Source organism: Micromonospora sp. RV43 (assembly GCF_001029515.1).
Taxonomy (GTDB): domain Bacteria; phylum Actinomycetota; class Actinomycetes; order Mycobacteriales; family Micromonosporaceae; genus Micromonospora; species Micromonospora aurantiaca.
Window position 1 is genome coordinate 1 of sequence record NZ_LEKG01000030.1, and the last position, 49,837, is coordinate 49,837.

A 49,837-nucleotide genomic window follows, 5' to 3' on the forward strand; every position below is an offset into this window, starting at 1 on the left:
CCCCCGCGCTGCGCGCTCCCGACGCCCCGCGCTCCCGACGCCCCGCGCTCCCGCCCCGCGCTCCCGACGCCCCGCGTTGCGCCCTCCGGAGGACGCCCGGCGCTGGGCCTCCCGACACCGCGCCCCGCGCTGGGCCTCCCGACACCGCGCCCCGCGCTCTCCCGGATGCCTCGCGTCGTGCCTTGCCCCGCAGGGGTGCAGCTTTCGCACCTCGTCGCCCGACACCGCGCACCGCGCCCTCCGGACGCCCCGTGCTGTCCCGCCGGAGCGACCGACGGCCGGAGACGCCGCCGGGGCCGGATCACCCCGAGATCTTGGTACGAAATGGCCCCCAGAGGGGCCGAAATCGTCCAAGATCTCCGGGCACCGCGCGCGGTGCCGCAGCACCGCGCGCTGCGGGAGAGTGCGGACAGGCGGAAGCCCCGTGGGCTCGTGGCCCCGGGGCTTCCGGTGAAATCTGTAGCGCTGGTCAGGCAGAGAACGAGGCGACGCGCTTGGCGATCGCCGACTTCCGGTTGGCCGCCTGGTTCGAGTGGATGACACCCTTGCTGGCAGCCTTGTCCAGCTTGCGGGTGGCCTCACGCATGAGCACGGTGGCCTTCTCGGTGTCGCCCGCCTCGGCAGCCTCGTGGAACTTCCGGATGGCGGTCTTCAGCGACGACTTGACCGACTTGTTACGCAGCCGGCGCTTCTCGTTCTGCCGGTTGCGCTTGATCTGGGACTTGATGTTCGCCACGCGACAGCCTCGTCTTGATAGCTCGGGTTGGTCTGCTTACGCGCACGACGAGCATGCGTCATCGCCGCGCGAAAAGCCAGGCTACCAGGTCGGCCCCGGACGAGCCAAAACGCCTCCGCCCAGCCTGGTCGAGCAGCGCGCCACGTCGGGGAGGTGGTGGGGTCAGGGCCCGTGGGATGCCGCCACCTCGCCGAACTGGTGTGGATCAAGGGGCAGGGGTGGGGCGTGCCCAGGACCAGCCTCGGCGCTCGGCCAGCCAGCCGAGCGCCTGCTCCCCGCTCCAGCGCTGGTGGGCGCGCAGGTGCGGGGAGGCGGTGGACGGTCCGGCGGCGGCGCCGGTGAGGAAGTAGCCGGCCAGCGCGGCGAGCGTCACGTCCAGCGCATCAGCGGGCGCACCTGCCGTCGCCGGGTGGCCGGCGAACGCGGCGTCCGCGTCCAGGCCGCCGGCGTACGCGGTGAGCAGCAGCCCGGCCAGGTCGAACCAGGCCGGCCCGTGGCAGAGCCAGGGCCAGTCGCACAGCCAGGCCCGCCCGTCGGAGTCGATCAGGAGGTTGTCCACCCGCAGGTCGCCGTGGGCCAGTCCGGGGGCGGCGTCGGCGTACCCGGGCAGGCGCGACTCCAGCGCGACCAGCTCGGCCAGCGGGGCGCCGGCGGCCTGCTCGGGCAGCGGCTCGCGCCGGGCGGCCACCTCGCCCCACCAGAGGATGTCGTCGCGGGCCAGGTCCGCGAGGCGGGGGAGCCGGAGGGCGGCCAGCTCCGCGCGCGGTTCGGCGAGCGCGGCGGCCACCTGGGCGTACGTGGCGAGGGTGGCGTCCAGCTCGGCCGGCGCCCAGGGCAGCCGGGGGGTGTGACCGTCGATCGCGTCGAGCGCGAGTGCGTACCAGCCGGACTCGGTGAGCGCCCAGCGCGGCCGGGGCACCGGCAGGCCGGCCGGGAGCCGGGCCAGGATCGCTGCCTCGTGGGCGTACCAGTCGACCAGGTGCCGCTGCCCGTCGAGTGCCGCCGCCTTGACGAACACGCTCTCCCCGGCAGGGCCGGTCAGCACGGCGGCGAAGCCGCTGGTGAACCCGCCACCGGCCACCCGGACCGCCGCCGGTGGGCCGCCGATCCGGGCGGCCAGCGCGTCCCGCAGCCCGGCCGGCAGGTCGGCCCAGCCGGGCCGTACAGCCGTCGACCCGTACGGAACGGGCGGTAGGGAGATCGCGCGCACCGCATCATGCTGCCGCACCGCCGCACCGCCGCACCGCCGCACGTCGCACCGGCACGTCGGTGGGCTCTGCCAGACTGCCCACCATGAGGACCGACGAGTTCTGGCAGTTGATCGACGAGGCCCGCGCCGGCGCCGGGGGAGAGCCCGACGCGGTCGCCGCCCGGGCGGTCGCACTGCTGGCCGAGTGCGACCCGGAGGAGATCGTCGGATACGCCCACCACCAGCGGCGGGTGCTAGCCGCCTCCTACAAGGTCGACCTGTGGGGCGCGGCCTACCTGATCAACGGGGGCGCCTCGGACGACGGCTTCGAGTACTTCCGGGGCTGGCTGATGACCCAGGGGCGGGCGGTGTTCGCGCGGGCGGTCGGCGACCCGGACGCGCTGGCCGAGCTGCCGCAGGTCCGGGCCGCCGCGCTCAGCGGCGAGGAGTTCGAGTGCGAGCAGATGCTGGCGGTGCCGTGGGACGCGTACCGGAAGGCCACGGCGTCCGACCTGCCGGCCGAGCGTGACCCGGTCCCGGTGCCCGACCTGAACGACTTCTGGGACTTCGACGACGAGGAGGAGGCCCGCCGCCGGCTGCCGAGGCTGGCCGCCCTCTTCGTCGAGCCACCCGCGGAATAGTCGGGCCACCCCTGGAATAGCGGTGGAGTGAAGGGGGAGCCCGGGCGCGCCCCGGGCGACGTGGGACCATGGAGGGGGCCGGCGGCGCGCCGGCCCGCTCACGTCAGCCGACCAGAACGGACCGCTGTGCCACCGACGCTCGATCCCGGCGCGAACGCTCCTGGTGCCACCGACCCGGCGCGCATCCGGAACTTCTGCATCATCGCCCACATCGACCACGGGAAGTCGACCCTGGCCGACCGGATGTTGCAGCTCACCGGTGTGGTCGACCCGCGGCAGATGCGCGCCCAGTACCTGGACCGGATGGACATCGAGCGCGAGCGCGGCATCACCATCAAGAGCCAGGCCGTGCGGATGCCGTGGACGATCCGCGAGGGCGACCGGGCCGGTGAGACCGCCGTGCTCAACATGATCGACACCCCGGGCCACGTGGACTTCACCTACGAGGTGTCCCGTTCGCTCGCCGCCTGCGAGGGCGCGATCCTGCTGGTCGACGCCGCGCAGGGCATCGAGGCGCAGACGCTCGCCAACCTCTACCTGGCGCTCGAGAACGACCTGCACATCATCCCGGTGCTCAACAAGATCGACCTGCCGGCCGCCCAGCCGGAGAAGTACGCCGAGGAGCTGGCCCACCTGATCGGCGGCGACCCGGCGGACTGCATCAGGGTCTCCGGCAAGACCGGCGAGGGCGTGCCCTACCTGCTGGACGAGATCGTCAGGCAGTTCGTGCCGCCGGTCGGCGAGGCCGAGTCGCCGGCCCGCGCGATGATCTTCGACTCGGTGTACGACGTCTACCGGGGCGTGGTCACGTATGTCCGGGTGATCGACGGGCGGATCTCGGCCCGGGACCGGATCAAGATGATGTCCACCGGCGCCGTCCACGAGCTGCTGGAGATCGGCGTCATCTCGCCGGAGATGGTGAAGGCCGACGCGCTCGGTGTCGGCGAGGTGGGCTACCTGATCACCGGCGTGAAGGACGTGCGCCAGTCCCGGGTCGGTGACACCGTCACCATCAACAACAACCCGGCCAAGGAGGCCCTCGGCGGTTACAAGGACCCGAAGCCGATGGTCTACTCGGGGCTCTACCCGATCGACGGCTCGGACTACCCGAACCTGCGTGAGGCGCTGGACAAGCTCAAGCTCAACGACGCCGCGCTGGTCTACGAGCCGGAGACCTCCGGCGCGCTGGGCTTCGGTTTCCGCTGCGGCTTCCTCGGCCTGCTGCACCTGGAGATCATCCGGGAGCGGCTGGAGCGGGAGTTCAACCTCGACCTGATCTCCACCGCGCCGAACGTGGTCTACCGGGCCATCCAGGAGGACGGCGAGGAGATCGTGGTCACCAACCCGAGCGAGTACCCGACCGGCAAGATCGCCGAGGTGTACGAGCCGACGGTGCGGGCCACGGTGCTGACCCCGAACGACTACGTCGGCGCCGTGATGGAGCTGTGCCAGGGTCGCCGGGGCAGCCTGCTCGGCATGGACTACCTCTCCGCCGACCGGGTGGAGCTGCGCTACACGCTGCCGCTGGCCGAGATCATCTTCGACTTCTTCGACCAGCTCAAGAGCCGCACCAAGGGTTACGCCTCGCTCGACTACGAGCCCTCCGGCGAGCAGGCGTCCGACCTGGTGAAGGTCGACATCCTGCTGCACGGCGAGCCGGTCGACGCGTTCAGCGCGATCGTGCACAAGGACAAGGCGTACACGTATGGCACGACGATCGCGGCGAAGCTGCGCACGCTGATCCCGCGCCAGCAGTTCGAGGTGCCGATCCAGGCGGCCATCGGCAGCCGGGTGATCGCCCGGGAGACCATCCGCGCGATCCGCAAGGACGTGCTCGCCAAGTGCTACGGCGGTGACATCAGCCGGAAGCGCAAGCTGCTGGAGAAGCAGAAGGAGGGCAAGAAGCGGATGAAGATGGTGGGCCGGGTGGAGGTTCCTCAGGAGGCGTTCATCGCGGCGCTCTCGTCCGACTCCGGCGACGGCAAGCCCGCCGGCAAGAAGTAGCCCGACCAGCCTCCACGACCGGCCGGCGTCCTCCTCTTCAGGGCGCCGGCCGGTCGCGTACCCAGGAAATTTTCAGCTGCTGGCAGCGCTCCCACCTGCGGGTTCGTCCCGGCCGGGGGAGCGGCGGCCGATGCCGCCGGTTTCGGTTTTCGATGCGTCGGGCACTTAGCGGGCACGACAGCAAACGCACAGAACGTGCGAAATCGCTTTAGGAGGACCGACCGTGGAGTTCACCGTCTGGGGCATCATCACCGCGCTCGTCGTGGGTCTGATCGTCGGCGCGCTGGGCCGGCTGGTCGTGCCGGGCCGGCAGAACATGCCGATGTGGCTGCACATGGTGATCGGTGTCGGCGCGGCGCTGCTGGGCACCGTCCTGGCCCGCGCGCTCGGCATCGCCACGCAGACCGCCGGCATCGACTGGGCCGAGCTGGCCGTGCAGGTCGTGCTCGCCGCCATCGCCGTGGCCCTGGTGGCCGGCGTCGGCCGCCGCCGCAGCGTCTCGCGTTACTGATCGACGCACCACGCGCCTCGACGGGCGCCCGGCCTCACCGGCCGGGCGCCCGTCGGCGTATTCGGGGCATTGAACCCCGTCGGTGTGCCGGGGCTGCCCGCCGCGCCGGGTTTCGGGGAGAAGCAGCAGGTCAGGGTACGTCTGCACAATTCGTCATCGGAGTCGGTTTGGATTTCCGGGCGGTCGGGAACTTAGCGATCACGACAGTGAACACACAAAAACGTGTGACCGGATCTTAAGGAGGAGGGCGACCATGGAGCTCACCGTTTGGGGCATCATCACCGCGCTGGTCGTTGGTCTGATCGTCGGCGCGCTGGGCCGGCTGGTCGTGCCGGGCCGTCAGAACATGCCGATCTGGCTGCACATGCTGATCGGTGTCGGCGCCGCGCTTCTGGGCACGATCGTGGCCCGGGCCTCCGGCTTCGCCGAGACCGCCGGTATCGACTGGCGCGAGCTGATGCTGCAGGTGCTCTTCGCCGCGATCGGCGTGGCCCTGGTGGCCGGCGTCGGCCGTCGCCGCGGCGTCTCGCGCTACTGACCCCGCACCACGCGCCTCGACGGGCGCCCGGCCTCACCGGCCGGGCGCCCGTCGGCGTATGTGAGCCCTGAACTGCCCGGACGGCATCGATGTCGGCCGCGCCTCCGGCTGCGATACGGTCGCCTGTGCCCTCCGTCACGAACACCCCCTGTTGTAAAGGAAATTTTCCTACTAAGGTGCGGCGGAGAAGGTTAGTGCCAAACGGCCCCGAGGGAGATATGGCGTGAACAGGTGGAAGCGGCTGGCTCCGGTCACCGCCATCGTGGCGTCGGCCGCGTTGGTGCTGACCGCATGCGGTGGCTCCGGCGACGACGACAAGGCCGCCGACAACAGCAAGCTCACTGTGTGGATGATGGGTGAGGGCGGCGACGCCCAGACCAAGTTCCTCGACAGCGTCGAGGCGGAGTTCAAGAAGAAGCACCCCGAGACCGACGTCGTGGTGCAGTACATCCCCTGGCTCGAGGCGCCGAAGAAGTTCCAGGCCGCGCTCGCCGGCGGGGAGGGCCCGGACGTCACCGAGCTGGGCAACACCGAGACCCAGGGCTGGGCCGCGCAGGAGGCCCTGGCCGACGTCTCGGACAAGTTCAACGGCTGGTCCGAGGGCAAGGACATCCTGCCCGACCTGGTCAAGAACGCCCAGCTCGACGGCAAGCAGTACGGCGTGCCGTGGTACGCCGGCGTCCGCGCCGTCTACTACCGCACCGACTGGTTCGCCGAGGCGGGCGTGAAGACGCCGACGAACTGGGACGAGATGGTCGCCGCCGCGAAGGCCGTGCAGGCCAAGAAGCCGGGCACCTACGGCATCGCCCTGCCCGGCAACTCCGAGCTGCCGTTCTACTCCTTCCTCTGGGGTGCCGGCGGGGAGATCGCCACCAAGGAGGGCGACAGCTGGAAGTCCGGCTACAACACCCCCGAGGCGCAGAAGGCGGTCAAGTTCTGGACCGACCTGGTGACAGTGCACAAGGTCGCCCCGCCGGCCGCCGCCGGGTGGAACGAGGTCGACGCCCGTACCCAGTTCGCCACCGGCAAGGCCGCCATGGCGTTCGCCGGTAGCTGGCAGGGCGGCGCGATGAAGAAGGACAACCCCGACATCGAGAAGGTGTGGGGTACGTTCCCGATCCCCGGCCCGGACGGCAAGCCCGCCCCGGCGTTCGCCGGCGGCTCCGACATCGCCATCTGGAAGGACAGCGAGCGGCAGGCGCTGGCCTGGGACTACATGACCGTGCTGCTGAGCAAGCAGAAGGACAAGGAGTTCGCCAGCAGCCTCGGCTTCTTCCCGGTCTACCAGGATCTGGTGAGCAGCGGCGACTACGCCAGTGACAAGGTGATGGCCGCGTTCGCCACCGCCATCCAGAACACCAAGCTGACCCCGCTCACCCCGAAGTGGGTCGAGGTCAGCCGGACCAAGACGGTGACCCAGGCGATGAACAGCTCGGTCATCAAGGGCCAGAAGACGGTCGAGAAGGCCACCGCCGACGCGGCCACCGAGATGGAAAGCATCCTCAACGCCAAGTGACCACGCTGACCGAGGCCACCGGCGAGGCCGCCGCGCGGGAGACCCCCGCGCGGCGGCGCCGTCGCCGGGTGGACCACCTTCCGTACCTGCTCCTCCTGCCCTGCCTGGCGATCATCGCCGTGCTGCTGCTCTGGCCGCTCGGCCAGGTCGTGTGGATGTCCTTCCACAAGCTGGACAGCGTCCGGCAGTTGCGCGGCGACCGCGAGTGGCCGTGGGTCGGCCTGGCCAACTACGCGCAGATCCTCGGCGACCCGTTCTTCCGTACGGTGCTGCGCAACACGGTGCTGTTCGCGCTCGCCAACGTGGCGCTCACGATGATCCTCGGCACGCTGGTCGGGCTGCTGCTCAACCGCCTGGGCAAGAAGATGGCCACGTTCGTGGCGAGCTGCGTGATGCTCGCCTGGGCCACCCCGGCGCTGACCGGCACCATCGTCTGGAAGTGGATCTTCGACGACACGAGCGGCCTGGTCACCTGGCTGTTCAACAAGCTCCCGGACGGGCTCTCGACGGCGCTGTTCGGGCGCAGCGACTGGACCGGGTACGGCTGGTTCAACGACCCGCTGCTGTTCTTCGCCATCCTGACGCTCGTGGTGGTCTGGCACTCGTTCCCGTTCATCGCGGTGAGCGTCCTGGCCGGGCTCAAGAGCGTGCCGACGGAGTTGCAGGAGGCGGCCCGGGTCGACGGCGCCGGGCCGTGGAAGGTCTTCTGGTCGGTGACGTTCCCGGTCCTGCGGCCGGTCTTCGGCATCCTCGTGGTGCTCTCCACGATCTGGGACTTCAAGGTCTTCACCCAGCAGTTCGTGCTGGCCGGCGGCACCCAGGACCGGTCCACGTTCATGCTGTCGATCTACTCGTACGCGGAGGCGTTCTCACCACCGCCCAAGTACGGCCTCGGCTCGGCCATCGCGGTCATCCTCACCGTGATCCTGCTCGTGGTGACCGCCCTGTACGTCCGCATGGTGCTGCGGCAGGAGGACGAATGATGAAGAAGATCGCCCTCAACGGCGCGGGCCTGCTGGTCGCGCTCTTCGCCGCGTTCCCGGTCTACTGGATGGTGGCGACCTCGCTGAAGCCCAACCGGGAGATCTTCTCGTCCACCCCCCGGCCGATGCCGGCGGAGCCGACGCTGGAGCACTACCGGGAGATCCTCACCGGCAATCTGATCCCGGGCGTCACGTTCGCCGACTTCTTCCTCAACAGCGCCCTCGTCGCGCTGGCGACGGTGCTGCTGAGCGGGCTGGTCGCGCTGCTCGCCGCGACCGCTGTGGCCCGGTTCCGGTTCAAGCTGCGCACCACGTTCCTGATCATGCTGCTGGTGGTGCAGATGATCCCGCTGGAGGCGCTGGTCATCCCGCTGTTCCTGATGATCCAGCGGCTCGGCCTCTACAACACGCTGCCCAGCCTGATCCTCACGTACCTCGGCTTCTCGCTGCCGTTCGCGGTCTGGATGCTGCGCGGCTTCGTCGCCGCGGTGCCGAAGGAACTGGAGGAGGCCGCCGCGATCGACGGCGCCAGCCGGGCCCAGACGTTCCGCAAGGTGCTGTTCCCGCTCGTCGCGCCCGGCCTGGTCGCCACCAGCATCTTCTCGTTCATCACCGCGTGGAACGAGCTGATCTTCGCGCTGACCTTCATCAACGACCAGCAGAAGTACACGCTGCCGGTGGCCATGACGTTCTTCTTCGGCCGGGACGACACCGCCTGGGGCTCGGTGATGGCGGCGTCCACGCTGTTCACCCTGCCGGTGATCGTCTTCTTCCTGCTGGTGCAGCGCCGGATGGTCTCCGGCCTCGTCGCGGGAGCCGTGAAGGGCTGACCCGGCGGGCCGGTCAGGCCGCGGCGAACACCTCGGCCCGCACCTCGGTGGCCGGGTCGCCCTTCACCCGGGCCCAGGAGCCCTGCGCGGCGGTCCACTCCAGGTTGCCGAAGCGGACCTTCTTCACGCCGTGATCGTCGGCGTGCGAGACCAGCCAGTGCGCGTACCGCCAGCCGTTGCGGTCGTCGCCCGCCGGCACGGTGAGCGCGGTCAGGTCCGTCGCAGTGGCCAGCCGGGGCAGCCCCCAGTCCAGCGACAGGCTCTCCAGCACGGCGCTGGCGGCAGCCGGCCCGCGCATCGTCGGCGGCGAGCTGACCGTGCAGGCCACCGCGCCGGTCGCGTGGCCGAGCAACGCGCGGGTGAGGACCTCCGACTCGTCCGCCCACTTCTGGTACGCCTCGGGGAACGCCGACCGCTGCACCCGCTGGGCGGCGTCGGTGATCCGCATCCGCTCCCAGCCCTTGACCTTCTTCAGCGCGGCGTAGAACTTGTTCGCCGCGTACCGCGGGTCCTGGATCTCCTCCGGGCTGCCCCAGCCCTGGCTCGGGCGCTGCTGGAACAGGCCGAGCGAGTCGCGGTCGCCGTGGGCGATGTTGCGCAGGTGCGACTCCTGGTAGGCGGTCGCCAGCGCCACCACCACCGCCCGCTCGGGCATCCGGCGCTGCATCCCGATGGCCGCGATGGTGGCCGCGTTCGCCATCTGGTCGGCGCCGAGCACCACCTCGCCGTCGGCCTTCACGGTGCAGGTCCGGCTGGCCAGGGGGAGCCGCAGGTGCTCGCCGAACTGCTTGGTCACGACGTAGACCGCGAGCAGTGCCAGCACGCACACCGCCACCCCAGATGCCACGATCGCCGCTCGCGTCCGCACCCGCACCCCCTGTCCCGACAGTCCGACAAGCGTACGTCCCACCCGCCACGGCGGGTCTCGGCCGACCGGCGGGCCCCACCTCGGCCGCAATGGGGCTCCCGCGGGGCCCGCCGCGAACCTCAGTCTCCGGCGGGCACCCAGGCGGCGGGACGCTTCTCCCGGAACGCCATGACGCCCTCGCGTCCCTCGTCGGAGAGGAAGTACCCGGTCGACAGGGCGGCCAACTCGGCGATCTCGGCCCGCAGGTCGGGACCGGCGGGCCGGCGCAGCAGCTCCTTCGCCCCGGCCAGCGCCCCCGGGGCGCCCTTCACCAGCGAGGCGCAGTAGCGCTCGACGGCGGCGTCCAGCTCGTCGGCCGGCACCGCTGCGGTGACCAGGCCGATCTCGGCGGCGCGGCGGCCGTCGAACGTGTCGCCGGTCAGGTACAGCTCGGCGGCGGCCCGCTGGCCCAGCCGGGGCAGCACGGTCGCCGAGATCACCGCCGGGATCACGCCGATCCGCACCTCGGTGAACGCGAACGTCGCCTCCTGCGCGCAGACCGCCAGGTCGGCGGCGGCGATCAGGCCCAGTCCACCGGCCCGGGCCGGCCCGGCGATCTTCGCCACCACCGGCTTCGGGCACTCCCGCACCGCCACCAGCACGTCGCCGAGCATCCCGGCGGGCACCGTGCCGCTGGCGTACGCGGCGGCTGTCTCCTTCAGGTCGGCGCCGGAGCAGAAGACCGGGCCGGTGTGGTCGAGCACGATCGCGCGTACCGCGTCGTCGGCGACCGCGTCGGCCAGCCCGGCCAGCAGCTGGGTCATCAGGGGCGTCGAGAGCGCGTTGCGATTGTGCGGGCTGTCCAGGGTGAGGGTGGTCACCCCACGGGCCGTGGCGACTCGCACGAGAGCGTCCGGAGAGGTCATGCCGGGCACACTAGTGGCCATGCCCGGCGTCCTTCCAGAAGGCGAACCCGTCCCGCGCGACGGATCGCTGCCCGCCACCGCCCGTCGCGCCGTCGGCGCGCGCGGCTTCGGCGTGTACGTCCACGTGCCGTTCTGCGCCAGCCGGTGCGGTTACTGCGACTTCAACACGTACACCGCCTCGGAGCTGGGCGGCGGGGCGAGCCGGGAGACGTACGCCGACTCGGTGCTGGCCGAACTGGCGCTGGCCGCCCGGGTGCTGGGCGACTCGCCGCCACCCCGGGTCGACACGGTCTTCGTCGGCGGCGGCACGCCCACCCTGCTGCCCGCCGACGACCTGGCCCGGATCCTCGACGGCATCGACCGCGTCTGGGGGCTGGCCGCCGACGCCGAGGTGACTACCGAGGCCAACCCCGAGTCGGTGAGCCCGGAGTCGCTCAAGACGCTGCGGGCCGCCGGGTACACCCGGATCTCGCTCGGCATGCAGTCCGCCGCGCCGGGGGTGCTCGCGGTGCTGGACCGGCGGCACAGCGCGGGCCGGGCCACCGCCGCCGCGCTGGAGGCGCGCGACGCCGGGTTCGAGCACGTGAACCTGGACCTGATCTACGGCACGCCGGGCGAGACCGCAGACGACTTCGCCGCCTCGCTGGCCCAGGTGGTCGACGCGGGCGTGGACCACGTCAGCGCGTACGCCCTGATCGTGGAGGATGGCACCCGGCTGGCCGCGCGGATGCGCCGCGGCGAGCTGCCGTACCCCTCCGACGACGTGGCGGCGGACCGCTACCTGGCTGCGGAGGCCGCGCTCGGCGAGGCCGGCTTCTCCTGGTACGAGGTGTCGAACTGGGCCCGGTCGGCGGCGGCGGCGTGCCGGCACAACCTGCTCTACTGGACCGGCGCCGACTGGTGGGGCCTGGGCCCGGGGGCGCACAGCCACGTCGGCGGCGTGCGGTGGTGGAACGTCAAGCACCCGAGCGCGTACGCGGCCCGGCTGGCCGAGGGCGCCTCGCCCGCGCTGGCCCGGGAGCAGCTCACCCCGGACGAGCAGCACATGGAGGACGTGATGCTGCGGGTGCGGCTCGCCTCCGGGCTGCCGCTGGACGTGCTGGACGAGCCCGGCCGGGCGGGCGCCGAGCGGGCCCGGGACGCCGGGCTGCTCGACGCCGGGGCGTACGCGCGAGGGCTTGTGGTGCTGACACTGCGCGGCCGGCTGCTGGCCGACGCGGTGGTACGCGACCTGCTGCCGTGACCGGCACCGGCCGGCCGCCCCCTCGGCCGGCCGGCGGTGTCACTTGATGAAGTTGTAGGTCATCGGGTAGCGGTAGAGCACACCCTCGTTGGCCTTGACCCCGCCGATGATTCCGAAGATCAGCGGCACCAGCCAGACCAGCATCGGGACGAAGAACAGGATCCCGCAGGTGATGACCGTGATCACCCAGGCGAGCACGCTGGCGATGGCCCAGGTGATCTGGAAGTTCAGCGCCGCGACCGCGTGGGCGCGGACCGTCGGCGACTGCTGACCACGGGTCATCATCGCGATCAGCGGGGCGACCCAGCCGAGCAGACCGCCGCCGACGATGACACCCGCGGCGCCACCGAAGTGCGCCACCAGGGCCCACGTCTTCTCGTCGTTGTTGGCGTACGCGGCGGGGCCGTACCCGCCACCGGCGGGGTAGCCGGCGCCGTAGCCGGGCGTGCCGCCCGGCGGAGGGTAACCACCGGGGGGCGGGTAGCCGCCCGGAGGGGGATAGTCACCGGGCGGGGGATAGCCGCCGGCGCCCGGCGCCCCGGACAGTGGAGCGGTGGGCGGTTCGCTGCCCGGCGACGAGCCGTAGGGCGCCGACGGGTCGGGCTGGGGGCCGGAGTCCCCTGCCCCTGGAGGGCGAGGAGGTTCTGTCATGGTCGCCACGGTAGGGGCACCGGTCAACTCGCACCAGAGCGACACAGACCGACGATGACCGGCTGTTCGGCCCTGGTGGGCGGCGCTGTGTGGTGGGCCGCACCGCAGGTCCGTCGGGCGATCATCGCGCCGGCGGGGGTGCCGACGTAGACTGGCACTCGCTACAGTCGAGTGCCAGCCGCCCGGCGGATGCCGCGTGCCGGCCCGGCCGAGGTGCGTCAGGAGGTGGGGAATGGGTCTCGACGACCGCAAACTCGCCGTGCTGCGCGCGATCGTCGAGGACTACGTCGCCACGCAGGAACCGGTCGGCAGCAAGGCCCTGGTCGAGCGGCACCAGCTCGGCGTCTCGCCGGCCACCGTGCGCAACGACATGGCGGTGCTGGAGGAGGAGGGCTACATCCGGCAGCCGCACACCAGCGCCGGCCGGGTGCCCACCGACCGCGGCTACCGCCTCTTCGTCGACCGGCTGTCCCGGGTCAAGCCGCTCAGCCCGGCCGAACGCCGGGCGATCGAGCGCTTCCTGGTCGGCGCCGTCGACCTGGACGACGTGGTGCACCGCACGGTCCGGCTGCTCGCCCAGCTCACCCGGCAGGTGGCAGTGGTGCAGTACCCGAGCCTGGCCCGCTCCAAGGTGCGCCACCTGGAGCTGGTGCCGATCTCCACCACCCGGCTCATGGTCGTCATGATCGCCGACACCGGCCGGGTCGAGCAGCGGCTGGTCGAGCTGCCCGCCCCGGTGCCCGCCGACGACGTGACCGACCTGCGCCGGCTGGTGAACGAGAAGCTCGTCGGCAGCCAGCTCGCCGAGACGCCGCCGCTGGTGGAGGCGCTCGTCGAGGAGTCCGCGCCGCATCTGCGCCCGGCCATGACCACGCTCTCCACCGTGTTGCTGGAGACGCTCGTGGAACGGCACGAGGAGCGCCTCGCGCTGGCCGGACAGGCCAACCTCACCCGGGGCGGCCTGCTCGACTTCCAGGGCTCGCTGCGGCCCATCCTGGAAGCGCTCGAAGAAGAGGTCGTGCTGCTCAAGCTGATCGGTGAGACGGAGCCGAGCACCACCCGGGTGCTCATCGGCGACGAGAACGAATTCGACAACCTGCGGGCCGCCTCGGTGGTCAGCACCGGCTACGGACCGGGCAGCACGATCGTCGGTGGACTCGGCGTGCTCGGGCCGACCCGGATGGACTACCCCGGCAATATCGCCATGGTGAGGGCCGTGGCACGCTACGTGGGCGAACTGCTGGCCCAGAACTGACCAGTCAGGGCCGACGGCCGGTTCCGGCCGACGACCGGAGCGACGCGAGACGAACATGAGGACACCTAACGCAGTGGCCAGGGACTACTACGGCATTCTCGGCGTGAGCCGGGACGCCTCCGACGACGAGATCAAGCGCGCCTACCGCAAGCTGGCGCGGCAGTTCCACCCGGACGTCAATCCGGACCCGGAGGCCCAGGAGAAGTTCAAGGACATCAACGCCGCGTACGAGGTCCTCTCGGACGACCGGAAGCGGCAGATCGTCGACCTGGGTGGCGACCCGCTCGCGCCGGGCGGCGGCGGCATGGGCGGTCCAGGCGGCCCGGGCGGCGCCGGTCCGTTCGTCGGCTTCCAGGACATCATGGACGCGTTCTTCGGCGGCGCCGCGGGCGGCAGCCGGGGGCCGCGTCCGCGTACCCGCCCCGGTGCGGACGCGATCCTGCGCCTGGAGCTGGACCTCAACGAGACCGCGTTCGGCGTCGAGGCGCCGATCACCGTCGACACCGCCGTGCTCTGCACCACCTGCTCCGGCGCCGGCACCGCCGCCGGCACCCACCTGGCCACCTGCGAGGCGTGCGGCGGCCGGGGCGAGGTGCAGTCGGTGCAGCGGACGTTCCTCGGCCAGGTGGTCTCCGCCCGGCCGTGCACCGTCTGCCAGGGCTACGGCACCACCATCCCGCACCCCTGCCCGACCTGCGCCGGTGACGGCCGGGTGCGCACCCGCCGCTCGCTCACCGTGAAGATCCCGGCCGGGGTCGAGGACGGCATGCGGATCCGCCTGGCCCAGCAGGGCGAGGTCGGCCCGGGTGGCGGCACCGCCGGTGACCTCTACGTCGAGATCCACGAGCGGCCGCACGACGTCTACTCCCGCAAGGGCGACGACCTGCACTGCCGGGTCACCGTGCCGATGACCGCGGCCGCGCTGGGCACCCGGCTGACCATCAAGACGCTGGACAGCGAGGAGACGGTCGACGTCAAGCCCGGCACCCAGCCCGGAAGCACGATGCGGCTGCGCGCCCGGGGCGTACCGCACCTGCGCGGCACCGGCCGGGGTGACCTCTACGTGCACCTGGACGTGCGTACCCCGACCAAGCTCGACGCCGACCAGGAGCGGATGCTGCGCGACTTCGCCAAGACCCGCGGCGAGGAGGTCGCCGAGCTGACCAAGCAGGGCGGGTTCTTCTCCCGGATGCGCGACGCCTTCAACGGGCACGCCTGAGGTGTCCGCCCCGCTGTTCCTGGTCGAGGCGCTGCCCACCGGTGACACGCTGACGCTCGACGGCCCGGAGGGCCACCACGCGGCCACCGTGCAGCGGCTGCGCGCCGGCGAGGAACTGGTGCTCGCCGACGGCCGGGGCGGCACCGCCGCCGCGGTGGTCACCGCCGTCGGCCGCGGCACGCTCTACCTGCGGGTCACCAGCCGGGGGTACGCGGACGCACCGGTACCCCGGCTCGTCGTGGTGCAGGGCATCGCCAAGGGCGACCGGGGTGAACTCGCCGTGCAGGCGATGACCGAGGTCGGCGTGGACGAGATCGTGCCGTGGGCGGCGTCCCGCTCGGTGGCGCAGTGGCGCGGCGAGCGGGGCGAACGGGCCCGGCAGAAGTGGGTCGCCACCGCCCGGGAGGCGGCCAAGCAGGCCCGCCGCCCGTGGCTGCCGGTGGTGGCCGGCGCGCCCGACGAGTCCACCGCCTCGGTGGCCCGCCGGATCGCCGGTGCGGCCGGCGCGTTCGTGCTGCACGAGGGCGCCCACGACCGGCTGACCACAGTCGACCTGCCGGCCACCGGCGAGATCGTGCTGGTGGTGGGCCCGGAGGGCGGCATCGCCGACCACGAGCTGGCCGCGTTCGCCGACGCGGGCGCCCGTACGGTCCGCCTGGGCCCGTCGGTCCTGCGCACGTCCACGGCTGGCGTGGCAGCCCTGACGGTCCTGGCCACCCGCCTGACCCACTGGTAACCCGCGCCGCGCGCCCCTTCCGCGCCCCCCTTCCGCGTTGATCTTGCAGTTTCGGCCCGCGTCGCGCCCCTTTTGCGAAGCTTTGTCGGGGCCGAAAGTGCAAGATCGCGGAGGGCGTGGGGGTCAGGAGCGGAGGTAGGAGGCGCCGTTCATGTCGATGATGGTGCCTGCGGCCCACTCGGCCTCGGGGCTCGCCAGCCAGTGCACCGCCGCCGCGATCTCCTCCGGCCGGGCCACCCGGTGGAACGGGGACTGGGCGCGTACCGCCTCGCCCCGCTCGCTCTTCAGGTGCTCGTTCGTCATGTCGGTCTCGACGAAGCCGGGCGCCACGCACGCCACAGCGATGCCGTACGGCGCCAGGGCCACCGCCAGCGACTGGGCCATCGCGTTCATCCCGGCCTTGCTGGCCCCGTACGCCGGGTTGGCCGGCTCGCCCCGGAACGCGCCCCGGGACGAGACGTTCACGATCCGGCCCCCGCGTTCGCGCATGTGCTGCGCGGCGCACCAGGCGGCGTTCGCGGCGCCGACGAGGTTGGTGTCGAGCACCTCCCGCCAGCGCGCCCGCCACTGCTCGTAGCTGCTCTCGAAGACCGGGTGCGGGGGATCGGCCGGCCCGAACACCCCGGCGTTGTTCACGAGTACGTCGAGGCCGCCGAGTCGCTGGGCCGCCTCGTCCACCATGGTCCGTACCGCGTCGGCGTCGGCCAGGTCGGCGCGTACCACCACGTGCCCGTCACCCGGCAACTCGGCGCGCAGCCGCTCGGCCAGCTCGGCCGAGTCCCGGTGGTGGATCACCACCCGGTCTCCACCTGCGGCGAACGCCCGCGCCACCGCCCGCCCGATGCCCCGCGAGGCCCCCGTCACCAGCACCGCCCGTCCCGACATGGCGGCCATCCTGCCGCACCGGGCCAGACTGTTGAAAAGGGCCCCTTCCCATACCGGAGGCGTTAAGCAGGGGCCCCTCCTTACACTGCTGCGATGGACTGCCTCTTCTGCCGGATCGTCGCCGGGGAGATTCCGGCCACCATCGTCCGCGAGACCCCCACCACCCTGGCCTTCCGGGACATCGACCCGAAGGCGCCCACCCACGTGCTGGTGATCCCCAAGGAGCACTACGCGGACGTGGCCACGCTGGCCCAGGGTGCGCCCGAGCTGGCCGGCGAGGTGCTCCAGACCGCCGCCGTGGTCGCCGAGGAGGAGGGCCTGACCGTGGACGGGTTCCGGCTGATGTTCAACACCGGCCCGTACGGCGGCCAGGAGGTCTTCCACGTGCACGCCCACCTGCTCGGCGGCGCGCCGCTCGGCCCGATGCTCTGCCGATGACCGACGTCTCCGACCGGCTCGGCCGGATGGTGCGCCAGGCGCAGGCCACCGGGCGGATCCCGGCGGTGTCGGCCGCCCTGCACCGGGCCGACCGGCCGCTATGGACCTGCGCCGTTGGCGACACCGGCAACGACACCCCGCTGGGGCCGGAGACGGTGTTCCGGATCGGCTCGGTCACCAAGACCTTCACCGCGGTGCTCGTCATGCAGTGCCGCGACGAGGGCCTGCTCGACCTGGACGACCCGATCGGGCGGCACCTGGACCTGCCCGCGCACGGCGACGCGACAGTACGCCGGCTGCTGTCGCACACCGCCGGCCTGCAACGCGAGCCGCACGGCGACGTGTGGGACAGCCTGCGCGCCCCGGCCGTCGACGAGCTGCTGGCCGACCTGGCCCGGGTCGAGCGGGTGCTGCCCACCGGCCGGCGCTTCCACTACTCCAACCTCGGCCTGGCGCTGCTCGGCGAGGCGGTCGCCCGGCTGCGCGGCGGCACCTGGGCCGAGGTGCTGGCCGACCGGGTGCTCACCCCGCTCGGGCTGACCGCCACCGGCCCGTACCCGACCGAGCGTGCCGCGACCGGGTTCCTGGTCGACGCGTACTCCGACGAGGCCCACCCGGAACCACCCGCCGACTTCGGCGCGGTGGCCCCCGCCGCGCAGCTCTGGAGCACCGCGACGGACATGGCCCGCTGGGCCGCGTTCCTGGCCGACCCGGCGGCGGTGGACCCGGACGGCGCGGTGCTCGCCGCGACGACTGTCGAGGAGATGTGCTGGCCGCTCACGCCCACCGACGAGTCGGTCTGGTTCCGGCTTCGGGCTGGGCCTGATCCTGGTCCCGCAGGCGGACCGGGTGATCCACGTGGGCCACGACGGCGCGATGCCCGGGTTCCTCGCCGCTGTCTACGGGCGGCGCGGCGGGCAGGGCACCGCCGGGGCGATGGGCGTCGCGGTGCTCGGCTCGTCCGGCACCGGCGTGGAGGTGTTCGACCTGTCACACCGGCTGCTCGCCGCCGCCGTCGAGCACGACCCGGCGGAGATCGAGCCGTGGCGTCCCGGCCCGCCCGCGCCGGACCACCTGCGCGGCGTGCCGGGCCGCTGGTGGGGCGAGGGCTTCGAGTACGTCTTCTCCTGGCACGACGGGACGCTGCGGGCACGTGGCGCGGACGACCCGGCCGGGAAGCCGCCGGCGGTGTTCGCGCCGCTGCCGGACCGGCCGGAGCCGGACGTGTTCCGCACGGTCTCCGGCCGCGAGGTGGGGGAGCTGCTGCGGCTGACCCGCGACGAACGGGGCGTGGTGGTCCGGATGCACTGGGCGACCTACCGTTTCACCCGCACCCAGGAGACCTTCGACGGGTACGACTTCCGCGCCGGCGACTGACCGCCGGCCACCGGAAATGGGCGCGGTGCGTACGGTGCCGACCCGATACGATGGAGGTAACCGAACGCCGCGCCGGCAGGGCCCGGCGCCCGAGAAGCGGAGAGCAGGTGGCGCAGGGCCCGACGGCCCGACCTATGACCGGCACCCCACCTCCCGGCACGCCGCGTGTGCAGACCAGGATCACGGTCCCCGACCAGAAGATCATGGTGAACCTGCTCGGCGCGGGCGACGAGATCCTGCGGCTCGTCGAGCGCTCGATCGACAGCGACGTCCACGTCCGCGGCAACGAGATCACCATCACCGGCGCCCCCGCCGACAACGCCCTCGCCGAGCGTCTCTTCAGTGAGCTGCTCGAACTGATCGAGAAAGGCGAGACCCTGACCACAGACGCGGTACGGCGTACCGTCGGCATGCTCGAACAGGGCGGCGCCGAGCGGCCCGCCGAGGTCCTGACACTCAACATCCTCTCCCGGCGCGGCCGCACCATCCGTCCCAAGACGCTGGGCCAGAAGAAGTACGTCGACGCGATCGACGCCCACACCATCGTCTTCGGCATCGGCCCGGCGGGTACCGGCAAGACGTACCTGGCCATGGCGAAGGCCGTGCAGGCGCTCCAGGCCAAGCAGGTCAACCGGATCATCCTGACCCGGCCGGCGGTCGAGGCGGGGGAGCGGCTGGGCTTCCTGCCCGGCACCCTGAACGAGAAGATCGACCCCTACCTGCGCCCGCTCTACGACGCGTTGCACGACATGCTCGACCCGGAGACCATCCCGAAGCTGATGGCCGCCGGCACGATCGAGGTGGCGCCGCTGGCGTACATGCGCGGGCGGGCCCAGCCGTACGACGCCCGGGTGCTGACCCCGGAGGGCTTCCGGCCGTTCGGCTCGCTCCAGGTCGGTGACCTGGTCATCGGCTCGAACGGGACGCCCACACCGGTGATCGGCATCTACCCGCAGGGGCCGAAGCAGACCTACCGGGTCACCACCCAGGACGGCGCGTCCACGCTCTGCTGCGGCGAGCACCTGTGGACCGTAGCCACGCCGGACGACAAGCGTCGCGGCCGGCGGCGCACGATCGAGACGCAGGAGATGATCGGCAAGGAGTGGCGGGGCCACACCCGTCGCTACGAACTCCCGCTCGTCGCCCCGGTGCAGATGGAGCCGCAGGCGGTTCCGCTCGACCCGTACGCGCTCGGGCTGCTGCTCGGCGACGGCGCGATCTCGTCCCGCGCCACGCCCGCCTTCTCCACCGCCGACCCGGAGCTGGCGACCGCACTGGAGGAGGCGCTGGTCGACATCCAACTGGTCCGCAAGGGTGACTACGACTACGTCCTCCGGCACGTCAACGGGCACCGCGGCGGCGTGATCGTGGCGAACCCGGTGACGGTGGCCGTCCGCGAACTGGGGCTGGCCGGAGCCACCTCGGGCACGAAGTTCGTCCCCGAGGTCTACAAGAACAACAGCGTGGGCGTCCGGCTGGCGGTCCTGCAAGGGCTGCTGGACACCGACGGAGGGCCGGTCACCCAGGCCGGGCGCACGTGCCGTGTGCAGTACTCGACCACTTCCCCCCGGTTGTGCGACGACGTGGTCCACCTGGTCGAGTCGCTCGGAGGGGTGGCCACGGCGCGGGTTCGTCCGGCCGAGGGACGCAAGCCCGGTCTGGCGAAGGGCCGGCCGGTTCCGTACCGGTCCGATGCCTACGTCGTGGAGATCCGGCTACCCGCCGGTGTCGCGCCGTTCCGCCTGTCGCGCAAGCGCCGGCTCTACGACGAGCACGGCGGTGGCCGGCCGATGCGGTTCATCGACTCGATCATCCCGGCCGGGGTGCGGGAGACGATGTGCATCCAGGTCGCGGCGGAGGACTCGCTCTACGTCACCGACGACTTCCTGGTGACTCACAACACGCTTAACGACGCGTTCATCATCCTGGACGAGGCGCAGAACACCACGCCCGAGCAGATGAAGATGTTCCTCACCCGGCTCGGCTTCGGCTCCAAGATCGTCGTCACCGGTGACGTCACCCAGGTGGACCTTCCCGGCGGGACGACCAGCGGCCTGCGGGTGGTCCGGGAGATCCTGAACAACGTCGAGGACGTGCACTTCGCCCAGCTCTCCAGCTCCGACGTGGTGCGTCACAAGCTGGTGGGCGACATCGTCGACGCGTACGCCCGCTGGGACGCCGAGCGGGAGACCCAGCAGGCGCAGAGCGTGCACGCCGTACCTGGGCGGACCGCCCAGGGCGGCCGGGCCGGCCGGCGCCGCTGACCCACCGGCGGAAGCCGTCACATCATCAGAGGAAGACAGTTGTCCATCGAGATCGCCAACGAGTCGGGTGTCGACGTCGACACCGACGCCGTGCTCGCCGTCGCGCGGCACGCCCTCGACGAGATGGGGGTCAACCCCCTCGCCGAGCTGTCCGTGCTGCTCGTCGACATCGAATACATGTCGGAGCTGAACCACCGCTGGATGGGTGGCGACGGCCCGACCGACGTGCTCGCCTTCCCCATGGACGAGGGCAGCGTCGACCACGGCCCGGGGGAGAGCAACCCGGCCGGCGGCGAGCCCGCCCTGCTCGGCGACATCGTGCTCTGCCCGGAGGTGGCGGCCAAGCAGGCCGCCGTGGCCGGGCACTCGGCCGCCGACGAGCTGCACCTGCTCACCGTGCACGGCGTGCTGCACCTGCTGGGCTACGACCACGCCGAGCCCGAGGAGGAGCGGGAGATGTTCGGTCTCCAGGCCCGGCTGCTGGCCAGCTGGCGGTCGACCCGGTCGCGGTGATGGACACCTTGGCGGCGGTCCGCACCCCCGCCGGTCTGCCTGATCTTCAACTCCTGGTCTTCGCCGCCGGGCTGGTGGTGCTCGCCGGCCTGATCGCGATGACCGAGGCGGCGCTCGCAGCGGTCTCGCCGGCCCGTGCCGCGGAGCTGACCCGGGACGGTGCCCGCGGCGGGCGTGCTCTCCAGGCGGTCGCCGGTGACGTGGTCCGCCATCTGAACCTGCTGCTCCTGCTGCGTCTGCTGGCCGAGCTGACCGCCACCACGCTCGTCGCGCTGGTGGCTGTCGACACGTTCGGCGCGGGCTGGCGGGCGGCGCTGGTGACCGCCGGCGCGATGACAGTGGTGAGCTTCGTCGTGGTCGGTGTCGGCCCGCGGACGATCGGCCGCCAGCACGCGTACGCGGTCGGCCGCGCGGTCGCGCCGCTGGTGCGCTGGCTGGGCCGCGCGCTCAACCCGCTGGCCTCGCTGCTGATCCTGATCGGCAACGCGGTCACCCCCGGCAAGGGCTTCCGTGAGGGGCCGTTCGCGACCCAGGTGGAGCTGCGGGAGCTGGTCGACCTGGCCGAGCAGCGCGGCGTGGTGGAGCACGGCGAGCGTCAGATGATCCACTCGGTCTTCGCGCTCGGCGACACCATCGCCCGCGAGGTGATGGTTCCGCGTACCGAGATGGTGTGGATCGAGGAACGCAAGACGCTCGCGCAGGCGCTGGCGTTGTTCCTGCGCTCCGGGTTCTCCCGCATCCCGGTGATCGGCGAGAACGTCGACGACGTGCTCGGTGTGCTCTACCTCAAGGACCTGATCCGGCGGGTGCAGGGCGACCAGGCCGCACGGCAGATGCCGGTGGCCGAGCTGATGCGCCCGGCCACGTTCGTGCCGGAGTCCAAGCCGGTGGACGACCTGCTCTCCGAGATGCAGGCGGCCCGCAACCACCTGGTCATCGTGGTCGACGAGTACGGCGGCACCGGCGGGCTGGTCACCATCGAGGACATCCTGGAGGAGATCGTCGGGGAGATCACCGACGAGTACGATGTCGAGCGCCCGCCGGTCGAGCACCTGCCGGACGGGGCCGTGCGGGTGACCGCGCGGCTGCCGGTGGAGAATCTGGGCGAGCTGTTCGACACCGAGCTGCCCACCGACGAGGTGGAGACGGTCGGTGGCCTGCTCGCCCAGGCGCTCGGCCGGGTGCCCATCCCGGGCGCCGAGGCCGAGGTGGCCGGCCTGCGGCTGGTGGCCGAGGGCACGACCGGCCGGCGCAACCGGATAGACACGGTTCTGGTGAGCCGGGTCGACCGGGGTGACGCGCCGGACGGCACCAACCGAAGCGATCCGCCCGATTCCCGTGGCGACAACAACCGTTCCGAGGAGAGGCAACCCGCCGATGCCTGAGTCACCCGCCGTACCGGCCGCCATGCCCACCCCCGCCGACCCGGCCGAGCTGAGCGCCGAGGACGCCAAGCTGGTCGTCCTGGCCCGGGGGGCGCGGAGCCGGGTGGCGGCCGTGGAGGGCGCCGCGGTCCGCGACCAGGACGGCCGGACGTACGCGGCGGCGAGCGTGGCGCTGCCGTCGCTGACCCTGACCGCGCTCCAGCTCGCTGTCGCCTCGGCGGTGGCGGCGGGCGCGAGCCGGCTGGAGGCCGCTGTGGTGGTGACCGAGGCGTCGACGCTGGACGGGGCCGGGCACGCCGCGGTGCGTGACCTCTCCGCCGACGCGCCGGTCCACGTGGCCGCGCCGGACGGCACCGTCCTCGGCACGGTGGTCGAGTGACCACGCCCGAGGCGCGCCCCTACCGGGCCGGTTTCGCCTGTTTCGTCGGGCGGCCGAACGCCGGCAAGTCGACGCTCACCAACGCGATCGTCGGCACCAAGATCGCGATCACCTCGAACAAGCCGCAGACCACCCGGCACATCATCCGGGCGGTGCTGCACCGGCCGGACTCGCAGCTCGTACTCGTCGACACCCCGGGTCTGCACCGGCCCCGCACGCTGCTCGGCGAGCGCCTCAACGACCTGGTCCGGGAGACCTGGAGCGAGGTCGACGTGATCGGCCTGTGCGTACCGGCGAACGAGCCGGTCGGCCGGGGCGACCGCTTCATCACCGGCGAGCTGGCCAGCCTCAAGGCGACAGTGCTGGCGGTGGTCACCAAGACCGACCTGGTCGACAAGAAGCGGCTGGCCGAGCAGTTGCTCGCGGTGAGCGAGCTGGGCGAGTTCGCCGACGTGGTGCCGGTCAGCGCGGTCTCCGGCCATCAGGTCGACACGCTCGTCGACGTGATGACCGGCTACCTGCCGCCCTCGCCGCAGCTCTACCCGGACGACATGCTCACCGACGACCCGGAGCAGGTGCTCGTGGCGGAGTTGGTCCGCGAGGCGGCGCTGGAGGGCGTACGCGACGAGCTGCCGCACTCCATCGCCGTGGTGGTCGAGGAGATGATCCCGGAGGGCAACCTCACCAAGATCTACGCCGACGTGTACGTGGAGCGTTCGAGCCAGAAGGCCATCGTCATCGGCCACCGGGGCAGCCGCCTCAAGCACGTGGGCACCACCGCCCGGCGGCAGATCGAGGAGCTGCTCGGCACCCGGGTCTACCTCGACCTGCACGTACGGGTGGCGAAGGACTGGCAGCGCGACCCGAAGCAGTTGCGCAAGCTGGGCTTCTGACAGGCGGCCGGGGCGGGCCCCGGGGGTCGGTGATCAGGATCAGCCAGACCTATGGGACATCTCACTTTCCATAGGTGTTCTTGGCTGTTTCACAGCGTCCCGGAGCAGGGTAGGGACCATTGTCTCTGCCCCCGGACCCGCCGTGAGCTGATGCGAAACCGCTATCTGGACCTGCTCCGCTTCCTGGCCATCCTGCGAGTCGTCACCTACCACGTCACCGGCTACGCCACGCTCACGCTGGTGTTTCCGGCGATGTCGGTGATGTTCGCCCTGGCCGGGTCGCTGATGGCGGCGTCACTCGACCGCAGCGGGGTACGCGCGGTCGGGCGCCGGCTGCGCCGCCTCCTGCCGTCGCTGTGGGTGGTGGCCGCGGTCTTCGTGCCGGCCATGCTGCTCACCGGGCTGACGTTCAGCCCGAAGGTGCTGCTCTGGCTCTTCCCGATCAGCGACCCGCCGGCCAACTACTGGGGTGGGCTGGCGCTCAGCCCCATCTGGTACCTGCGGGACTACCTGTGGTTCGTGCTCGCCTCGCCGTTCGTGCTCTGGCTGTTCCGCCGGGCTCCGCTGCCCACGCTCGCCGCCCCGTACCTGCTGCTGGTCGCGATCGAGATCGGCGTCCTGGCGAACCCACCGACGGTGCTGCGCGAGTTCGGCCTCTACTTCGGCGCCTGGCTGCTCGGCTTCGCCCACCACGACGGGCTGCTGCGCCGGATGCGCAACCGGGTGCTGCTGCCGGTGGCCGCCGTGGTCGGCGCCGCCGGGCTGGTCTGGATCGTCACCCATCCGGGTCCGCGCGGATTCGACATCAACGACATCCCGCTGGGCAACGCGCTCTGGTCGGCCGCGTTCATCCTGGTGGCGATCGGCCGGGCACCGGCCGGGGTGACCTGGGTCGACCGCGTGCCGGCGATCGGCCGGGCGGTGACGGTGGTGAACCGTCGTGCGCTGACGATCTACCTCTGGCACATGCCGTTCGTGGTGCTCCTCACCCCGCTCGTCGGCCTGGTCGGCTGGTCGCCGCGCGACCCGGTGGGCCTGTGGCTGCGGGTGGGGCTGGTCTTCGCGCTCGTCGGCGTGGTGACGCTTCTGGTCGGCTGGGTCGAGGACGTCGCAGCCCGGCGTACCCCCGAACTGGTCCCCGGCAAGCCGCGGCGGACCGTGGCCGACCGGGCGGCGGCCGCCCCGGCCAGCCCGGCCCCCGCCGGGGCGGAGGACGCGCTGGTGAGCGTCGGGGCGCGGGTGCCGGCGCCGCGCCGCCCGGCCGAGGACCCCGGCCGGGGCGACGGCGTCCGGGCGGCCCGGCGGGACACGCCCGGCGGCGACTGAGTGGCCACCGGGCGCGGCCCGACTGAGTGCGCCGTCCGCTCAGCGGGTGCTGACCGTGACGTTGCCGCTGGTGGCGGACGCTTCGAGCTGCACCGACGCGGTCGGGTCGTCGGTGACGCGCACGTCGGTGTCGCCGGACGTCGCGGTGGCGCGCACCCGGTAGCGGCCCGCCGGCACGGCCAGGTCCACGTCTCCGCTCGTGGCGTGCACCCGGGCCGGTGCCGGCTGGTCCAGCTCGACGACGATGTTGCCGGACGTGGTCTCGGCGTCGATCGCGGAGGCGAGCCGGCGGGCCTCGATGTCACCGGAGCGGGCACGCAGCCGCACCGGGCCGGCCGCCTCGACGACCCGGATGTTGCCCGACGTGGTGGAGGCGCGGACCTCGCCGGTGGCGCCCCTGATGGTCAGGTCGCCGGAGCTGAGCGTGAACTCCACCGCGCCGACGTCGCTGAGGTCGACGTTGCCCGAGCCGGTGCCGCCGTGCACCACCACGCCGGGCGGCGCGGTCACCTCCCAGGAGATGCTGCACCGGTGCCCGCAGTCGGTGGGCAGGACGAGTTCGTCTCCCTTGATCTCGTACCGGCTGGTCGGCTCGTCGCCCTGGTAGCGGACCACGCGCTTGATGCGTACCTGGTCGGCGGGGCCGTTCGCCCGGACCACGACGTCGCCGGCGCCGTCGTCGTCCACGGTGATCTTCGTGATCTTCGTCCGCTCGGTCTGGTCGAAGTCGAGGCGGCGGAACGAGAGGGTGTCACACCCGGCGAGGACGATGAGGGCGGTGGCCGCGGTGGCGGCCACCACGCCACGTAGCCGGAAAGCGCCACGTAGCCGGAAAGCGCTGCGTAGCCGGGGGGCGGTGCGGAGCGAAGCCATGGCCAGCACACTAGGTCCGGCCCGACGCCCGGCACATCGGGGATCGCCCGACCGTCCACCCCGAGCCGACCCTGAGATCGCACCCGGAGGGAGAATGGCCTGATGGCCGGGTACCGCCGACAGCTCTACCGCGACGACGCGGTGGTGCTGCGTGTGCAGAAGCTGGGCGAGTCCGACCGCATCATCACGCTGTTCACCCGCCGGCACGGGCGGCTGCGCGCGGTGGCCCGGGGCGTGCGGCGCACCACGAGCCGGTTCGGCGCGCGGCTGGAGCCGTTCGGGCATGTCGACCTTCAGCTCGCCGGTGATCCCAAGGGCAACCAGGGCAGCTCGCTGCACACCGTCAGCCAGGTCGAGGCGATCGAGCTGTACGGCAAGCGGTTCCTCGGCGACTACCCCCGCTACACAGCGGCCAGTGCGATCGCCGAGACCGCCGAGCGACTCACCCCGGTCGAGCGCGAGCCGTCGCTGCGGCTGTTCCAGCTCACCCTCGGCGCGATGAAGTCGCTGGCCCGGGGCGAACACGCCACCACGCTGGTGCTCGACGCGTACCTGCTGCGCGGCATGGCGTTCGCCGGCTGGGCGCCGGCGCTCGTCGCCTGTGCGGTGTGCGGCGAGCCGGGCCGGCACCGCGCGTTCTCCGTACCGGCCGGCGGCGCCGTCTGCCCGGACTGCCGGCCCCCCGGCGCCGCCCACCCCGCGCCCGCCACGCTGGAGCTGATGTCCGCGCTGACCTCCGGCGACTGGGGGTACGCCGACGCCGCCGAGACCGGCGTACGCCGGGAGTGCAGCGGACTGGTCGCGGCGCACCTCCAGTGGCATCTGGAGCGCGCGCTACGCTCGCTGCCGCTGGTCGACCGGGGTGCCCCGGCGGCCGGCGCGGTCCCGTCGCCGCCCGGCGGTGCGGGGCCGGATGTGGTCCCGCCGCGCTCCGGCGCCGGGCCCGTCGCCGGAGTGAACAGGGAGATGACCGAGTGATCCGATCGACGAGGGCGACCCGCCGCGAGCCGGTGCCGCCGACCCCGCACCCCTCCGGCGCCCGTCCGCCGGCGCTGCCGCCCGCCGCGGTGCCCCGGCACGTCGCCATCGTGATGGACGGCAACGGCCGCTGGGCCAAGGAGCGCGGGCTGCCCCGCACCAAGGGGCACGAGCAGGGCGAGCACAGCCTGTTCGACGCCGTCGAGGGCGCGATCGAGATGGGGATCCCCTACCTGTCGGCGTACGCGTTCTCCACCGAGAACTGGCGGCGCTCGCCGGACGAGGTCCGCTTCCTGATGGGCTTCAACAGGGACGTCATCCGCCGCCGCCGCGACCAGCTCGTCGACCTGGGCGTCCGGGTGGTCTGGTCGGGCCGTGCCGGCCGGCTGTGGAAGAGCGTCATCTCCGAGTTGCAGACCGCCGAGGAGATGTCGCGCGGCAACTCGACGCTGACGCTGCAGTTCTGCGTCAACTACGGCGGCCAGGCGGAGATCGCCGACGCCGCCGCCGGGATCGCCCGCGACGTCGCGGCCGGCCGGCTCGACCCGGCCAAGGTGAACGAGAAGACGGTGGCGCGCTACCTCTACCACCCCGAGGTGCCCGAGGTCGACCTGTTCCTGCGCCCCTCCGGCGAGCAGCGCATCTCCAACTTCCTGCTCTGGCAGACCGCGTACGCCGAGCTGGTCTACCTGGACACGCTCTGGCCCGACTTCGACCGCCGCCACCTCTGGTACGCCTGCGAGCTGTACGCCCAGCGCGACCGCCGCTTCGGCGGCGCCCTGCCCAACCCGGTCGCCCCGGGCGCCTGAGGTCACGCTTACCGACGGGCCGCGCTGGGTACCGATACCTCCAGACAGCAAACGCGGAGGTGAACCACATGATTCAGAAGCGGATCGCGCAGTGGGCGGTCATGGCGGTCGCCGTGCCGCTGGCGGCGGCCGGCGCGCGCCGGCTCAGCCACACCCTGGAGGCCCGTCGTGGCCCGTCCGGGGTGAGCCGTCTGCTGACCAAGGGCGCCGACCTGATCCGGCCGCAGAAGGCCAGGCGTCGCCGGTTCTTCTGACCGCGACGTCCGGCCCGACCGTGACGCCCCGCATCCGGCTTTCCCGCCGGGCGCGGGGCGTTCCGCTCTACGATCGGCGCAGGGCGCGCCGCCGGGTGCGCGCCCGCCACGGGGGTGGAGGATGCGCGATCTCCGGTACGAGATGACTGCTGCCCTGGCCGCCGCCGACCTGGTGGAGCCGGCCCGCCGGGACGCGGTGGCCGCACTGTGCGCCGACGTCGCCCAGCGGTGGTGCGCCGACCTCGGGCACACCCCGGCGGTCCGCTCCGGTGAGATCGGCGAACTGGCGTCGGGTGAGCCGGCCGCCGGCTGGGCGCCCGACCCGGACGGTCAGCGGGCCTGGTGAACCGTCCGGCGGGGCTGTCTGCGCGGCTCACGCCTCCACTTCGGAGCGGTCGCCCGCCCAGAGGGTGTGGAACGAGCCGGCCCGGTCCACCCGGTGGTAGGTGTGCGCGCCGAAGTCGTCCCGCAGGCCCTGGATCAGCGCGGCCGGCAGCCGCTGCGCCCGCAGCGCGTCGAAGTAGGCCAGCGACGACCCGAAGGCCGGGGCCGGCACGCCCGCCCGGGCCGCGTCGGCCACCACCCGTCGCCAGGCCGGTACGCCGTCGCTGACCCGCTCGGCGAACCACGGCGCGACGAGCAGCGTCGACAGGTCCGGCTCCGCGTCGTACGCCTCCCGGATCCGGTCCAGGAAACCGGCCCGGATGATGCAGCCGCCCCGCCAGATGGTGGCCGTACCGCCCAGGTCGATGTCCCAGTCGTACTCCCGGCTGCCGGCCCGGATGTGGTCGAACCCCTGCGCGTACGCGACGATCTTGCTGGCGAGCAGTGCGCGGCGCACGTCCTCGACGAACGCGTCCCGGTCGTCCACCTGCCACTTGTCGCCCGCGTCGGCGAACACCCGGCGGGCTGCCTCGCGCTGGTCGGCGTGCCCGGACAGCGACCGCGCGAATGTGGCCTCGGCGATGCCGGTGATCGGGATGCCGAGGTCGAGCGCGCTCTGCACGGTCCAGCGGCCGGTGCCCTTCTGCTCGGCCTGGTCGAGCACGATGTCCACGAACGCCTGGCCGGTGGCCGCGTCGGTGTGGCCGAGCACGTCGGCGGTGATCTCGATGAGGAACGACCCCAGCTCGCCGCCGTTCCACTCCCGGAAGATCTCCGCGATCTCCGCCGGGCTCGCCGACAGACCGGCCCGCAACAGGTCGTACGCCTCGGCGATGAGCTGCATGTCGGCGTACTCGATGCCGTTGTGGACCATCTTCACGAAGTGGCCCGCGCCGTCCGGCCCGATGTGCCGGCAGCAGGGCTCACCGTCCACCTGCGCGGCGATCTTCTCGAAGATCGGCCCGAGCTTGCGGTACGACTCGGCCGACCCGCCGGGCATGATGCTCGGACCGAGCAGCGCGCCCTCCTCGCCGCCGGACACTCCGGTGCCGACGAAGTGCAGCCCGTGCGCGCGCAGCGCCTCCTCCCGGCGGCGGGTGTCGGCGAAGTGCGCGTTGCCGCAGTCGACGACGATGTCGCCCTCCTCCAGCAGCGGGACCAGTTCGTCGATCACCGCGTCGGTGGGCGCGCCGGCCTTCACCATCACGATCACCGCGCGGGGCCGCTCCAGCGAGCCGACGAAGTCCGCGAGCGACTCCGACGGCACGAACGTGCCCTCGTCACCGTGCTCGGCGACCAGGCTGCGGGTACGTTCCGGCGATCGGTTGTGCACCGCCACGGCGAAGCCGTTGCGGGCCAGGTTCCGGGCCAGGTTGCGGCCCATCACCGCCAGACCGGTGACCCCGATCTGCGCCGTCGCCTGCTCAGCCATGCGTACCGCCACCTCTCGTCCGTGCTGCCGTGTTGCGACCGTATCGCGGTCGCCGGGGCGACGGGCCGGGACGTCGACGGCGGGTGAGGGGGCGGTGGCCGTGCGTCTCAGCCCTCGGCGAGACGCGCCTCGACGTGCGCCACCTTCGCGGTCAACGCGTCGGTCACGCCGGGGCGCACGTCGGCCTTGAGCACCAGGCTGACCCGTGGCGCCTGCGCCGCGACGATGTCCACGGCCCGCTTCACCACCGCCATCACCTCGTCCCACTCGCCCTCGACGGTGGTGAACATGGCGTCGGTCCGGTTCGGCAGGCCGGACTCGCGGACCACCCGGATGGCGTCGGCGACCAGGTCGCCCGTGGACTCACCCACGCCGAGCGGGGTGATCGAGAACGCGATCAGCATGCCGACGATGCCAGTAATTCGGGTGCGCGGCGCGCGGGCGTCACGGTAGCCTTCGGGCATGCGTAACTGACGCCCTTCCTCCGAGCCCGGTCCACGCCGCAGATGCCGTGGACCGGTCCTGCTCCGGGCGTCCGTATCCCTCCCGCCGCCATCGGTCGCGGTGTCTGTCGTGGTCGGATCGCACCGGGGCACCGCCCGGCGCGTCCCTGGTCGGCGCGCCCGACAGACAGGAGGCCCATGGATGCCCGCGAAGCGTAGCCCGAAGAAGTCCCGCAAGCCGTCGCCGTCGCTGCTGGAGGTGACGCCGGCGGACCTCGACGCGCTCACCGTCGCGCCGTCGACGCCGGTGGCCCTGCCTCAAGGCTCGGACACCCCGACGCCGCCGAGGTCCGGCCCGCCCGCGGGCCGCGACGCCCGGACGGTCGGCCGCGGTCAGCGCGCCGGTCAGACCCGTTTCTACGCCTTCCGCCGAAGCTGACCCACCCACCCTCGCTCGGTCGACCATGAGGTTGGCGGCGACGGAACGCACAGCCAACGCCGTCAACTTCATGGTCAACAGGCGGGGCGGCGGGGGTGTCCCTATGGGTTTCGTCAAGCGGGGACGGGGCTGGTTGGGCGTGGTTGGTAGGGGATCTTGCCGCGGAGCATGGCGAGCAGGACGTCGCAGCGGTGTCGGGCGAGGCAGATGAGGGCGGCGTTGTGGCGTTTGCCTTCGGCGCGTTTGCGGTCGTAGTAGGCGCGCTGGTGGGGTCGGCTAGGGACGCGAACGCGGCGAGGAAGAAGGCTCGTCTGAGGTTCTTGTTGCCGCCTCGGGGTGGGTGTTCGCCGCGGATGCTGCTGCCGGATCGTCGGGTCACCGGCGTGAGGCTGGCGCTGGCGGCGAGGTGTCCGGGGGTGGGGAAGGCGGTGCCGTCGCCGACTTCGAGCAGGATCCGGGCGGCGGTCCTGACGCCGATGCCGGGCATCGAGGCCAGGACCGAGGCAAGAGGGTGGGGTGCGCATCAAGCATCCTCTCGACCTCGCCGGCGACCTGGTCACGTTGTCGCAGGATGTCGCGGAGGCTGTCGGCGAGGCGGGGCAGGATCGTCTCCGCAGCCTGGGTGCCGGGAACGGTGACGGTCTGCTCGTCGAGGGCGGTCATGATCTGTGCCGGCCCGGGCAAAACGTTGCGCCCGTCGGCAGGGATCGGAAATGAGGCAGCTCGGTCGAAGCGTTGAAATTAGCTTCAGCCGAGCTGCCTCACTTGGTGAATGTGCCGCGCTCAGGAAACGGTGCAGTAGGGCTTCCCTGAACTGAGGGAGCAATTCGCGTTCGACCCGTCGGGAATCTTGACCCAGCGGAATGCCGGCACGTCATAGGTCTTCGGGGCCTGCGTACCGATCTTCACTCGATATGGCGACTCAATCATGAATGCGTCGGTGTCGAAGTTCGATCCACGGATCTGGTCATCGGCCTTGCCCGACGGCAGCCGCCACGTAGTGCAGGCGTACGAGGGGCCCGCGCCAGTGCTGAGCCAGGTTCCGCATGAGGTCGAGCCGCCGCCGAGATCGGCGATCTTCACGGTGTAGGTCGACGACAGGTTGTTGGTGATGTCGCCGTCGAAGACGCCCAACGGCTGGACGGATTCGCTGCCCGCCTCGGGCGCCTTGGTGTTGTCGGCTTGAGCGGGCGCGGCCGCCGTGAGTGACGCCGCCGTGAGGGCCGCGATGCTCAGGAAAGCGCGCGTTTTGATTGAACTTCTGAACACAATGCCCCGTTTCTACCAATCGAACAACAACATTCAGCTTGTAGCAGGGAAACCTTGTCATAGCTACGGCTGTCCGTCAACCTCGGTCAAAGTCCGAAACTGCGGCGGGAGTTCATCTGGACTTGCCGCACCGGCGCACGAGGTGCGGACCTGCTATGCGTGTGCAGCCGCTACCTGCTTATATTGATGAGTCCTGTTTCCATGACCCGCTCCTCGCGCCGTGGGCCGGCAGAATCACCCCGTGAGGGGGCGCAAGGTCCCCAGAAGGGCGCTGACCGTCAGCGCTGCGGCTACCGACAGCGCAGCCGAGATGATCAGTAGTGCGTCCGCGAGCACGAAGCGCTGCCGGCGGGCTGTCGTGCGGGGGACATCGGCATTGAACCCGCGCGCATCCATCGCCACGGCCAGCCGCGTTCCCCGGCGGATCGCACCGACCAGCAGGGCGAACGTCGTCGACCCGAACAGCCTCAGCTTCGCCAGCGGGTTACGCCCTGCGTCCACGCCACGCGCGCGGCGCGCCATGCTGATCATCTGCCACTCCTGCATCAGGAGGGGCACCAGTCGAAAGGCCGCCAAGGAGCCGAGAGCGAATCGGGCTGGCATCTTCGCGTTCTGGATGAGCGCGTCGGTCAGGTCGGTGGCATCGGTGGTGGCGAAGACGATGATCCCCGGTAGCGCCACGGCCAGCAGCCTGAGTACCAGGCCGAACGCCGTCATCAACACGCTGGAGGTGATCGGGATCGGACCGGCCTCCAGCAGAACCTGACCGGGCCGCTCTGCGGTGAAGAGCACCAGGGTGACGAGAATGCCAGCGCTGCTGGCCAGCAGCGGCCAGGCCCGCCGGGCCAACACCCGGAAGCGGACACCGAACAGTGGCAACACCGCCAACTCGACGGCGAGGGCGAGGGCCGGGGCGACCGGGTCCAGCGTCGCCAGCAGGCCGATCGAAAAGACCAGTGCGGCGGCCAGCTTCGCCACTGGATTGCGGCGCGCCAGCGGGGCGTTCGGGGCCGCGACCGGCTCGATGTCGATCATGGGCGGCGCTCCAGCGTGACCGTGCGATCGACCAGGGCGGCGACGAATTCCGCGTCGTGGGTGACCGTGAGGACGCCGTGGCCGGCGTCACGCAGTTCGGCGAAGAGGTCGACCAGCGCCAGCCAGGTCCGCCGGTCCTGGCCAAAGGTCGGCTCGTCGCAGATGATCAGGCGGGGCGCGGTGGCCAGGGCGGTCGCGACGCTCAGCCGCCGCGCTTCGCCTCCGGAGAGGGTGTACGGGTTGGCGCCCGCCAAATGGCTCAGGCCCAGCCGTTCGAGCAGGGCGTCCACGGTGGCCCGGACCGCCTGCTCGGACTGGCCGGTGCGGCGCGGCCCGAGCGCCAGTTCGTCGCGGACCGTGCCGGTGACGAACTGGTGCTCCGGATCCTGGAAGACCGTACCGATCCGGCCGGCCAGCGCGGGTGCCCGCCAGCGGTGCGGGGGAGTGCGCGCGTCCCGCCCGGCCAGGTCGGGCGATGCGGTGACCGCCCCGGTGCCGGGGCGTAGCAGGCCGCCCAGGAGCAGTGCCAACGTAGACTTGCCGGCGCCGTTCGGGCCGAGAACGGCGAGCGCCTCGCCGGCGCGTACCTCGAGGTCGGTGGGGGCCAGGCGGGGCGGAAGGCCGAGCCGGCGGGCGGCGATTAGCAGTTCTGCGGCCGGGCCACCCGCCGGCCGGCGTGGCGCGGCGTGGCCCGGCACCCAGACGCCCTCAGCGGCGAGCGCGTCGCCGTGCCGGGCGAATACTTCGGCCGGCGGTCCGTCAGCTCGGATTTCGCCATCGGCCGCCAGCACGACCGCCCGGTCGACCAGCGGCAGCGCCTCGGCAACCCTGTGCTCAACCAGGATCAGCGTGGTGTCGTCGGCTATGGCGCGGCTGAGGGCGGTGCGGATCAGTTCCGCGCCGGCCGGGTCGAGGTTGGCGGTGGGCTCGTCGAGCAACATCAGCTCCGGCCGGAGGGCGAGTGCCCCGGCCAGGGCCAACCGCTGCTGCTCGCCGCCGGAGAGCGCGGCGGTGGGCCGGTCCCGGTGGTACGGGAAGCCGACCCGGCGTAGCGCCTCGTCCACCCGGGGCCAGATCTCCTCGGCGGGTATGCCCCGGTTCTCCAGCCCGAAGGCGACGTCATCGCCGCTGCGGGCCATTACCAGCTGGCTTTCTGGATCCTGGAAAACAACGCCGACCCGTTCCTGGGTCTTCCGCGGCGCGAGCCCGTCGACGGTGACCGTGCCCTCCTGCTCGCCGGAGTCTTCGGCGAGCAGGCCGGCGATGGCGGCGAGCAGGGTGCTCTTGCCCGCCCCAGAGGGGCCGAGCAACAGCACTCGCTCCCCGCGTTCGATGCGCAGGTCCACCTCGCGCAGCGCCCAGCGTTTACGCCCGGCGTGCCGCCAGCCGAAACGCCGTAATTCCACGGCACCCATTCCTGAGTCCCCTTCCGGAGGGTCCACCGGGTCCACGACCAGGGACCGCACGGTCCGGTCCCGAGATCGTGGTGTGCGTCAGGGGTCAGACGGAGGCGCGTTCCCGGCCAGCCGGGAAGCGGTCGAGGACGCCCGTGCCGGCCAGTGCGCGGGTCAGGGCGACGCCGCCCAGACCCGCCACGACGAGGCAGCTCAGCACGCCGATCGCCATGTAGGGCAGACGGAAGGTGAGCCAGCTCGTCGTCGGGTAGTAGAGCAGCGCGTCGAAGAGCGTGGCCGCAAGCCCGCCAACCGCCCCCGCCAGGGCTGCCGTCATGGGGCCATAGGACCGGTACCGGGACGTGGCGAAACCCAGTTCGACGCCGGCGCCTTGGACCGCGCCCTGAAGAATGGCCATTGCCCCGTACGGTGAACCGAGCAGTACCGACACGGCTGCGGCGGCGGTTTCGGTGAAGAGCGCTGCCCCTGCCCTGCGGATGATCAATGCGCTGAGCACACTCGGTACCAGCCATACGCCATACATGATCGACTGTAGTGGGGCGAAGAACGCGAATGGCCCCTCGGTGCCCTTCCAGATGAGATTCCAGACCTGGAACACGACGCCGAAGGCGACTGCGACAACCGCAGCGACCACGATATCGAGGGTGCGCCATTGCCTGTTCGTAGTGTTGTTGTCCATCGGTGCTCCCAGTTCCTCAAGGTGAACCAGGAGAAGACGCACGCCGCGCCCGGTGGTCACCGGACGGCGACGCGGCTGGAGGTCGACCGAACTCCCTGCGCTGGCATTACCCAGATCAGGTTCGAGGGTCTGCGGGCACCGGCCCGCACTCTCAGCGCTGTGCGCTCCCCTGTCGGATGTGAAGTTGTCTCGTCGCAGACGCTAGCACCGACCACGGGCCCCGGCCCAGCAGGGCGAGTGTCGGTATGGTGGCGATCATGCTGGTGGATGCGCGGGGACTGACGTTCGAGGTACGCGCCGGCGGCCCCGAGGACGGTGACCCGGTCCTGTTGCTGCACGGCTTCCCGCAGCACTCCGGTGAGTGGGACGCGGTCACGCCCGCGCTGCACGCCGCCGGGCTGCGCACGTACGCGCTCGACCAGCGCGGCTATTCGCCCGGCGCGCGTCCGGCGGACGTCGGGGCGTACCGGATTCCGGAGCTGGTGGCCGACGCGGCCGCGGTGCTGGACGCGCTCGGGGTGACCGGCGCGCACGTGGTCGGCCACGACTGGGGCGCGATCGTGGCGTGGGGGCTGGCGGCGGCGCACCCGGAGCGGGTGCGGACGCTGACCGCGGTGTCGGTGCCGCACCCGGCCGCGATGGGGCACGCGCTCGCCACCGACCCGCGGCAGAAGGTCAAGTCCGCCTACATCGCGTTGTTCCGCAAGCCCGGTACGGCGGAGAAGGTGCTGCTGGCGTGGAACGGCGCCACGCTGCGCAAGCTGCTGAGCGGAGTGGGTGACGCCGACGTGGTGGCCCGGTACGCCGAGCCGATGCGCGAGCCGGGCGCGTTGACGGCGGCGCTGAACTGGTACCGCGCGATGACCGGTGCGGACATGAAGGCGGTCGCCCCGGTCGGGGTGCCGACCACGTTCGTGTGGAGCGACAAGGACGTGGCGATCGGCCGGACGGCCGCGCAGGCATGCGCCGCGCACGTCACCGGTGACTACCGGTTCGTGACGCTGTCCGGCGTCAGCCACTGGATCCCGGACGAGGCGCCCGGCCCGCTGGCCGAGGCGATCCTCGCCCGGTGCGCGGGAACGGAGGAGGCATGACGGTGAGCGCCGAGGCGTACCTGGCGGTGGTGACCGAGACGATCGGCCGGGTCGCCGCCGAGCAGCGGCAGAACGTGGCCGACGCGGCCGACCTGATCGCGGCGGCGCTGCGCGCCGACGGTGTGGTGCACGCGTTCGGCACCGGGCACTCCGAGGCGCTGGCCATGGAGATCGCCGGCCGGGCCGGCGGGCTGGTGCCCACCAACCGGATCGCGCTGCGTGACCTGGTGCTGATCGGCGGCGACCCGGCCGACGTGCTCGGCCCGAAGCTGGAACGCGACCCGGCGGTGGCGCACCGCCTCTACGAGCTGGCGCCGATCCGGCCGCAGGACGTGTTCGTGCTGGCCTCGAACTCGGGCGTGAACGGGGCGATGGTCGAGTTCGCGTCCATCGTGAAGGAACGCGGGCACGGCCTGGTGGCGATCACGTCGGCACAGCACTCGGCGCGGATGACCTCGCGGCACCCGTCCGGCCGCAAGCTCGCCGACTTCGCCGACGTGGTGCTGGACAACGGCGCCCCGTACGGCGACGCCACGCTGCCGCTGCCGGGCGGCGGCGCGGTCGGCGCGGTCTCCTCGATCACCGCGGCGCTGCTCGCCCAGCAGATCGTTGCCGAGGTGGTGGCCCGGCTGGTCGCGGCGGGGCAGCGCCCGCCGGTCTACCTGTCCGCGAACATCACCGGCGGCGACGAGCACAACGCCGAACTGGAGGCACGGTACGCGGGCCGGATCCGCCGCGGTTCCTGAACCGGTTTCGTGATCATCCGTACGGGGCACAGGCGGTCCTGCCGGTGGGCGTTCACCCGCCGGCCGTGCCGTCTCCCGGGGAGGTCCGCGAGTGTCCAAGGAATCCGAGAAGCAGCGCTGGCAGCGCAACTTCGCCGATCTGTTGCAGGAGCTGCGGGTCGCGCAGACCGGCGTGCAGATCCTCTTCGCCTTCCTGCTGACGCTGCCGTTCAGCAACGGGTTCGGCCGGACCACGGAGTTCCAGCGCGACGTCTACATCGTGGCGCTGCTGACCGCCGCCGCGTCCGCCGCGATGATCATTTCTCCGGTCGCGTTCCACCGGGCGCTGTTCCGGCAGGGGCGTAAGCCGGAGCTGGTCCGGTTCGCCCACCGGATGGCCACCGGCGGCCTGTTCTTCATGCTGATCGCGATGGTCAGCTCGGTCCTGCTGGTCACCGACTTCGTGCTGGACCGGCCGATCGCGTTCCTGCTCAGCGCGCTCACCGGCCTCTGGTTCCTGATCTTCTGGGCCATCCTGCCGTTCAGCCGGCGCAACTGGGGTGAGGACGACATCGACGACGAGGACGACAACCCGCAGACGCTCACCGACTGACCGTCCGCCAAATCGGACGTGCACGCAGCGCTACCCCTGGGTAACACCCGGGGGTAGCGTCGTTTTCGTCGAACGCGTCGACGCAGCCGGACCGACGAGGAGGCAGCCGTGACCACGACACAGAACAGCCGGCCCGAGTCACCAGACGGCGCGGGGCCGCTGCCCGCCGAGGCGGGCCAGGTCTCCGAGAAGGAGGCCCGGCAGGTCGCCGAGGCCGCCCGCGAGTCGGCCTGGGACCGGCCCAGCTTCGGCAAGGAACTGTTCCTCGGCCGCTTCCGGCTCGACCTGATCGACCCGTGGCCCCGCCCCGATCCGGCCGAGGTGGCCCGCGCCGACGAGTTCCTCGGCTCGCTGCGCGCGTACCTGACGTCCGAGGTGGACGGCGAGGCGATCGAGCGGGACGCGCGCATCCCCGACGAGGTGTTCCACGGCCTGGCCGGGCTCGGCACGTTCGGCATGAAGATCGACCGTAAGTACGGCGGGCTGGGGCTGAGCAACCTGCACTACTGCCGGGCGCTGATGCTCGTCGGCTCGGTGAACCCGGCGGTCAGCGCGCTGCTCTCCGCGCACCAGTCGATCGGCGTGCCGCAGCCGCTGAAGATGTTCGGCACGCCCGAGCAGAAGGAACGGTTCCTGCCCCGGCTCGCCGCCGGTGAGGTCTCCGCGTTCCTGCTCACCGAGCCGGACGTCGGCTCCGACCCGGCCCGGCTCGCCACCACCGCCGAGCCGACCGCCGACGGCACCGGCTACCGGCTCAACGGGGTGAAGCTCTGGGCCACGAACGGCACGCTCGCCACGCTGCTGGTGGTGATGGCCCGGGTGCCGGCCGGCGAGGGGCGGCGCGGCGGCATCACCGCGTTCGTGGTGGAGGGCGACAGCGACGGCATCACCGTGGAGCGGCGCAACTCCTTCGTCGGGTTGCGCGGCCTGGAGAACAGCCTCACCCGGTTCCACGACGTGTTCGTGCCGAAGGAGAACGTGATCGGCGGTGAGGGCAAGGGCCTCAAGATCGCGCTGACCACGTTGAACACCGGCCGGCTCTCGCTGCCTGCCATGTGCGTCGGCGCCGGGAAGTGGGCGCTCAACGTGGCCCGCGAGTGGGCGGCGGACCGGGTCCAGTGGGGCCGCCCGGTGGGCGAGCACGAGGCGGTGGCGAAGAAGCTGGCCTTCATCGCCGCCACCACGTACGGCATGGAGTCCATGCTCGACCTGTCCTGCATGCTCGCCGACGACGACCGCAACGACATCCGGATCGAGGCGGCGCTGGTCAAGCTCTACGCCAGCGAGATGGCCTGGCGGATCGCCGACGAGCTGATCCAGATCCGCGGTGGCCGCGGCTACGAGACGGCCGACTCGCTCGCCGCCCGGGGGGAACGGCCGGCCGCTGTCGAGCAGCTCCTGCGCGACCTGCGGATCAACCGGATCTTCGAGGGCTCCACCGAGATCATGCACCTGCTGATCGCCCGCGAGGCGGTCGACGCGCACCTGTCCGTCGCGGGCGACATCATCGACCCCGACGCCGGGCTGGGCCGCAAGGCGAAGGCGGGCGCGCGGGCCGGCGCCTTCTACGCGAGGTGGCTGCCCACGCTCGCCGTCGGGAAGGGGCAGACGCCCGGGGCGTACCAGGAGTTCGGGCCGCTGGCCGGGCACCTGCGCCACGTCGAGCGGACGTCCCGCAAGCTGGCCCGGTCGACGTTCTACGCGATGTCGCGGTGGCAGGGGAAGATGGAGCGCAAGCAGGCGTTCCTCGGCCGGGTGGTCGACATCGGCGCGGAGCTGTTCGCGATGAGCGCGGTCTGCGTCCGGGCCTACGCCGAGCGGGACGCGCACCCGGAGAACGTCGAGCTGGCCGACCTGTTCTGCCGGCAGGCGCGGCTGCGCGTCGACGAGCTGTTCACCGGCCTGTGGTCGAACACCGACTCGGTCGACGTGGCCGCCGCCAAGCGGATCGTCGCCGGCCGGTACGCCTCGGTGGAGGAGGGTGTCGTCACCCCGCCCGCCGACCTGCCCTGGGTGGCCCGCTGGGAGCCGGGGCCGTCCACCGAGCAGGACGTACGCCGTCGCATCCCGCCCGCCGGCTGACCGGACCACCAGGCGGCCGTGCCGCCCGGACGGCCGCCGAGCGCGGCCGCCGGGCGGTCAGCGCGCGATCGCCCAGGCCAGGATGCCGGCCAGGATCAGGCCGTTGAGGCCGGCCAGCACCAGGTACGCCGACGGCGGGATCTTGCGGCCCTTGCGGACGAAACTCACCAGCACGCCTGCGTACCCCAGCAGCAGCACGGCGACGACGATCAGGAAGTACAGCACCGGCACACCTTACCGGCCGCCGCGCAGCCCCAGTTCGCGCAGCTCCAGCGCGGCGAGCGCGTCGACAGTCGCGTCGTCGCCGCGCCGCCACGCCTCGGCGACGTCGGGCGCGATCCGGGTCAGCTTCGACAGCGGCTGACCGGCCAGCGCGCGCAACGCCAGCAGGTCCCGGCCGGCCGGGACACCCGCCAGTGCCTTCGCCGCGCCGGCCCGGCGCATCCAGCGCAGGCGCAGCGGCAGCCAGCCGAACAGCACCAGGCCGAGCGGGAACACCAGCACCGCGACGGTCAGCCCGAGCGCGAGCTGCCCGACCAGCTCCTGCTGGTCGCGGCCCGCCTCGGCGACCGAGCGGGCGGCGTCGGCGGCCCGGGTGAACGGCGCGGTCAGCTCGTCGCCGACGATCGGCACCCGGCCGACCTTGCCGCCGGCGTCGGCCAGGTTGTCGGCGAGTCCGCCGCCGGCCCCCTCCAGCTTCTGCCCCGGTACGGCGAGCTTCTCGACCACGTCGTGCAGCCACAGCGCGAAGCGGATCGCCGCGTACACCCAGACGACCACGAGCAGGTCGGTGAGGAACTGGCGGACGGCGGTGGGAAAACGGTCGGCGTAGATCTTCACGCCGGACAGCGTCCCACGGCGCGGGCGCGTCGGCACCTGGCCGATTTCCCGCTCAGTGCGACCCTTCACCGGCGTGACTGACGGCGTCCGCCACGATGTGCGCGACGTGGTCGTCGACCAGCGCGTACGCGATCTCCCGGCCGCGCCGCGACCCGCGCACCACCCCGGCGCCGCGCAGCACCCGCAGGTGCTGGGAGACCAGCGGCTGCGGCGCGCCGAGCTTCTCGACCAGCTCGTGCACGCAACGTTCGCCCTCGGCCAGCTCGCTGACGATCGCGAGCCGGATCGGGGCCGAGAGCGCGCGCAGCAGGTCACCCGCACCCTCGAAGGCGTCGTACCCGTTCGTGCCGGTCACCCTGTAACGGTAACCAATCCCAGCTGCGCCGGCGGGCAGGGCCTCACCGCAGCAGCACCTCGTGCTCGACCGGCTCGGACGGGGGCGTGGCCCGGTCGGCCCGCACCCGCCGCCGCAGCGCCCGCAGACCGGCCGCCGCGAGCGCGACCAGCAGGAACGAGCCGATCGCCACGAGCACCACCGATGCGCCGGGCGCGGTGCCGGCGGTCGCGGCCACCCAGACCCCGGTGCCGGCGGCGAACAGGCCCAGCGCCATGGCCGCCGTCATGGTGGAGCGGAAGCCCCGGGTCACCTGCTGCGCGGTCGCCACCGGCACCACCATCAGCGCGCTGATCAGCAGCACCCCGACCGCCCGCATGGCGATGGTCACCGTGACCGCGGTGCCGACCGCGATGAGCAGGTTCAGCGCCCGCACCGGCAGGCCGGACACCCGGGCGTACTCCTCGTCGTGGCAGACCGCGAACAGCGCCGGGCGCAGCACCAGCATGGTCACCAGCAGCACCGCGCCGAGCACTCCGATGGTGATCAGGTCGGTGCGGGAGGTGGTGGTCAGCGACCCGAACAGGTACGCGTTGAGCGACCCGCTGCTGGCGTCGGACAGCCCGACCAGCATCACGCCACCGGCGATGCCGCCGTAGAACAGCAACGCCAGCGCCAGGTCGCCGGAGGTGCGCCCGTACGCGCGGACCAGCTCGATCACGACCGCGCCGAGCGTCGCGGCGATCACCGCCACCAGCACGGGGGAGCGGTTGAGCAGCAGTCCCGCACCGACGCCGGTGAGCGCCACGTGCCCGAGCCCGTCGCCGATCAACGCCAGCCGGCGCTGCACCAGGTAGATGCCGAGCGCCGGGGCGGCCAGCCCGATGATCAGCGCGCCGACCAGGGCGCGGAGCATGAAGTCGTACTGGAAGAGATCCATCTCAGATGCCTGTCCAGAGCCGGGCGGGCTCCTCGTCGCAGTGCGGGTGCACGTGCTCGTGGTCCGGGTCGGCGTGGTGGCCGGCCGGTTCGGGCACCGCGCCGTCGTGGGCGATCCCGCCCTGGTGCACCACCACGGCCCGGCTGATCAGCGGGCGCAGCGGGCCCAGCTCGTGCGCGACGAGCAGGACCGTGCCGCCGCCGTCGCGGAACGCGCGCAGCGCCCCGGCGAACGCCTCCTGGCTCGCAGCGTCCACCCCGGCGGTCGGCTCGTCCAGCACCAGCAGCTCCGGCCCGCCGGCCAGCGCGCGGGCGATCAGGGTGCGCTGCTGCTGGCCGCCGGAGAGCGTGGACACCGGGTCACCGGCCCGGTCGGCGAGCCCGACCGCGTCCAGTGCCGCCGCCACCGCCTCCCGGTCCGCCCGCCCGGAGGGACGCAGCACGCCCCGGCGGGCCAGCCGCCCGGACGCCACCACCTCGCGCACGGTGGCTGGTACTCCGCTGCCCGCGCCGAGCCGCTGCGGCACGTACCCGATGCGGTGCCACTGCCGGAAGCGGCGCTGCGGCGTGCCGAACAGGGCGACCGACCCGGCGCCGACCGGCACCAGGCCGAGCGCGGCGCGCACGAGCGTCGACTTGCCGGAGCCGTTGGCGCCGAGCACGGCGACCACCTCGCCGGCGGTCACTGTCAACGAGACGTCCCGCAGCACCGGGCGGCCGTCGTAGCCGACTGTGGCGTGCGCGATCTCGATCACGGGTGAGGTCATGAACAGTCCAGAGCGGTTCGCAGGGTCTGCAGGTTGGTGCGCATCGCGGAGAGGTAGTCGCCGTCGGCGGGCGGGCCCTCCAGCGGGTCCAGGACGGCCGTCTTCGCCCCGACCTCACGCGCGATCGTCTCGGCGACCTTCGGGCTGACCAGGGTCTCGAAGAAGATCGTGCCGGCCTGGTGCTCCCGGGCCTCCTCGGCGACCTCGGCGAGGCGCTTCGGGGACGGCTCGGACTCCGGGGTGAGCCCGCTGATGCCGATCTGTTCCAGCTGGTAGCGCTCGGTCAGGTAGCCGAACGCGGTGTGGCTGGTGACGATCTCCCGGCGCTGGCAGGTGCGCAGGCCGTCGGCGTACTCGGTGTCCAGCTTCGTCAGCTCGGTGCGCAGCGCGCCGGCGCGGGCGGTGTAGTCGGCGGCGTGGTCCGGGTCGGCCTTGCCGAGGCGCTCGGCGAGCTTGTCGCCGATGGTGGCCAGCCGGGTCGGGTCGAGCCAGACGTGCGGGTCCTTGCCGCCGCCCTCCTCGGCGTGCCCGGCCTCGCCCTCGTGATCGTGGTCGGGGCCACCGGCGGCCGCGTCCCGCAGCGGCGTCACGCCCGCCACGTCGAACGCGCGGTCGCCGCCGTTCTGCTCCACCGCCTCGTCCACCGCCGGCTGGAAGCCGCTGAGGTAGACGACCACGTCGGCGTCGACGACCTGGCCGACCTGCCGCGGGTTGAGTTCCAGGTCGTGCGGCTCGGCGCCGGGCTTGGTCAGGTTGCTGACCGCGACCGTGTCGCCGCCGATCCGCTCGGCCAGGAACTGGAGCGGGTAGAACGCGGCCACCACGTCGACCCTGCCCGGCCCGCTCGCGCCGCCTGTGCCGTCCGCGCAGGCGGTCAGGCCGGCGGCGGCGAGCAGGGCGGTGGCTGCGGCGGTCAGGATACGGCGAGGTGCACGAACGGTCATGGGCTCAACTGTCCGCGACAACGAAAACTATTGTCAAAAACGCATGATTGCATGTCAGCGCAGGTCAGCTTGGTTCTGTTTGCCCGAGTCAGCCGACCATGAGCTTCGCCAGCGCCACCGCGATCAACAAGGTGAGCATCACCAGCCGGAGCATCCGGGTCGCCGGGGCCTGCACCGGCCAGGTGACCGACATCAGCCAGACCAGCACGCCGGCCAGCACGAGCAGCAGGACGCCGCCCGCCGGGCCGGGCGCGAAGAGGCCGACAAGCACCAGGGCCAGCGCGGCCAGGAACACCGCCGTCGGGTTGAGCCGTGCCAACCGGGACAGCACGGGACTCTGCGTACGCTGCATGCCACAAACTCTACGAGGAGGAACCCCGTGCTGGTCACCAACCGCTTCGTGGTGGAAGCCGAAACGGTGGACGAGTTCACCCGTGCGGCGCACGCCGCGCTGGCCGCGCTCGCCGCCCGCCCCGGCTACCTGCGCGGTGAACTGCTGCGGGCGCTCGACGACCCGGACCACTGGGTCCTGATCACCGAGTGGGAGTCGGTCGGTGCGTACCGGCGGGCGCTCGGCGGATTCGACGTCAAGGTCACCGCCGTGCCGCTGCTCGCCCGATCGGTGGACGAGCCGTCGGCGTACGAGACGCTCGCCAGCGCCGCCCCCGAGGGTGAGATCGTCGTCGTCGCCAGCGATCGCGCCGCAGGTCCGTATCGCTGAGTGCCGGGGCACTACCCTGGCGCGTATGACCGCTCCCGGACCGGCCGCGCCGCCCCCGTCATCCGTTCCGCCCGCACTGCCGGCGGAACACGGGGTGCCCGCGCCGCCGCAGGGGCCCGGCGCCGCGCCGCCGTTCGCCGCCCCGCCCACCGAGGGCGGGCGGACCCGGCTCTGGCTCGGCCTCGGCGCGGGCGCGCTCGCAGTGCTGATCTGCTGCGGTGGGGGCGGGGCGGCAGTGGTCGGCCTGGCGGTGAGCAACGCCCAGGCGATCGGTGAGCAGGGCCGGGCGGTCACGAACGACTACTACCAGGCGCTCGTGGCCCGGGAGTGGTCCAAGGCGTACGACACGCTCTGCGACGACATCCGGCGACGCGAGCCCCGGCGCGAGTTCGAGCGCCGGGTGGCGACCGAGCCGCAGATCTCCGGCTACCGGGTGGGCGAGGTCGACCTCACCACGCTCACCGTGCCGGTGGACGTCACGCTCGCCGGCGGCCGGCGGGAGGCGCAGACCGTGACGCTCGCACCGGACCAGCAGACGGGCGGCGTGGAGGTCTGCGGGGTGAGCTGACCGGCCCCCGGTATTCTGCTGGGCTCGGGACGGACACGGTCGTACCGTTGTCCCGAACAGCCCGGTTCCATCCATCTCAACCGCGCCGACCGCCAGCCGGCGTAGGAGGAAACATGCCAGCCGACCGTATCGACGCCGTCACCAGCCTCGCCAAGCGCCGGGGCTTCGTCTTTCCCTCCAGCGAGATCTACGGGGGCACCCGGTCGGCGTGGGACTACGGTCCGCTCGGCGTCGAGCTGAAGGAGAACGTCCGCCGGCAGTGGTGGCGGACCATGGTGCAGCAGCGCGACGACGTCGTCGGCCTCGACTCGGCGGTCATCCTGGCCCGCAAGGTCTGGGAGGCCAGCGGCCACATCGCCGAGTTCGTCGACCCGCTGACCGAGTGCCAGTCCTGCCACAAGCGGTTCCGGGCCGACCACCTGGAAGAGGCGTACGAGGCCAAGCACGGCAAGCCGCTGACCTCGCTGACGGAGCTGAACTGCCCCAACTGCGGCAACAAGGGCACCTTCACCGAGCCGAAGATGTTCAACGGCCTGATGAAGACCTACCTGGGCCCGGTGGAGAGCGACGAGGGCATGCACTACCTGCGCCCGGAGACCGCCCAGGGCATCTTCGTCAACTACAAGAACGTGGAGACGGTCGCCCGCAAGAAGCCGCCGTTCGGCATCGCGCAGACCGGCAAGTCGTTCCGCAACGAGATCACCCCCGGCAACTTCATCTTCCGGACCCGTGAGTTCGAGCAGATGGAGATGGAGTTCTTCGTCGAGCCGGGCACCGACGAGCAGTGGCACGAGTACTGGCTCTCCGAGCGCTGGAACTGGTACCTCGACCTGGGCCTGTCCGAGGAGAACCTGCGCTTCTACGAGCACCCCAAGGAGAAGCTCTCCCACTACTCGAAGCGCACCGTAGACATCGAGTACCGGTTCCGGTTCGGCGGCAGCGAGTTCGCCGAGCTGGAGGGCATCGCCAACCGCACCGACTTCGACCTGTCCACGCACAGCAAGCACTCCGGCGTCGACCTGTCGTACTTCGACCAGGGCAAGGGCGAGCGCTGGATGCCGTACGTGATCGAGCCGGCCGCCGGCCTCACCCGCGCGGTGCTGGCGTTCCTGCTCGAGGCGTACGACGAGGACGAGGCGCCGAACACCAAGGGCGGCGTGGACAAGCGCACCGTCATGCGGTTCGACCCGCGCCTGGCCCCGGTCAAGGTCGCCGTGCTGCCGCTGTCGCGCAACGAGGCGCTGTCGCCGAAGGCCAAGCAGCTCGCCACCGACCTGCGCAAGCGCTGGATGGTCGAGTTCGACGACTCGCAGGCGATCGGCCGCCGCTACCGCCGGCAGGACGAGATCGGCACGCCGTTCTGCGTCACAGTCGACTTCGACACGCTCGACGACAACGCGGTCACGGTCCGGAACCGGGACACCATGGCCCAGGAGCGCGTCTCGCTGGACCAGGTCGAGCGCTACCTGATCGAGCGCCTGCCCGGCTGCTGACCTGATGTAAGGAAGGGCCCCTTCTTAACGCCTCGCGTAGAGAAGGGGCCCCTTCTTAACACCCGTCGCCGGGGGAGATCGGCTCCGCCCGTACGCCGGTCCCGGCGCCCAGCCCGCGCCGGGCCGCGTACGCGTCCTCCACCATCCGCCGCACACGGCCCGGCTCCCGGCGGATCTGCGCCGGCGTGAAGTGCAGGATGAGCACCCCGTACCGGCTCAGCTCGTTGTGTCGGTCCAGCGTCCGCGCCCAGTCGTTCGGGCTGAGGTGGTACTCCCGCGAGTCGACCTCCAGCGCCACCGCGCAGTCGGCGAGGTAGCCGTCCGGCGTCGGCAGCCGGGTGCCGTCGGCCGCCGACAGCCGCGGGTTCCACAGGATCCCGCCGAGCACGCCGCTGCCGCCCAGGCACTCCCGCAGCTCCGTCTCCGGCGCCGAGCGGACCCCGTCGGTGATCTCCGCGAACGCCTTCCGGATCAGGGCGGTGCGGCTGCGCCGGGCCCGGCGGATCTCCGCGTCCAGGCTGTCCAGGTCGGTGAAACCGCGCTGCACGGCCTCGGCCACCGTCGCCCGTACCGGCCGCAGCCGGCGCAGGTCGCGGGCGGCGTCCACGACCGCCCGGGCCGGCGAGCACACCGGGTACAGCGCGGTCCGGCGGGCCCGCGGATCAAGCTCCAGGGCCCGCGCGATCACCGCGTGACCGGCCGAGCGGCGCCGCACGTGGTGCGGCAGGATCAGGTGTACGTCAGCGGTGCGCGGACTGTGCCGGAAGCCGTACCAGATCAGGGCGGCCAGGCCGGTGAGCTGCGCGTCGGCGCCCGCGTAGAGCGCCGCCGAGATGCGTCGTTGCTCGTCGGTGAGGGTGCCGGTGACGAGCGCGTACGTGGCCGGCAGCACGCGCTGCCACAGGCCGCGCCGGGTCTGCCGGTACAGGTACATGTCGTCGTATCCGACGCCGAGCAGCTGCGTCCGGGTGACGATCTGCTGCTGGCGCTCGGCCAGGTCGCTGAGTTCGGGTGGCTGTTCGCGCATGCCCGGCAGCGTGCGGGCTCGACCGCTGCTCCTCCTGCCCGTCCGCCCGTCCTGTGGACAGCCGCCCCGGTTGTGGAGAACGCCCGCCGGGCTGGCCGGCTGTGATATGTGCCCTGTTAACAAGGGGCCCCTGCTCTACCGGAGACGTTAAGAGGGGGCCCTTCCTTACACTTGTGCGGTGACTGCCCCGACCCTGCCCGCGTTGACCATCGGCCCGCACCGGGTGTGGCCGCCGGTGGTGCTCGCGCCGATGGCCGGGATCACCAACGTCGGCTTCCGCCGGCTCTGCCGTGAGCAGGGCGGCGGCATCTACGTCTGCGAGATGATCACCACCCGCGCGCTCGTCGAGCGGAACCCGAAGACGCTGCGCATGATCGCCTTCGGCGCCGAGGAGAAGCCCCGCAGCCTCCAGCTCTACGGCACCGACCCGGAGATCACCGCCGCCGCCGTGCGGATCGTGGTCGAGCGCGACCTGGCCGACCACATCGACCTGAACTTCGGCTGCCCGGTGCCCAAGGTGACCCGCCGGGGCGGCGGCTCGGCCCTGCCGTGGCGCCGCCGGCTGTTCGCCCGGCTGGTCAGGGCCGCGGTGGACGCCGCGTCACCCGCCGGAGTGCCGGTCACCGTCAAGATGCGCAAGGGCATCGACGACGACCACCTGACGTACGTCGAGGCGGGGCTGGCGGCCCAGGACGCGGGCGTCGCGGCGGTCGCCCTGCACGGGCGTACGGCCGCGCAGCGCTACTCCGGCACCGCCGACTGGGATGCGATCGCCACGCTCAAGTCGGCGCTCGACGTGCCGGTGCTCGGCAACGGCGACATCTGGGAGGCCGACGACGCGCTGCGGATGGTCGCGCACACCGGCGTCGACGGCGTGGTGATCGGGCGCGGCTGCCTGGGCCGGCCGTGGCTGTTCGCCGACCTGGAGGCCGCGTTCAACGGGAGCGCCGAGCGGCGGCTACCGAGCCTCGGCGAGGTGGCGGTGACCATGCGGCGGCACGCCGAACTGCTGGTGGAGCAGTTCGTGGCGGGCGCGCGCAACCCGGCCCGCGGCGAGCGGGACGGCTGCACCGACTTCCGCAAGCACGTCGCCTGGTACCTGAAGGGCTTCCCGATCGGCAGCGAACTGCGCCGCTCGCTCGCCATGATCGAGAGCCTGGCGCAGCTCGACGACCTGCTCGGCAAGCTCGACCCGGCCGTACCGTTCCCGGTGGAGAACCTCGGCCAGCCGCGTGGCCGCACCAACTCCCCGGGCAAGGTCTTCCTGCCCGACGGCTGGCTGGCCAGCCGCGACGACGACACCCCGCCCGACGGCGCCGAGCTGGACGACTCCGGCGGCTGAGAGACGCCGAAGGGCCCGACCCCGTTCGGGGTCGGGCCCTTCGCTGTGCCGATGTGTCAGGAGCTGTAGCCGCGGCTGGCGATCCAGTGCGCCAGGGCGTCCACGTCCATCCGGTACGAGGCCTGGTCCGGGTTCGCCGAGTCGGCGATCGTCACGACCTTGCCTCCGTCGCGGTAGCCGACCACGCTGATGTAGTGGCCACCCTCGAACGAGTGGGTGTTGCCGTCGGTGTCGGTCGCGGTGCCGGCGATGTTCGCCACCACGGCCCGGCCGTCGTCCACAGTGCGCACCACGTCGGCACGCAGCTTCTCCACCTTCTCACCGGCCTTGTCCACCGGGATCTCGGTCGACTTGTAGACGTCCTTACCGGTCTCCTTGTTGAGCACCGGCGTGATGTCGTTGATGGAGTTGGTGCCGGCCTCGGTGGTGCCCATCTCCTTGGCCATGGCGTCCACGTCGATGTTCTTGCCCTGCACGCTCAGCGCGTTACGGGCCGCGGCCGGGCCGCAGAAGTAGAAGTTGGGCTGCGCCTCGTAGCGCACGTCCAGCTCACGCTCGCCGTGCTTGCGGTCGGTGGTGACGACCTGGGCGGCGCGCTCGGCCGGGGTGGCCTGGGCGGCGATGGCGGGGCCGGCGATGCCACCGGCGGTGGCGGCGATACCGGCGACGGTCAGAGCGGTCTTGCGCAGCAGAGTGGTAGCCATGATCAGTTGCCTCTCTGTCGGGGGTACGCGGCGATGGGGGATGCCGCGAAGAAAGATCAGGTGGCCCGGTATGTGCGTCGGGCCGGTGGCTCGCTCGGGCGGCCAGGGGGGTGGCCTGCTCCGGCGGCTCGGGGATGTAACGACCGGGGGTCCGGGGTCATTCCCGGGGGCGCTGCCCGGCGGTGGGGCCGGCTCGACAGGCGCTGTCGGCCTGCTCGGCGGCTCCGGGATGTAACGACCGGCGTCCCGGCCTGATTCCCGGCCCGAGGGGGCGGGCGGTCGGCGGGAGCGGCGCGGTCTGCCATGTACAACGCCCCGCACCCACCCCCGATTCCACCCCACGGGTGCC

52 protein-coding genes, 5 pseudogenes and 1 riboswitch are annotated in these 49,837 nt (G+C 72.2%); of the genes and pseudogenes, 34 read left to right on the top strand and 23 right to left on the bottom strand.

Annotated features, from left to right (window positions below; all coding sequences use genetic code 11):
- Window positions 1–469: 469 nt before the first annotated feature.
- Window positions 470–736 (bottom strand): 30S ribosomal protein S20, encoded by a 267-nt coding sequence (gene rpsT, locus ABD52_RS10260; RefSeq protein WP_013287988.1) that lies wholly within the window; start codon window positions 734–736, stop codon window positions 470–472.
- 205 nt (window positions 737–941) lie between these two features.
- A complete protein-coding gene (locus ABD52_RS10265) occupies window positions 942–1,946 on the bottom strand; it encodes a phosphotransferase (protein ID WP_082171262.1) in 1,005 nt (334 codons plus the stop codon).
- An 83-nt stretch (window positions 1,947–2,029) separates the two neighbouring features.
- On the opposite strand from ABD52_RS10265, the gene ABD52_RS10270 reads away from it, so the two are divergent.
- The 7 genes from ABD52_RS10270 (at window position 2,030) to ABD52_RS10300 (ending at window position 8,948) form a co-directional block, all read left to right on the top strand.
- A complete protein-coding gene (locus tag ABD52_RS10270; protein ID WP_013287986.1) occupies window positions 2,030–2,566 on the top strand; it encodes a DUF4240 domain-containing protein in 537 nt (178 codons plus the stop codon).
- Window positions 2,567–2,692: 126 nt separating this feature from the next.
- Window positions 2,693–4,570, top strand: coding sequence for a translation elongation factor 4 (gene lepA / locus ABD52_RS10275; protein WP_013287985.1), 1,878 nt, complete (start codon window positions 2,693–2,695; stop codon window positions 4,568–4,570).
- Window positions 4,571–4,793: 223 nt separating this feature from the next.
- Window positions 4,794–5,081: a GlsB/YeaQ/YmgE family stress response membrane protein gene (locus tag ABD52_RS10280; protein ID WP_013287984.1), complete on the top strand. Its 288-nt coding sequence runs from the start codon at window positions 4,794–4,796 to the stop codon at window positions 5,079–5,081.
- A 253-nt stretch (window positions 5,082–5,334) separates the two neighbouring features.
- On the top strand, window positions 5,335–5,619 hold the full coding sequence (locus tag ABD52_RS10285; protein WP_013287983.1) for a GlsB/YeaQ/YmgE family stress response membrane protein: 285 nt from the start codon (window positions 5,335–5,337) through the stop codon (window positions 5,617–5,619).
- A gap of 223 nt (window positions 5,620–5,842) precedes the next feature.
- Complete coding sequence (locus ABD52_RS10290) at window positions 5,843–7,135, top strand: sugar ABC transporter substrate-binding protein (RefSeq protein ID WP_013287982.1); 1,293 nt, start codon at window positions 5,843–5,845, stop codon at window positions 7,133–7,135.
- Entirely contained in the window at window positions 7,132–8,118 is a 987-nt protein-coding gene (locus ABD52_RS10295; protein ID WP_013287981.1) for a carbohydrate ABC transporter permease, read from the top strand. The genes ABD52_RS10290 and ABD52_RS10295 overlap by 4 nt, the downstream gene beginning before the upstream one ends.
- Complete coding sequence (locus ABD52_RS10300; RefSeq protein ID WP_047891651.1) at window positions 8,115–8,948, top strand: carbohydrate ABC transporter permease; 834 nt, start codon at window positions 8,115–8,117, stop codon at window positions 8,946–8,948. The genes ABD52_RS10295 and ABD52_RS10300 overlap by 4 nt, the downstream gene beginning before the upstream one ends.
- Before the next feature lie 13 nt (window positions 8,949–8,961).
- Here ABD52_RS10300 and ABD52_RS10305 read toward each other — a convergent pair whose 3' ends face one another.
- Window positions 8,962–9,822 (bottom strand): hypothetical protein, encoded by an 861-nt coding sequence (locus tag ABD52_RS10305; protein ID WP_030274634.1) that lies wholly within the window; start codon window positions 9,820–9,822, stop codon window positions 8,962–8,964.
- A 113-nt stretch (window positions 9,823–9,935) separates the two neighbouring features.
- A complete protein-coding gene (locus tag ABD52_RS10310) occupies window positions 9,936–10,721 on the bottom strand; it encodes an enoyl-CoA hydratase-related protein (RefSeq protein ID WP_047891674.1) in 786 nt (261 codons plus the stop codon).
- Window positions 10,722–10,740: 19 nt separating this feature from the next.
- Between ABD52_RS10310 and hemW the strand changes: the two genes are divergently transcribed.
- Window positions 10,741–11,964 carry a radical SAM family heme chaperone HemW gene (gene hemW / locus ABD52_RS10315; RefSeq protein ID WP_174361734.1) on the top strand — a complete coding sequence of 408 codons (1,224 nt, stop codon included), beginning with the start codon at window positions 10,741–10,743 and terminating at the stop codon, window positions 11,962–11,964.
- 39 nt (window positions 11,965–12,003) lie between these two features.
- Here hemW and ABD52_RS38205 read toward each other — a convergent pair whose 3' ends face one another.
- A complete protein-coding gene (locus tag ABD52_RS38205) occupies window positions 12,004–12,615 on the bottom strand; it encodes a DUF4870 domain-containing protein (RefSeq protein WP_082171263.1) in 612 nt (203 codons plus the stop codon).
- Window positions 12,616–12,847: 232 nt separating this feature from the next.
- Between ABD52_RS38205 and hrcA the strand changes: the two genes are divergently transcribed.
- The 3 genes from hrcA (at window position 12,848) to ABD52_RS10335 (ending at window position 15,825) form a co-directional block, all read left to right on the top strand.
- Window positions 12,848–13,870: a heat-inducible transcriptional repressor HrcA gene (gene hrcA, locus ABD52_RS10325; protein WP_047891652.1), complete on the top strand. Its 1,023-nt coding sequence runs from the start codon at window positions 12,848–12,850 to the stop codon at window positions 13,868–13,870.
- Window positions 13,871–13,943: 73 nt separating this feature from the next.
- A complete protein-coding gene (gene dnaJ / locus ABD52_RS10330) occupies window positions 13,944–15,089 on the top strand; it encodes a molecular chaperone DnaJ (RefSeq protein ID WP_030274641.1) in 1,146 nt (381 codons plus the stop codon).
- A gap of 1 nt (window position 15,090) precedes the next feature.
- A complete protein-coding gene (locus ABD52_RS10335) occupies window positions 15,091–15,825 on the top strand; it encodes a 16S rRNA (uracil(1498)-N(3))-methyltransferase (protein WP_047891653.1) in 735 nt (244 codons plus the stop codon).
- A gap of 123 nt (window positions 15,826–15,948) precedes the next feature.
- Here the strand turns inward: ABD52_RS10335 and ABD52_RS10340 are convergent, their stop codons facing one another.
- On the bottom strand, window positions 15,949–16,710 hold the full coding sequence (locus ABD52_RS10340) for an SDR family NAD(P)-dependent oxidoreductase (protein WP_047891654.1): 762 nt from the start codon (window positions 16,708–16,710) through the stop codon (window positions 15,949–15,951).
- Between the two features lie 93 nt (window positions 16,711–16,803).
- Here ABD52_RS10340 and ABD52_RS10345 point away from each other — a divergent pair, with 93 nt between their 5' ends.
- The 10 genes and pseudogenes from ABD52_RS10345 to ABD52_RS10380 all read left to right on the top strand — a co-directional run bounded on the left by ABD52_RS10345 (window position 16,804) and on the right by ABD52_RS10380 (window position 25,285).
- Entirely contained in the window at window positions 16,804–17,148 is a 345-nt protein-coding gene (locus ABD52_RS10345) for a histidine triad nucleotide-binding protein (RefSeq protein ID WP_013287971.1), read from the top strand.
- Window positions 17,145–18,525 (top strand): annotated as a pseudogene (locus ABD52_RS10350) (serine hydrolase domain-containing protein). Before ABD52_RS10345 ends, ABD52_RS10350 begins: the two are co-directional and overlap by 4 nt.
- A 134-nt stretch (window positions 18,526–18,659) precedes the next feature.
- Window positions 18,660–19,355: pseudogene (locus ABD52_RS40715) on the top strand (PhoH family protein); the annotation flags it as partial.
- Between the two features lie 324 nt (window positions 19,356–19,679).
- Window positions 19,680–20,162 (top strand): annotated as a pseudogene (locus tag ABD52_RS40720) (LAGLIDADG family homing endonuclease); the annotation flags it as partial.
- A gap of 264 nt (window positions 20,163–20,426) precedes the next feature.
- Window positions 20,427–20,789, top strand: a pseudogene (locus ABD52_RS40725) (PhoH family protein); the annotation flags it as partial.
- A 39-nt stretch (window positions 20,790–20,828) separates the two neighbouring features.
- Window positions 20,829–21,302, top strand: a complete 474-nt coding sequence (gene ybeY, locus ABD52_RS10360) for an rRNA maturation RNase YbeY (RefSeq protein WP_013287968.1) — start codon at window positions 20,829–20,831, stop codon at window positions 21,300–21,302.
- Window positions 21,278–22,687, top strand: coding sequence for a hemolysin family protein (locus ABD52_RS10365; RefSeq protein WP_176739880.1), 1,410 nt, complete (start codon window positions 21,278–21,280; stop codon window positions 22,685–22,687). Before ybeY ends, ABD52_RS10365 begins: the two co-directional genes overlap by 25 nt.
- Window positions 22,680–23,066: a hypothetical protein gene (locus ABD52_RS10370; RefSeq protein WP_013287966.1), complete on the top strand. Its 387-nt coding sequence runs from the start codon at window positions 22,680–22,682 to the stop codon at window positions 23,064–23,066. Before ABD52_RS10365 ends, ABD52_RS10370 begins: the two co-directional genes overlap by 8 nt.
- A complete protein-coding gene (gene era / locus ABD52_RS10375) occupies window positions 23,063–23,959 on the top strand; it encodes a GTPase Era (protein ID WP_013287965.1) in 897 nt (298 codons plus the stop codon). Before ABD52_RS10370 ends, era begins: the two co-directional genes overlap by 4 nt.
- 150 nt (window positions 23,960–24,109) lie before the next feature.
- On the top strand, window positions 24,110–25,285 hold the full coding sequence (locus ABD52_RS10380) for an acyltransferase (RefSeq protein ID WP_047891657.1): 1,176 nt from the start codon (window positions 24,110–24,112) through the stop codon (window positions 25,283–25,285).
- Between the two features lie 39 nt (window positions 25,286–25,324).
- Here ABD52_RS10380 and ABD52_RS10385 read toward each other — a convergent pair whose 3' ends face one another.
- Window positions 25,325–26,158, bottom strand: a complete 834-nt coding sequence (locus ABD52_RS10385; RefSeq protein WP_235437434.1) for a DUF4097 family beta strand repeat-containing protein — start codon at window positions 26,156–26,158, stop codon at window positions 25,325–25,327.
- A 102-nt stretch (window positions 26,159–26,260) separates the two neighbouring features.
- Between ABD52_RS10385 and recO the strand changes: the two genes are divergently transcribed.
- From recO to ABD52_RS10405, 4 genes are all read left to right on the top strand, one after another.
- Window positions 26,261–27,136 (top strand): DNA repair protein RecO, encoded by an 876-nt coding sequence (gene recO, locus ABD52_RS10390; RefSeq protein WP_047891659.1) that lies wholly within the window; start codon window positions 26,261–26,263, stop codon window positions 27,134–27,136.
- A gap of 32 nt (window positions 27,137–27,168) precedes the next feature.
- Complete coding sequence (locus ABD52_RS10395; RefSeq protein ID WP_030274649.1) at window positions 27,169–27,945, top strand: isoprenyl transferase; 777 nt, start codon at window positions 27,169–27,171, stop codon at window positions 27,943–27,945.
- A gap of 68 nt (window positions 27,946–28,013) precedes the next feature.
- Entirely contained in the window at window positions 28,014–28,199 is a 186-nt protein-coding gene (locus ABD52_RS10400; RefSeq protein WP_013287960.1) for a hypothetical protein, read from the top strand.
- A gap of 121 nt (window positions 28,200–28,320) precedes the next feature.
- Window positions 28,321–28,545: a hypothetical protein gene (locus ABD52_RS10405; protein WP_013287959.1), complete on the top strand. Its 225-nt coding sequence runs from the start codon at window positions 28,321–28,323 to the stop codon at window positions 28,543–28,545.
- 27 nt (window positions 28,546–28,572) lie between these two features.
- Here ABD52_RS10405 and gndA read toward each other — a convergent pair whose 3' ends face one another.
- Both gndA and ABD52_RS10415 read right to left on the bottom strand, forming a co-directional pair.
- Window positions 28,573–30,015 carry an NADP-dependent phosphogluconate dehydrogenase gene (gene gndA / locus ABD52_RS10410; protein ID WP_047891660.1) on the bottom strand — a complete coding sequence of 481 codons (1,443 nt, stop codon included), beginning with the start codon at window positions 30,013–30,015 and terminating at the stop codon, window positions 28,573–28,575.
- Window positions 30,016–30,122: 107 nt separating this feature from the next.
- Window positions 30,123–30,419 (bottom strand): MTH1187 family thiamine-binding protein, encoded by a 297-nt coding sequence (locus ABD52_RS10415; protein WP_047891675.1) that lies wholly within the window; start codon window positions 30,417–30,419, stop codon window positions 30,123–30,125.
- 241 nt (window positions 30,420–30,660) lie between these two features.
- On the opposite strand from ABD52_RS10415, the gene ABD52_RS10420 reads away from it, so the two are divergent.
- Window positions 30,661–30,897 (top strand): hypothetical protein, encoded by a 237-nt coding sequence (locus tag ABD52_RS10420; RefSeq protein WP_047891661.1) that lies wholly within the window; start codon window positions 30,661–30,663, stop codon window positions 30,895–30,897.
- Between the two features lie 113 nt (window positions 30,898–31,010).
- Here ABD52_RS10420 and ABD52_RS38210 read toward each other — a convergent pair.
- The 5 genes and pseudogenes from ABD52_RS38210 to ABD52_RS10445 form a co-directional block, all read right to left on the bottom strand.
- Window positions 31,011–31,563: pseudogene (locus ABD52_RS38210) on the bottom strand (transposase); the annotation flags it as partial.
- A gap of 117 nt (window positions 31,564–31,680) precedes the next feature.
- Window positions 31,681–32,166, bottom strand: a complete 486-nt coding sequence (locus ABD52_RS10430) for a hypothetical protein (RefSeq protein WP_047891663.1) — start codon at window positions 32,164–32,166, stop codon at window positions 31,681–31,683.
- Window positions 32,167–32,400: 234 nt separating this feature from the next.
- Window positions 32,401–33,201, bottom strand: coding sequence for an energy-coupling factor transporter transmembrane protein EcfT (locus ABD52_RS10435; protein WP_047891664.1), 801 nt, complete (start codon window positions 33,199–33,201; stop codon window positions 32,401–32,403).
- On the bottom strand, window positions 33,198–34,616 hold the full coding sequence (locus ABD52_RS10440; RefSeq protein WP_047891665.1) for an ABC transporter ATP-binding protein: 1,419 nt from the start codon (window positions 34,614–34,616) through the stop codon (window positions 33,198–33,200). The genes ABD52_RS10435 and ABD52_RS10440 overlap by 4 nt, the downstream gene beginning before the upstream one ends.
- An 85-nt stretch (window positions 34,617–34,701) precedes the next feature.
- A complete protein-coding gene (locus ABD52_RS10445; RefSeq protein ID WP_047891666.1) occupies window positions 34,702–35,295 on the bottom strand; it encodes an ECF transporter S component in 594 nt (197 codons plus the stop codon).
- Between the two features lie 74 nt (window positions 35,296–35,369).
- A riboswitch (TPP riboswitch) is annotated at window positions 35,370–35,476 on the bottom strand.
- A 76-nt stretch (window positions 35,477–35,552) separates the two neighbouring features.
- Here ABD52_RS10445 and ABD52_RS10450 point away from each other — a divergent pair.
- From ABD52_RS10450 to ABD52_RS10465, 4 genes are all read left to right on the top strand, one after another.
- Window positions 35,553–36,389: an alpha/beta fold hydrolase gene (locus tag ABD52_RS10450; protein ID WP_030274658.1), complete on the top strand. Its 837-nt coding sequence runs from the start codon at window positions 35,553–35,555 to the stop codon at window positions 36,387–36,389.
- The gene (locus ABD52_RS10455; RefSeq protein ID WP_013287952.1) at window positions 36,386–37,135 is read left to right on the top strand and encodes a sugar isomerase domain-containing protein; all 750 of its coding nucleotides are present in this window, start codon (window positions 36,386–36,388) and stop codon (window positions 37,133–37,135) included. Before ABD52_RS10450 ends, ABD52_RS10455 begins: the two co-directional genes overlap by 4 nt.
- A gap of 91 nt (window positions 37,136–37,226) precedes the next feature.
- Window positions 37,227–37,727 carry a DUF6328 family protein gene (locus ABD52_RS10460; protein ID WP_013287951.1) on the top strand — a complete coding sequence of 167 codons (501 nt, stop codon included), beginning with the start codon at window positions 37,227–37,229 and terminating at the stop codon, window positions 37,725–37,727.
- Between the two features lie 108 nt (window positions 37,728–37,835).
- A complete protein-coding gene (locus ABD52_RS10465) occupies window positions 37,836–39,809 on the top strand; it encodes an acyl-CoA dehydrogenase family protein (protein WP_030274660.1) in 1,974 nt (657 codons plus the stop codon).
- Between the two features lie 57 nt (window positions 39,810–39,866).
- Here the strand turns inward: ABD52_RS10465 and ABD52_RS40165 are convergent, their stop codons facing one another.
- The 7 genes from ABD52_RS40165 to ABD52_RS10495 form a co-directional block, all read right to left on the bottom strand.
- Window positions 39,867–40,034, bottom strand: coding sequence for a hypothetical protein (locus ABD52_RS40165; protein ID WP_013287949.1), 168 nt, complete (start codon window positions 40,032–40,034; stop codon window positions 39,867–39,869).
- Window positions 40,035–40,043: 9 nt separating this feature from the next.
- Window positions 40,044–40,649, bottom strand: coding sequence for a hypothetical protein (locus ABD52_RS10470; protein ID WP_013287948.1), 606 nt, complete (start codon window positions 40,647–40,649; stop codon window positions 40,044–40,046).
- 52 nt (window positions 40,650–40,701) lie between these two features.
- Complete coding sequence (locus ABD52_RS10475) at window positions 40,702–41,004, bottom strand: metalloregulator ArsR/SmtB family transcription factor (protein ID WP_013287947.1); 303 nt, start codon at window positions 41,002–41,004, stop codon at window positions 40,702–40,704.
- Window positions 41,005–41,047: 43 nt separating this feature from the next.
- Complete coding sequence (locus tag ABD52_RS10480; RefSeq protein ID WP_047891667.1) at window positions 41,048–41,923, bottom strand: metal ABC transporter permease; 876 nt, start codon at window positions 41,921–41,923, stop codon at window positions 41,048–41,050.
- Window position 41,924: 1 nt separating this feature from the next.
- Complete coding sequence (locus tag ABD52_RS10485) at window positions 41,925–42,689, bottom strand: metal ABC transporter ATP-binding protein (RefSeq protein WP_047891668.1); 765 nt, start codon at window positions 42,687–42,689, stop codon at window positions 41,925–41,927.
- Window positions 42,686–43,633 (bottom strand): metal ABC transporter substrate-binding protein, encoded by a 948-nt coding sequence (locus ABD52_RS10490; protein WP_047891669.1) that lies wholly within the window; start codon window positions 43,631–43,633, stop codon window positions 42,686–42,688. Before ABD52_RS10490 ends, ABD52_RS10485 begins: the two co-directional genes overlap by 4 nt.
- An 88-nt stretch (window positions 43,634–43,721) precedes the next feature.
- A complete protein-coding gene (locus ABD52_RS10495) occupies window positions 43,722–43,985 on the bottom strand; it encodes a DUF6703 family protein (RefSeq protein WP_013287943.1) in 264 nt (87 codons plus the stop codon).
- Window positions 43,986–44,012: 27 nt separating this feature from the next.
- On the opposite strand from ABD52_RS10495, the gene ABD52_RS10500 reads away from it, so the two are divergent.
- The 3 genes from ABD52_RS10500 (at window position 44,013) to ABD52_RS10510 (ending at window position 46,415) form a co-directional block, all read left to right on the top strand.
- A complete protein-coding gene (locus tag ABD52_RS10500; protein WP_013287942.1) occupies window positions 44,013–44,354 on the top strand; it encodes an antibiotic biosynthesis monooxygenase in 342 nt (113 codons plus the stop codon).
- Window positions 44,355–44,448: 94 nt separating this feature from the next.
- The gene (locus ABD52_RS10505) at window positions 44,449–44,922 is read left to right on the top strand and encodes a hypothetical protein (protein WP_013287941.1); all 474 of its coding nucleotides are present in this window, start codon (window positions 44,449–44,451) and stop codon (window positions 44,920–44,922) included.
- A gap of 113 nt (window positions 44,923–45,035) precedes the next feature.
- The gene (locus tag ABD52_RS10510) at window positions 45,036–46,415 is read left to right on the top strand and encodes a glycine--tRNA ligase (protein ID WP_047891670.1); all 1,380 of its coding nucleotides are present in this window, start codon (window positions 45,036–45,038) and stop codon (window positions 46,413–46,415) included.
- Between the two features lie 55 nt (window positions 46,416–46,470).
- Here the strand turns inward: ABD52_RS10510 and ABD52_RS10515 are convergent, their stop codons facing one another.
- The gene (locus ABD52_RS10515; RefSeq protein WP_047891671.1) at window positions 46,471–47,442 is read right to left on the bottom strand and encodes a type IV toxin-antitoxin system AbiEi family antitoxin domain-containing protein; all 972 of its coding nucleotides are present in this window, start codon (window positions 47,440–47,442) and stop codon (window positions 46,471–46,473) included.
- A gap of 178 nt (window positions 47,443–47,620) precedes the next feature.
- On the opposite strand from ABD52_RS10515, the gene dusB reads away from it, so the two are divergent.
- Window positions 47,621–48,784 carry a tRNA dihydrouridine synthase DusB gene (dusB, locus tag ABD52_RS10520; RefSeq protein ID WP_013287938.1) on the top strand — a complete coding sequence of 388 codons (1,164 nt, stop codon included), beginning with the start codon at window positions 47,621–47,623 and terminating at the stop codon, window positions 48,782–48,784.
- A 56-nt stretch (window positions 48,785–48,840) separates the two neighbouring features.
- Here the strand turns inward: dusB and ABD52_RS10525 are convergent, their stop codons facing one another.
- Window positions 48,841–49,488, bottom strand: a complete 648-nt coding sequence (locus ABD52_RS10525) for a C39 family peptidase (RefSeq protein ID WP_047891672.1) — start codon at window positions 49,486–49,488, stop codon at window positions 48,841–48,843.
- Window positions 49,489–49,837 lie beyond the last annotated feature (349 nt).

Coding starts and splice junctions, on each gene's coding strand:
- ABD52_RS10270 (WP_013287986.1), top strand. CDS start 2,030: ATGAGGACCGACGAGTTCTGGCAGTTGATCGACGAGGCCCGCGCCGGC.
- ABD52_RS10285 (WP_013287983.1), top strand. CDS start 5,335: ATGGAGCTCACCGTTTGGGGCATCATCACCGCGCTGGTCGTTGGTCTG.
- ABD52_RS10300 (WP_047891651.1), top strand. CDS start 8,115: ATGATGAAGAAGATCGCCCTCAACGGCGCGGGCCTGCTGGTCGCGCTC.
- ABD52_RS10310 (WP_047891674.1), bottom strand. CDS start 10,721: ATGACCTCTCCGGACGCTCTCGTGCGAGTCGCCACGGCCCGTGGGGTG.
- hemW (WP_174361734.1), top strand. CDS start 10,741: ATGCCCGGCGTCCTTCCAGAAGGCGAACCCGTCCCGCGCGACGGATCG.
- ABD52_RS38205 (WP_082171263.1), bottom strand. CDS start 12,615: ATGACAGAACCTCCTCGCCCTCCAGGGGCAGGGGACTCCGGCCCCCAG.
- hrcA (WP_047891652.1), top strand. CDS start 12,848: ATGGGTCTCGACGACCGCAAACTCGCCGTGCTGCGCGCGATCGTCGAG.
- ABD52_RS10340 (WP_047891654.1), bottom strand. CDS start 16,710: ATGTCGGGACGGGCGGTGCTGGTGACGGGGGCCTCGCGGGGCATCGGG.
- ABD52_RS10345 (WP_013287971.1), top strand. CDS start 16,804: ATGGACTGCCTCTTCTGCCGGATCGTCGCCGGGGAGATTCCGGCCACC.
- ABD52_RS10370 (WP_013287966.1), top strand. CDS start 22,680: ATGCCTGAGTCACCCGCCGTACCGGCCGCCATGCCCACCCCCGCCGAC.
- ABD52_RS10380 (WP_047891657.1), top strand. CDS start 24,110: ATGCGAAACCGCTATCTGGACCTGCTCCGCTTCCTGGCCATCCTGCGA.
- ABD52_RS10385 (WP_235437434.1), bottom strand. CDS start 26,158: ATGGCTTCGCTCCGCACCGCCCCCCGGCTACGCAGCGCTTTCCGGCTA.
- recO (WP_047891659.1), top strand. CDS start 26,261: ATGGCCGGGTACCGCCGACAGCTCTACCGCGACGACGCGGTGGTGCTG.
- ABD52_RS10400 (WP_013287960.1), top strand. CDS start 28,014: ATGATTCAGAAGCGGATCGCGCAGTGGGCGGTCATGGCGGTCGCCGTG.
- ABD52_RS10405 (WP_013287959.1), top strand. CDS start 28,321: ATGCGCGATCTCCGGTACGAGATGACTGCTGCCCTGGCCGCCGCCGAC.
- gndA (WP_047891660.1), bottom strand. CDS start 30,015: ATGGCTGAGCAGGCGACGGCGCAGATCGGGGTCACCGGTCTGGCGGTG.
- ABD52_RS10415 (WP_047891675.1), bottom strand. CDS start 30,419: ATGCTGATCGCGTTCTCGATCACCCCGCTCGGCGTGGGTGAGTCCACG.
- ABD52_RS10420 (WP_047891661.1), top strand. CDS start 30,661: ATGCCCGCGAAGCGTAGCCCGAAGAAGTCCCGCAAGCCGTCGCCGTCG.
- ABD52_RS10435 (WP_047891664.1), bottom strand. CDS start 33,201: ATGATCGACATCGAGCCGGTCGCGGCCCCGAACGCCCCGCTGGCGCGC.
- ABD52_RS10440 (WP_047891665.1), bottom strand. CDS start 34,616: ATGGGTGCCGTGGAATTACGGCGTTTCGGCTGGCGGCACGCCGGGCGT.
- ABD52_RS10445 (WP_047891666.1), bottom strand. CDS start 35,295: ATGGACAACAACACTACGAACAGGCAATGGCGCACCCTCGATATCGTG.
- ABD52_RS10450 (WP_030274658.1), top strand. CDS start 35,553: ATGCTGGTGGATGCGCGGGGACTGACGTTCGAGGTACGCGCCGGCGGC.
- ABD52_RS10455 (WP_013287952.1), top strand. CDS start 36,386: ATGACGGTGAGCGCCGAGGCGTACCTGGCGGTGGTGACCGAGACGATC.
- ABD52_RS10480 (WP_047891667.1), bottom strand. CDS start 41,923: ATGGATCTCTTCCAGTACGACTTCATGCTCCGCGCCCTGGTCGGCGCG.
- ABD52_RS10485 (WP_047891668.1), bottom strand. CDS start 42,689: ATGACCTCACCCGTGATCGAGATCGCGCACGCCACAGTCGGCTACGAC.
- ABD52_RS10490 (WP_047891669.1), bottom strand. CDS start 43,633: ATGACCGTTCGTGCACCTCGCCGTATCCTGACCGCCGCAGCCACCGCC.
- ABD52_RS10495 (WP_013287943.1), bottom strand. CDS start 43,985: ATGCAGCGTACGCAGAGTCCCGTGCTGTCCCGGTTGGCACGGCTCAAC.
- ABD52_RS10510 (WP_047891670.1), top strand. CDS start 45,036: ATGCCAGCCGACCGTATCGACGCCGTCACCAGCCTCGCCAAGCGCCGG.
- ABD52_RS10515 (WP_047891671.1), bottom strand. CDS start 47,442: ATGCGCGAACAGCCACCCGAACTCAGCGACCTGGCCGAGCGCCAGCAG.
- ABD52_RS10525 (WP_047891672.1), bottom strand. CDS start 49,488: ATGGCTACCACTCTGCTGCGCAAGACCGCTCTGACCGTCGCCGGTATC.